This is a genomic window from Micromonospora sp. DT43, assembly GCF_049841645.1.
GTDB lineage: Bacteria > Actinomycetota > Actinomycetes > Mycobacteriales > Micromonosporaceae > Micromonospora.
Map to the genome: position 1 here is coordinate 227,389 of NZ_JBNCKR010000009.1, position 46,245 is coordinate 273,633.

General features: G+C 72.7%; 42 protein-coding genes (1 of these 42 only partly in view). 12 read left to right on the forward strand and 30 right to left on the reverse strand.

Annotated features, from left to right (window positions below; genetic code table 11):
• Positions 1–31: the end of a glycogen debranching N-terminal domain-containing protein gene (locus tag ACLQ26_RS22070; RefSeq protein WP_425746214.1), read on the forward strand. Its footprint begins 2,075 nt before the window's first position; the window shows 31 of its 2,106 coding nt (coding positions 2,076–2,106); its start codon lies beyond the left edge, outside the window; its stop codon occupies positions 29–31.
• A gap of 94 nt (positions 32–125) precedes the next feature.
• Here the strand turns inward: ACLQ26_RS22070 and ACLQ26_RS22075 are convergent, their stop codons facing one another.
• The 17 genes from ACLQ26_RS22075 to rimP form a co-directional block, all read right to left on the reverse strand.
• Positions 126–596: a GNAT family N-acetyltransferase gene (locus ACLQ26_RS22075; protein WP_425746215.1), complete on the reverse strand. Its 471-nt coding sequence runs from the start codon at positions 594–596 to the stop codon at positions 126–128.
• 70 nt (positions 597–666) lie between these two features.
• Positions 667–1,419 (reverse strand): 4-hydroxy-tetrahydrodipicolinate reductase, encoded by a 753-nt coding sequence (dapB, locus tag ACLQ26_RS22080; RefSeq protein WP_425746216.1) that lies wholly within the window; start codon positions 1,417–1,419, stop codon positions 667–669.
• Between the two features lie 96 nt (positions 1,420–1,515).
• Positions 1,516–2,940 (reverse strand): M16 family metallopeptidase, encoded by a 1,425-nt coding sequence (locus ACLQ26_RS22085; protein WP_425746217.1) that lies wholly within the window; start codon positions 2,938–2,940, stop codon positions 1,516–1,518.
• Positions 2,941–2,987: 47 nt separating this feature from the next.
• On the reverse strand, positions 2,988–5,384 hold the full coding sequence (locus ACLQ26_RS22090) for a polyribonucleotide nucleotidyltransferase (RefSeq protein WP_425746218.1): 2,397 nt from the start codon (positions 5,382–5,384) through the stop codon (positions 2,988–2,990).
• A gap of 226 nt (positions 5,385–5,610) precedes the next feature.
• Positions 5,611–5,880 carry a 30S ribosomal protein S15 gene (gene rpsO, locus ACLQ26_RS22095; RefSeq protein ID WP_007456699.1) on the reverse strand — a complete coding sequence of 90 codons (270 nt, stop codon included), beginning with the start codon at positions 5,878–5,880 and terminating at the stop codon, positions 5,611–5,613.
• A 190-nt stretch (positions 5,881–6,070) separates the two neighbouring features.
• The gene (locus tag ACLQ26_RS22100; RefSeq protein WP_393294727.1) at positions 6,071–7,000 is read right to left on the reverse strand and encodes a bifunctional riboflavin kinase/FAD synthetase; all 930 of its coding nucleotides are present in this window, start codon (positions 6,998–7,000) and stop codon (positions 6,071–6,073) included.
• 78 nt (positions 7,001–7,078) lie between these two features.
• Positions 7,079–7,963: a tRNA pseudouridine(55) synthase TruB gene (gene truB, locus ACLQ26_RS22105; RefSeq protein ID WP_425746219.1), complete on the reverse strand. Its 885-nt coding sequence runs from the start codon at positions 7,961–7,963 to the stop codon at positions 7,079–7,081.
• A 31-nt stretch (positions 7,964–7,994) separates the two neighbouring features.
• Positions 7,995–9,320, reverse strand: a complete 1,326-nt coding sequence (locus ACLQ26_RS22110; RefSeq protein ID WP_425746220.1) for an MATE family efflux transporter — start codon at positions 9,318–9,320, stop codon at positions 7,995–7,997.
• Between the two features lie 450 nt (positions 9,321–9,770).
• Entirely contained in the window at positions 9,771–9,980 is a 210-nt protein-coding gene (locus ACLQ26_RS22115; RefSeq protein ID WP_363689043.1) for a DUF6186 family protein, read from the reverse strand.
• Complete coding sequence (locus ACLQ26_RS22120; protein WP_358099211.1) at positions 9,980–10,387, reverse strand: hypothetical protein; 408 nt, start codon at positions 10,385–10,387, stop codon at positions 9,980–9,982. The genes ACLQ26_RS22115 and ACLQ26_RS22120 overlap by 1 nt, the downstream gene beginning before the upstream one ends.
• 111 nt (positions 10,388–10,498) lie before the next feature.
• Positions 10,499–11,557 carry a DHH family phosphoesterase gene (locus ACLQ26_RS22125; protein WP_425746221.1) on the reverse strand — a complete coding sequence of 353 codons (1,059 nt, stop codon included), beginning with the start codon at positions 11,555–11,557 and terminating at the stop codon, positions 10,499–10,501.
• A complete protein-coding gene (gene rbfA, locus ACLQ26_RS22130) occupies positions 11,554–12,057 on the reverse strand; it encodes a 30S ribosome-binding factor RbfA (protein WP_425746222.1) in 504 nt (167 codons plus the stop codon). The genes ACLQ26_RS22125 and rbfA overlap by 4 nt, the downstream gene beginning before the upstream one ends.
• A 127-nt stretch (positions 12,058–12,184) precedes the next feature.
• Positions 12,185–12,481 carry a DUF503 domain-containing protein gene (locus ACLQ26_RS22135; protein WP_425746223.1) on the reverse strand — a complete coding sequence of 99 codons (297 nt, stop codon included), beginning with the start codon at positions 12,479–12,481 and terminating at the stop codon, positions 12,185–12,187.
• 90 nt (positions 12,482–12,571) lie between these two features.
• Positions 12,572–15,586, reverse strand: coding sequence for a translation initiation factor IF-2 (gene infB / locus ACLQ26_RS22140; RefSeq protein WP_425746224.1), 3,015 nt, complete (start codon positions 15,584–15,586; stop codon positions 12,572–12,574).
• A gap of 93 nt (positions 15,587–15,679) precedes the next feature.
• Positions 15,680–16,012 carry a YlxR family protein gene (locus tag ACLQ26_RS22145; RefSeq protein ID WP_425746225.1) on the reverse strand — a complete coding sequence of 111 codons (333 nt, stop codon included), beginning with the start codon at positions 16,010–16,012 and terminating at the stop codon, positions 15,680–15,682.
• Positions 16,013–16,028: 16 nt separating this feature from the next.
• Positions 16,029–17,072 (reverse strand): transcription termination factor NusA, encoded by a 1,044-nt coding sequence (nusA, locus tag ACLQ26_RS22150; protein ID WP_393294711.1) that lies wholly within the window; start codon positions 17,070–17,072, stop codon positions 16,029–16,031.
• Complete coding sequence (rimP, locus tag ACLQ26_RS22155; RefSeq protein WP_425746226.1) at positions 17,069–17,788, reverse strand: ribosome maturation factor RimP; 720 nt, start codon at positions 17,786–17,788, stop codon at positions 17,069–17,071. The genes nusA and rimP overlap by 4 nt, the downstream gene beginning before the upstream one ends.
• Before the next feature lie 154 nt (positions 17,789–17,942).
• On the opposite strand from rimP, the gene ACLQ26_RS22160 reads away from it, so the two are divergent.
• The 6 genes from ACLQ26_RS22160 (at position 17,943) to ACLQ26_RS22185 (ending at position 23,704) form a co-directional block, all read left to right on the forward strand.
• Positions 17,943–18,470: a hypothetical protein gene (locus tag ACLQ26_RS22160; protein ID WP_425746227.1), complete on the forward strand. Its 528-nt coding sequence runs from the start codon at positions 17,943–17,945 to the stop codon at positions 18,468–18,470.
• Positions 18,467–18,904, forward strand: coding sequence for a ferritin-like domain-containing protein (locus ACLQ26_RS22165; protein ID WP_425746228.1), 438 nt, complete (start codon positions 18,467–18,469; stop codon positions 18,902–18,904). Before ACLQ26_RS22160 ends, ACLQ26_RS22165 begins: the two co-directional genes overlap by 4 nt.
• 52 nt (positions 18,905–18,956) lie before the next feature.
• A complete protein-coding gene (locus ACLQ26_RS22170) occupies positions 18,957–19,559 on the forward strand; it encodes a PadR family transcriptional regulator (protein ID WP_425746229.1) in 603 nt (200 codons plus the stop codon).
• Positions 19,556–20,290, forward strand: a complete 735-nt coding sequence (locus ACLQ26_RS22175; protein WP_425746230.1) for an ABC transporter ATP-binding protein — start codon at positions 19,556–19,558, stop codon at positions 20,288–20,290. Before ACLQ26_RS22170 ends, ACLQ26_RS22175 begins: the two co-directional genes overlap by 4 nt.
• Positions 20,287–23,073, forward strand: a complete 2,787-nt coding sequence (locus ACLQ26_RS22180) for an FtsX-like permease family protein (protein WP_425746231.1) — start codon at positions 20,287–20,289, stop codon at positions 23,071–23,073. Before ACLQ26_RS22175 ends, ACLQ26_RS22180 begins: the two co-directional genes overlap by 4 nt.
• Positions 23,074–23,203: 130 nt before the next feature.
• Positions 23,204–23,704, forward strand: a complete 501-nt coding sequence (locus ACLQ26_RS22185) for a nitroreductase family deazaflavin-dependent oxidoreductase (RefSeq protein ID WP_425746232.1) — start codon at positions 23,204–23,206, stop codon at positions 23,702–23,704.
• 13 nt (positions 23,705–23,717) lie between these two features.
• Here ACLQ26_RS22185 and ACLQ26_RS22190 read toward each other — a convergent pair whose 3' ends face one another.
• The gene (locus ACLQ26_RS22190) at positions 23,718–24,431 is read right to left on the reverse strand and encodes a VIT1/CCC1 transporter family protein (RefSeq protein ID WP_425746233.1); all 714 of its coding nucleotides are present in this window, start codon (positions 24,429–24,431) and stop codon (positions 23,718–23,720) included.
• Entirely contained in the window at positions 24,428–25,285 is an 858-nt protein-coding gene (gene map, locus ACLQ26_RS22195) for a type I methionyl aminopeptidase (protein ID WP_425746234.1), read from the reverse strand. The genes ACLQ26_RS22190 and map overlap by 4 nt, the downstream gene beginning before the upstream one ends.
• A gap of 95 nt (positions 25,286–25,380) precedes the next feature.
• Here map and ACLQ26_RS22200 point away from each other — a divergent pair, with 95 nt between their 5' ends.
• Positions 25,381–25,695 (forward strand): STAS domain-containing protein, encoded by a 315-nt coding sequence (locus tag ACLQ26_RS22200; protein ID WP_363688901.1) that lies wholly within the window; start codon positions 25,381–25,383, stop codon positions 25,693–25,695.
• Positions 25,696–25,740: 45 nt separating this feature from the next.
• On the opposite strand, the gene ACLQ26_RS22205 is transcribed toward ACLQ26_RS22200, so the two are convergent.
• The 11 genes from ACLQ26_RS22205 to pcaF form a co-directional block, all read right to left on the reverse strand.
• Entirely contained in the window at positions 25,741–29,400 is a 3,660-nt protein-coding gene (locus ACLQ26_RS22205) for a SpoIIE family protein phosphatase (protein ID WP_425746235.1), read from the reverse strand.
• A gap of 195 nt (positions 29,401–29,595) precedes the next feature.
• The gene (locus ACLQ26_RS22210; RefSeq protein WP_425746236.1) at positions 29,596–30,147 is read right to left on the reverse strand and encodes a pyridoxamine 5'-phosphate oxidase family protein; all 552 of its coding nucleotides are present in this window, start codon (positions 30,145–30,147) and stop codon (positions 29,596–29,598) included.
• Between the two features lie 47 nt (positions 30,148–30,194).
• Entirely contained in the window at positions 30,195–30,950 is a 756-nt protein-coding gene (locus ACLQ26_RS22215) for a gamma-glutamyl-gamma-aminobutyrate hydrolase family protein (RefSeq protein ID WP_425746237.1), read from the reverse strand.
• A gap of 55 nt (positions 30,951–31,005) precedes the next feature.
• Positions 31,006–31,773: a 3-oxoacyl-ACP reductase gene (locus tag ACLQ26_RS22220; protein ID WP_425746238.1), complete on the reverse strand. Its 768-nt coding sequence runs from the start codon at positions 31,771–31,773 to the stop codon at positions 31,006–31,008.
• 5 nt (positions 31,774–31,778) lie between these two features.
• Positions 31,779–33,134 (reverse strand): aldehyde dehydrogenase family protein, encoded by a 1,356-nt coding sequence (locus tag ACLQ26_RS22225; protein WP_425746239.1) that lies wholly within the window; start codon positions 33,132–33,134, stop codon positions 31,779–31,781.
• Positions 33,135–33,152: 18 nt separating this feature from the next.
• On the reverse strand, positions 33,153–34,517 hold the full coding sequence (locus ACLQ26_RS22230) for a glutamine synthetase family protein (protein ID WP_425746240.1): 1,365 nt from the start codon (positions 34,515–34,517) through the stop codon (positions 33,153–33,155).
• Between the two features lie 115 nt (positions 34,518–34,632).
• Positions 34,633–36,219: an amino acid permease gene (locus ACLQ26_RS22235; RefSeq protein WP_425746241.1), complete on the reverse strand. Its 1,587-nt coding sequence runs from the start codon at positions 36,217–36,219 to the stop codon at positions 34,633–34,635.
• A 643-nt stretch (positions 36,220–36,862) separates the two neighbouring features.
• Positions 36,863–37,363, reverse strand: coding sequence for a DUF456 domain-containing protein (locus tag ACLQ26_RS22240; RefSeq protein ID WP_363688885.1), 501 nt, complete (start codon positions 37,361–37,363; stop codon positions 36,863–36,865).
• A 46-nt stretch (positions 37,364–37,409) separates the two neighbouring features.
• Positions 37,410–39,572 carry a putative bifunctional diguanylate cyclase/phosphodiesterase gene (locus ACLQ26_RS22245; protein ID WP_425746242.1) on the reverse strand — a complete coding sequence of 721 codons (2,163 nt, stop codon included), beginning with the start codon at positions 39,570–39,572 and terminating at the stop codon, positions 37,410–37,412.
• A 5-nt stretch (positions 39,573–39,577) separates the two neighbouring features.
• Positions 39,578–40,390, reverse strand: a complete 813-nt coding sequence (locus ACLQ26_RS22250) for an SAM-dependent methyltransferase (protein WP_425746243.1) — start codon at positions 40,388–40,390, stop codon at positions 39,578–39,580.
• A gap of 154 nt (positions 40,391–40,544) precedes the next feature.
• Positions 40,545–41,750: a 3-oxoadipyl-CoA thiolase gene (gene pcaF, locus ACLQ26_RS22255; protein WP_425746244.1), complete on the reverse strand. Its 1,206-nt coding sequence runs from the start codon at positions 41,748–41,750 to the stop codon at positions 40,545–40,547.
• 106 nt (positions 41,751–41,856) lie between these two features.
• On the opposite strand from pcaF, the gene ACLQ26_RS22260 reads away from it, so the two are divergent.
• The 4 genes from ACLQ26_RS22260 (at position 41,857) to ACLQ26_RS22275 (ending at position 46,108) form a co-directional block, all read left to right on the forward strand.
• The gene (locus ACLQ26_RS22260; RefSeq protein WP_425746245.1) at positions 41,857–42,822 is read left to right on the forward strand and encodes a glutathione S-transferase family protein; all 966 of its coding nucleotides are present in this window, start codon (positions 41,857–41,859) and stop codon (positions 42,820–42,822) included.
• Positions 42,815–43,483 (forward strand): DUF998 domain-containing protein, encoded by a 669-nt coding sequence (locus ACLQ26_RS22265; RefSeq protein WP_425746246.1) that lies wholly within the window; start codon positions 42,815–42,817, stop codon positions 43,481–43,483. Before ACLQ26_RS22260 ends, ACLQ26_RS22265 begins: the two co-directional genes overlap by 8 nt.
• Before the next feature lie 197 nt (positions 43,484–43,680).
• On the forward strand, positions 43,681–44,973 hold the full coding sequence (locus ACLQ26_RS22270) for a dicarboxylate/amino acid:cation symporter (RefSeq protein ID WP_425746264.1): 1,293 nt from the start codon (positions 43,681–43,683) through the stop codon (positions 44,971–44,973).
• A 67-nt stretch (positions 44,974–45,040) separates the two neighbouring features.
• Positions 45,041–46,108, forward strand: coding sequence for an NADH:flavin oxidoreductase/NADH oxidase (locus ACLQ26_RS22275; protein WP_425746247.1), 1,068 nt, complete (start codon positions 45,041–45,043; stop codon positions 46,106–46,108).
• Positions 46,109–46,245: the final 137 nt, after the last annotated feature.

Consider the following 46,245-nt stretch of genomic DNA (forward strand, 5'->3'; position numbering starts at 1 on the left):
CCGCCCCACGACCCCGTCCCTCCCCCGCTAGACCGGGCCGGTCACCCCGGCGATCTTGCAGTTTCGGTTGTCGAGATGCGGGAGATGCGCCTTCTGTCGCGACAGAAATTGCAAGATCGCGGGGCTCAGGGCATTCGTTCGGCGATCAGCTCGTCGTCGTCCACCGCACCCGTGGGGTGGAAGCCGAGGGACTCGTAAAGGGTCGCGGCCGGGGTGTTGTCGGGGTGGTACGACAGGCGGACCGGGGGGCCGCCGTCCCGGGCCGCCAGCCAGGGGGCCAGGGTCTGCACCGTCGCTCGGCCGACGCCCCGACCCTGCTCGGCGGCGTCGATAAGCATTCCGCCGATCCAGTGCGAGCCGTCGTCGTCCACGCCCCACATGACGTGGCCGACGACGGCCTCGTCGGCGTACACGGCGAGTGAGGTCCACACCTCGGAGCGGGTGCTCAGCAGCAAATATCGCGCGCCCAACGCGGCCACGAACCGACGCTGGTCGTCAGTTGGTGCGACATCAGCCACCGCAGGCCAGTTGTCGTCGTCGACCCGCCGCAGGGTGACTCGCCGCCCGCTCCGGTCCAGGTGTCCACCATCGATCATCGGGGCAGCCTAGGGACGGCTGGACCCGCACCGCGACCGCCCTTTCGCCCGGAGCGGAGGAACGGGCCCGTCAGTCGAGCAGCGCGTCCAGGCCGACGGTGAGGCCGGGACGGTTGCGCACCGCGCGGACGGCAAGCAGCACGCCGGGCATGAACGACACCCTGTCGTACGAGTCGTGCCGGATGGTCAACGTCTCGCCGGTGCCGCCGAACAGCACCTCCTGGTGCGCGACCAGACCGGTGGCGCGCACGGCGTGCACGCGTACACCGTCGATCTCGGCGCCCCGCGCGCCCGGCACCTCGTCCTTCGTGGCGTCCGGCACCGGGCCGAGACCGGCTTCGGCGCGGGCGCGGGCGATCTGCCGGGCGGTGTGCGTGGCGGTGCCGCTCGGGGCGTCCAGCTTGCGCGGGTGGTGCTGCTCGATGATCTCGACGGACTCGAAGTGCCGGGCGGCCCGCGCGGCGAACTGCATCATCAGCACGGCGCCGATGCCGAAGTTCGGCGCGATCACCACGCCCACCCCGGGCCTGTCGGCCAGCCAGCCGCGCACCTGCTCCAGGCGCTCCTCGGTGAAGCCGGTGGTGCCGACGACCGCGCTGATGCCCTGCTCGATGGCCCACCGCAGGTTGTCCATGACCACGTCCGGTGTGGTGAAGTCCACGACCACCTGGGCGTCGGCGACGGCGGAGAGGCTGTCGCCCTGGTCGATCGACGCCACCAGCTCAAGATCGTCGGCAGTGTCGACAGCCTTGCAGACCTCGATGCCCATCCGACCCCGGGCACCGAACACGCCGACCCGGATCTTCCCCTGCTCGTCAGTCACGGGGCACAACCTATCCCAATCGGGACGTGCCCTCCCCGCCGGATCCGGTCCGCTCCACCGGCCGGGACACGCCCCCGCCCGCGCGGCGACAGGCACTCAGGCGGAGAAGTCGCCCTCGCCGAACGGGCCGACGACGGCCAACGACATCGGCCGGCTGAGCAGCTCGGCGGCGAGAGTGTTCACGTCCGCGACGCTTACCTCGTCGACCCGGCGGAGCAGCTCGTCCACGGGCATCAGGTCGCCGTAGAGCAGCTCACCCTTGGCCAGCCTGCTCATCCGGGAACCGGTGTCCTCCAGGCCGAGCACGAACGAGCCCTTGCTCATCCCCTTGCCCCGCGCCACCTCGGCCTCGGTCAACCCGTCGGCGGCCACCCGGGCCAGCTCGGCGCGGGTCAGTGCCAGCACCTCGTCCACCTTGCCGGGCGCACAGCCGGCGTAGACGGCGAACAGGCCGCTGTCGGCGTACTGGCTGGCGTAGGAGTAGACCGAGTACGCCAGGCCGCGCTGCTCGCGGATCTCCTGGAAGAGGCGGCTGGACATGCCGCCGCCGAGGACGTTGTTGAGCACCCCGAGGGCGAAGCGCCTGTCGTCGGTGCGATCGATGCCCGGGCAGCCCAGCAGGACGTGCGCCTGCTCGGTCTCCTTCGGCTCGACAAGGGTGGCGGCCGGCTTGGTGCGTACCGCCGGGGTGGCCGCGCGGTGTGCGGCCGGTGCGGCCGGGTCGCTGTCCAGTGGCGTGCCGCGCACGGCCTGCCGGACCAGCTTGACCACCGCGGCGTGGTCGAGGTTGCCGGCGGCGGCGATGACGATCTGCGGCGCGACGTAGCGGTTCCGGTAGAACGTCTGGATCTGCCGGCGGGTCATCGGTGTGACGGTCTGGTCGGTGCCGGAGATCAGTCGACCCAGCGGGTGGTCGCCGTAGACGGCCCGGGCGAAGAGGTCGTGCACCTCGTCACCGGGTTCGTCGTCGTGCATGGCGATCTCCTCCAGGATCACGCCACGCTCGGTCTCCACGTCGGCCGGCTCCAGCAGCGAGTCGGCGACCAGGTCGCACATCACGTCGATCGCCAGCGGCAGGTCCTCGTCCAGCACGCGGGCGTAGTAGCAGGTGTATTCCTTCGTGGTGAAGGCGTTCGTCTCGCCGCCCACCGCCTCGATCTGCGAGGAGATCTCCAGCGCGGTGCGCTTGTGCGTGCCCTTGAAGAGCAGGTGCTCGAGGAAGTGCGCGGCGCCTGCCTGCGGACGGGTCTCGTCGCGCGAGCCCACCGCCACCCAGACGCCGAAGGACACGCTGCGCATCGCCGGGATCGCCTCGGTGAGGACGCGCAGGCCGCTGGGCAGCACGGTACGTCGTACCGTGCCGCCCAGCGGGTCGTCGCTGAGCGTCCGGGTCACCGCGCGGGCGGCGCCGCCGGAGCGGCCCGCCCCGTTGTCCCGGGCTCGACTCGCCTGGCTGGCCCGCCAGCCAGGAGCCACCCCCCGTCGATCCGGTGGAAACGGCGCACTGAAGGCCCGACTCACGTGTTGCTCCCGGTTCGACGAGGGGTGGGTGTTGCAGGTGCTGGTGGTCAGCTGTGCCGGGTCCGGCGACGCGGACGCTCGCCGCCCTCGCCACCACCCTCGCCGCCGCCGTTGCCACCCTCGCCACCGGTGCCGCGCTCCGGACCACGCCCGCCCCGGTCGCCGCCACGCTCGCGGTCGCCCCGGTCACGCGGACCCCGGTCGCCCCGGTCCCGGCCGGACGGACGGTCGCCACCGGCGGCCTCACCGGCGGCCGGCGCCTCGGCGCCCTCCGGACGGACCTTGTCCAGGTAGATCTTGCCGCGGGCGTCGATGTCCGCGATCTCGACCTCGACCCGGTCACCGACGTTGAGGAAGTCCTCCACGCGCTCGACCCGCTTGCCGTCGCCCACCTTGGAGATGTGCAGCAGACCGTCGCGGCCCGGCAGCAGCGAGATGAACGCGCCGAACGCGGCGGTCTTGACCACCGTGCCGAGGAACCGCTCGCCCTGCTTGGGCAGCGTCGGGTTGGCGATGCCGTTGATCCGGTCGACGGCCGCCTGTGCCGACGGGCCGTTGGTGGCGCCGACGTAGATCGTGCCGTCGTCCTCGATGGAGATCTCGGCGCCGGTCTCGTCCTGGATCGCGTTGATGGTCTGACCCTTCGGGCCGATCACCATGCCGATCTTGTCCACCGGGATCTTGACCGTGGTGACCCGCGGCGCGTAGTCGGACATCTCGGCCGGAGCCTCGATCGCCGCCTTCATGACACCGAGGATGACCTGCCGGGCCTCGTTGGCCTGCTGCAGCGCGGCGGCCAGCACGTCCGACGGGATGCCGTTGAGCTTGGTGTCGAGCTGCAGCGCGGTGACGAACTCCGGCGTACCGGCGACCTTGAAGTCCATGTCACCGAACGCGTCCTCGGCACCGAGGATGTCGGTGAGCGTCACGTACTGGGTCTTGCCGTCCACCTCGTCGGAGATGAGCCCCATGGCGATGCCGGCGACCGGCGCCTTCAGCGGCACACCCGCGGAGAGCAGGCCCAGCGTCGAGGCGCAGACCGAGCCCATCGAGGTGGAGCCGTTGGAGCCGAGCGCCTCGGAGACCTGGCGGATGGCGTACGGGAACTCCTCGCGCGACGGCAGCACCGGGATCAGCGCCCGCTCGGCGAGCGCGCCGTGGCCGATCTCGCGCCGCTTCGGCGAGCCGACCCGGCCGGTCTCACCGGTCGAGTACGGCGGGAAGTTGTAGTTGTGCATGTAGCGCTTGCGGTTCTCCGGGGACAGCGTGTCCACCATCTGCTCCATGCGGAGCATGTTCAGCGTGGTGACGCCCAGGATCTGGGTCTCGCCGCGCTCGAACAGCGCCGAACCGTGCACCCGGGGCAGCACGCCGACCTCGGCGGTCAGCGGCCGGATGTCACGCGGGCCACGCCCGTCCATGCGGACCTGCTCGCGCAGCACGCGGTTGCGCACCTCGGACTTGGTGAGCGACCGGAAGGCGGCGCTGAGCTCCTTCTCCCGACCCTCGAACCGAGCGCCCAACTCCTCGGCGACCCGGGCCTTGACCCGGTCCAGGGCCTCCTCGCGGTCGGCCTTGCCGGCGATGGTGATCGCCTCGGCGACCTCGCCGCGGGCCAGCTCGGAGACGGCGTCGTAGACGTCGTCCTGGTAGTCCAGGAAGACCGGGAACTCGGTGACCGGCTTCGCGGCGACCTCGGCCAGCTCGCTCTGCGCGCGGCACAGCTCACGGATCGCCGGCTTGGCGGCCTCCAGGCCGCTGGCGACGATCTCCTCGGTCGGGGCGGTGGCACCGGCCGAGATGAGGGTCACGGCGTTCGGGGTGGCCTCGGCCTCGACCATCATGATCGCGACGTCGCCGTCGTCGAGGGTGCGGCCGGCCACGACCATGTCGAAGGTGGCGCGAGCCAGCTCCTCCAGGGTCGGGAACGCGACCCACTGGCCGTCGATGTGGGCGACCCGGGTCGCGCCGATCGGGCCGGAGAACGGCAGGCCGGAGAGCTTGGTCGACATCGAGGCGGCGTTGATCGCGACGACGTCGTACGGGTGCTGCGGGTCGAGCGCGAGGATGGTCTCGACGACCTGGACCTCGTTGCGCAGGCCCTTGACGAAGGACGGGCGCAGCGGCCGGTCGATCAGGCGGCAGGTGAGGATCGCGTCCTCGCTGGGCCGACCCTCACGGCGGAAGAACGAGCCGGGGATGCGGCCCGCGGCGTACATCCGCTCCTCGACGTCGACGGTCAGCGGGAAGAAGTCGAACTGCTCCTTCGGGTGCTTACCGGCGGTCGTGGCGGAGAGAACCACCGTCTCGCCCAGCTGGGCGATGACGGAACCGGCGGCCTGGCGAGCCAGCCGACCGGTGGAGAAGGTGATCTCGCGGGTGCCGAAGGACCCGTTGTCGATCACGGCGGTGCGGGATTCGGTGCCGAGTTTGGTCTCGGTCATGTGCTGTCGTGCTCCTTCGCGTCGTGGGCCCGCGACGTCGGGGAGCTGCTCAGCCGGCCGGTCTTCGATCGAAGCGCCCGGGTGGCCGGCGTGCTGCCGGGTTCCCGGGGGCCACTACCGGAGACCGGTACGCTGACCGGCTCCCTCTCGGGTTGGTCGCGCGGCCCGTGTTCTTCAGGTGGGACGCCGATCGGGGGAGCAGCCGTACGGCCGCTCCCCCGTCACGTCACCGGCGCAGACCGAGCCGCTCGATGAGCGTCCGGTAGCGGGCAATGTCCTTCTTCTGGACGTAGTTGAGCAACCGACGGCGCCGGCCGACCAGCAGCAGCAGCCCACGGCGGCTGTGGTGGTCGTGCTTGTGCACCTTCAGGTGCTCGGTCAGCTCGGCGATCCGCTTGGTGAGGACCGCGACCTGGACCTCCGGCGAACCGGTGTCGCCCTCGGCGGTCGCGTACTCCGCGCGGATGCTGGCCTTGGCTTCCTGGTCGAGCGCCATGTTCTCCCTGTTTCGATGGGTTGATCAAGTAGGTGTCCGTCGTCCCGATGGACCGGGAACGGACCGGTACCTCGCACCCGCGGCGTCGAGCAGGCACGCGAGGCCCCACGCCGGTCACCCGACGTCCCCGCAAGACTACCAGCACCCACGGGTAACACCCGGCCAAGGGCCTGCGCGGCCCATTGGATGATCAGCTCAGGGCGCTCCGGGTGCGTGCGACGTCCTGTTCGATCTGGGCGATCAACGGCTCGATCGAGTCGTAGCGGACCTGACCGCGCAGGTGCGCCACGAAGTCCAGGGCCAGCCGCTCACCGTAGAGGTCGCCGTCGAAGTCCAGCGCGTACGCCTCCACCCGCCGCTCCCGGCCGGAGAAGGTCGGGTTGGTGCCCACCGACACCGCGGACATCAGCGGCTCGGGCTGGCCACGGCGGATCAGCCGGGCGGCGTACACCCCGTCGGCGGGCACCGCCGCGTACCGGTGGCAGAGCAGGTTCGCGGTGGGGAACCCCAGCACCCGGCCGCGTTGGTCACCGCGGACCACCACGCCCTCCACCCGGTGCGGGCGGCCCAGCGCGGCCGCCGCGGCGCCCACGTCGCCCGCGTCGACGCAGGAGCGGATGTACGTGGAGGAGAAGACCGTGCCGTCCCCGGCGACAAGCGGGGCACCCTCCACCCCGAAGCCGAAGGTCTTGCCGAGCCGCTCCAGCAGCGCCACGTCGCCAGCGGCCCGGTGCCCGAAGCGGAAGTTGCCGCCGACCACCACAAGCGCCGCGTGCAGGTGCTCGACCAGGATGTCGTGCACGAACTGCTCGGGCGACAGCCGGGAGAACTCCGGGGTGAACGGCACCACGCAGAGCACGTCCACGCCGAGCGCCTCGATCAGTTCGGCCTTGCGGGCCGGCTCGGTGAGCACGGCCGGGTGCGAACCGGGACGGACCACCTCGGCCGGGTGCGGGTCGAATGTGACCACCACCGACTGCACGCCCAGCTCCCGTGCCCGGGCCACGGCGTGCCCGATGGTCGCCTGGTGCCCCTTGTGCACACCGTCGAAGACGCCGATGGTGACGACCGAGCGCCCCCAGCCACCGGGCGCCGCGTCGTACCCCCGCCACCGCTGCATGCCGTTCCTCTCCTGCTGTCCCGCACGTCGGCGGGTCGACACCGCCGGCGGCGAAGCCGGCGGACCTCCGTCCCGCCGTCAGGCGGGGGCGAGCACGATCTCCGCGCGGGCCCGCCCGTCCCGCTCGCTGACGATAGCGATCAGGCCGCCGGTCGGTCCGAAGACGGCGTACGGCCCGGCGATGCCGGCCGGGTCCAGCGGACCGCCGTGGCCGAGCACCTTCGCCTCGTCGGGCGTCGCCTCCCGGCGCGGAAAGAACCGGTCGGCCGCCGCGTCCAGCGGCAGGTTGACCACGGCCGGGGCGCGCTGCTCCAGCTCGTCGAGCGTGGCCGCCTCGGCGAGGGTGAAGCCACCCACCGCGGTGCGGCGCAGCGCGGTGAGATGCCCACCAACCCCGAGGGCCAGGCCCGCGTCCCGGGCGATGGCCCGGATGTACGTCCCCGAGGAGCAGGTGACGTCCACGTCCACGTCCACCACGTCGGGCTCGGTGCGACGGATCGCCAGCACCTCCAGCCGGGAGATGGTGACCCGCCGGGCCGGAAGCTCGACGCTCTCGCCGTCGCGCACCCGCTTGTACGCCCGCTGCCCGTCGATCTTGATAGCGCTGACCGCGCTCGGCACCTGGTCCACCTCACCGCTCAACGCGCTCAACGCCGAGCGGATCGCGTCGTCGGTGACCTGACCGGCCGGGGTGCTGGCGATCACGTCGCCCTCGGCGTCGTCGGTGACGGTGGCCTGGCCGAGCCGGATGGTGCCGGTGTAGCTCTTGCCCGCGCCGATGACGTAGGTCAGCAGTCGGGTGGCCCGCCCCACGCCTATCACCAGCACTCCGGTGGCCATCGGGTCGAGGGTGCCGCCGTGCCCGACCCGTCGGGTCTTCGCCAGTCGGCGGATCCGCGCCACGACGTCGTGCGACGTCATGCCGCCGGGCTTGTCGACCACGATCAGACCATCTGTGCTCACGTCGCCCAAGCCTGCCAGACGCGGGTGCCGGTCAGCGGACGGCCCCGACCACCGCCCAACCGCCGTCGCGCAGCCGCAGCAGCAGCGCCACGAGGCGGATCGCCACGAAGAGGGTGAGCCCGGCCCAGATGCCGCCCAGCCCCAGGTCGAGCCCGTACGCCAGCCAGATGGCCGGCAGGAAACCGCCGAGCGCCGCCACGATGGTGAGGTTGCGCAGGTAACGCACGTCGCCGGCGCCGATCAGCACGCCGTCGAGCGCGAACACCACCCCGGCCAGTGGCTGCATGGCGACGAACCACGGCCAGGCGATCATGGCCTGCTCGCGTACCTGCTCATCGGAGCTGAACCAGGACGGCACGACGCCGGCGCCGGCGGCGATGAGCAGCGCGAAGGCGACACCGCACACCCCGCCGAGCAGACCGATCCGGCGGGCCAGCGCGCGGGCGTCCGCCGCGTCGCCGGCCCCGAGCGCCGCACCGACCAGGGACTGCGCGGCGATGGCGAGGGCATCGAGCACCAGCGCCGTGAAGAACCAGAGTTGCAGGGCGATCTGGTGTGCGCCGACGGCGGCGGCGCCGAAGCGGGCGGCGACGGCCGTCGCGGAGAGGAAGCTGGCCTGGAACGCCACGCCCCGGATCAGCAGGTCCCGGCTGAGCACGAGTTGCTGGCGGATCACCCGGGGTCGGGGCCGCAGCGACACCCGTTCGGCGACAAGCGCCGCGGCGAAGAGCGCCCCGCAGAGCGTCTGTGCGACGACGTTCGCCACCGCCGAGCCGACCAGGCCGAGCCCGCCGGGATAGACCAGCAGCGGGCAGAGCAGCGCGGAGAGCAGGTTGGGGCCGAGCACGAAGAACAACGGTCGGCGCGTGTCCTGCACACCGCGTAGCCAGCCGTTGCCGGCGGCAGCGAGCAGCAGGCCAGGAGCGCCGAGGGCCGCGATGCGCAGCCAGTGCGCGGCGGCGTCGGCCACGTCGCCGCCACCCCCGGCGAGGGTACGCGCGAGCGCGCCGCCGCCGAACTGCATGCCGACCGCGATCAGCAGACCGACGCCGAACGCGAGCCAGGACGACTGGACTCCCTCGGCCACCGCGGCTGCTCGCTCACCCGCGCCGAAGCGACGGGCCGCGCGCCCGGTGGTGCCGTACGCGACCACGGTGCCGACCCAGGCGGTGAGCGTCAGCACCGTGCCGCCGACGGCGAGCGCGGCGAGCGGCACCCGACCGAGGTGGCCGACCACCGCCGTGTCGACGAGCACGTAGAGCGGCTCGGCGGCGAGGACGACGAGGGCCGGTAGGGCGAGGCCGGCGATCCGCCGAGGCGACGCGGATCGGTGGCTGGTGGTGGCGGTCTGGCTCATCGCCGCCGATCCTGGCACGGCGACGGTAAGGATCGCAATCCCGTCGAGGACTTACTCCACTGGTGGCGTCACCGCTGGGCGGGTCGGATCACTGACGGGTGTCCATCGACGTCTGCAGCGCGCGGCGGGCCTGCTCGCGGGCGTCGTCGGTGGCGGTCTCGGGCTTGGGCTTGTTCGGCATGGTGGCGCTCCTTCCAGGGTGCGAGCCACCGGCATGCGGCGGCCCTCACGGGCGGTCGTGCTGAGCGCCCCACGGCGGTCCGGGGTTACCGGAGCAGCCGGTCGGGCAGCGTGAGCCCGGGTCGGTCCGACCCTGGAGGGAGGCAGCGCGAGGTGTGGCACCACCGCCCACGACCTGCGCCACAACGTGGCGCCGGCTGCCTCCCAAGTTATCGTTCAGGTCCACATGCTGCTTCTCGTTCCCGCCATTTGGACGGCGGGGCACCCGCCTCAGCGGGCCAGGAAGTGCCAGCCCAGCCACCACCAGAACCCGAACAGACCGATCCTGCCCACGGGCACCCAGCCCACCTCGTAGCGCATCACGTACGCGCAGACCTCGCCCAGCGTCGGGATGCGGGAACCCTCCCGGCGGGCCAGCCACTCGACCCCGACGAACAGGACCAGCGCGGTGAGGAAACCGCCGATCGCGAGTGCCCGCATCATCGCCGCACCAGCCCCCAGAACGCGGCCAGCCAGGCGAACCAGGCCGCCGACCGGGTCAGATGATCCTCCAGCAGGGGGTCGGCCAGCCGGGAGAAGGTGGGGAAGTCGTCGCCCACCGCCAGCACGAAGGTCACACCCTCGAAGACCCCGAAGACCACCACCGGCAGCGCCCACCACGCGGCTCCCGCGCCCAGCCGGCGCGGCGCGGGGCGTCGGGGCACCCGGTTGCTCAGACCGAGCCAGATCAACACGCCGCCGGTGCCCAGCGTGTAGAGATTCGCCTCGGTGGAGAACGACGCGAACCGGCCACCGACGAGGGACAGGCAGAGGAGAACCGGGACGGAGACGGCGGGCCGGTCCCAGGCTCGGGGGGCCTCCACGGTGAGATCGTGCGGCTGCTCCATCCCGCAATTCTTCCCGTTCTCACGGAGCGCGGGAAGACCAACACTCCCCGGAGCTGACCCTGAACTTCCCGCCGGTCAACGCCGCAGGTACGCCGGGCGGCCCGCAGGCGGTCAGGCGTCGCCGGTGAGCAGGGCCTCGGTCAGCTCGCCGCGGATCGCCTCGATGACCTGCTCGGCCGTCCCCCGGCCGGTGAACCCGGCCGCGAACGTGTGGCCGCCCCCGCCCAGCGCCACCGCCACACGGCTGACGTTCACCGCGCCCTTGCTCCGCATCGACACGGCCCACTCGCCGAGGGCGGTCTGCTTCAACACGCAGCTCACGTCCGCCTCGGCGGTGCAGCGTACCGAGTCGATGAGCGCCTCCAGCACGTACGGCCGCTGGTCGTGGCGGGCCAGGTCGTCGAGGGTGGCGAAGGTCCACACCAGCCCTCGGCCGTCGGCGGCGGCCGGCTCCAGCCGAGCGCGGCCGAGCACCTCCCCGAAGAGGCGTACCGCGCCGAAGGGCCGGGTGTCGAACACTCGCCGGGAGATGTCCCCGGGCGAGATGCCGGTGGCCAGCAGTCGGGCCGCCAACTGGTGCACCGCCGGAGTGGTGGCCTCGAACCGGAACGAGCCGGTGTCCGTGGTCAGCGCCACGTACAGGCACTCGGCGATGGCCCGATCCAGTGGTACGCCCAGTCGCGCCAACAGCCGCTCGGCCACCACCGACGTGGCGGCGGCCCGCGGGTCTACCAGGTTGACCGTGCCGAAGCCCGGGTTCGAGGCGTGGTGGTCGAGCACCAGGGCGGCAGGCGCCGTCGACAACCGACCGGCCAGCTCACCGAGACGCGACTCGCTGGCCGCGTCGAAGCAGATCACCAGATCCGGAGCCGGGTCGGCCGCGCTCGCCGGGACCAGCAGCTCCAGGCCGGGCAGCCCGCGGAACGGGTCGGGCACCTCCGGCGGCCCGGGAAAGGTCGCCTGCAGCCGGTGTAGGCCGAACCGGCGCAGGCCAAGCGCGAAGCCGAGCATGCTGCCCAGCGCGTCGCCGTCCGGGTTGACGTGACAGATCAACAGCACCCGGCTGGTCGACGGGAGGGCGCGGATCAGCGCCTCCGCCGCGGCCCAGTCCGCCTCGGCCGGGCCGGCGTCGACCGCCGCGGCGAGTTGGGCACCGGCGGCGGCCGTCACCGCGCTGCCCCACCCCGGGGGTTCTCCGTGACGTCGGCGGCCACATCGGCCTCGCCGGTCTCGTCGGTCTCGTCGGTCTCGTCGTCGTCGACCCGGTACGGCTGCGCCTCGCCCGCGTACTCCGCACGGGCGGCGAGCCGCTGCACCTCCGCGTCGGCGTTGCGAGCAGCGGCGAGCAGGTCGTCGATGTGCTTGACCTGGTCCTGCACGTCGTCCAGGACGAAGGCGAGCGTCGGCGAGTGCCGCAGCCCGAGGGCCTTGCCGACAGTGCTGCGCAGCAGCCCCTTGGCGCTCTCCAGGGCCGCCGCGGTGTCCGCCTGGGCCACCGCGTCGCCGAGCACCGTGTAGAAGACCGTGGCTTCCCGCAGATCGGCGGTGATCCGGGCGTCGGTGATGGTGATCATCCCGAGCCGTGGATCCTTGATCTGGCTCCGCACCACCGACGCGACCAGCTCACGCACCCGTTCCGCGTGCCGGCGTACCTTGGCCGGATCAGACATCTCGCCACCTCCACGGCGTCCTGCTCCCGGGCGACCCGGCGACCCGGGGGTCGCCGGCCGACCGGCCAACATCTCGAACACTACCTGCGCGGCGGCACCGGTCGCCCGGCACCGCCGGCACCCTGAGTCAGTCGTCGTCCACGCCGTACAGCCGGCGCCGGACCGACAACAACTCGACCTCGGGGCGCGCGGCAACCAGGTGCTCGCACGCGTCGAGCACCTCGCGGACGTGCGCCGCCTCGGCGGCCACCACGGCCACCGCCAGCTCCGCTCGACCGTGCAGGTCGAGCGCACCCACCTCGGCGGCCGAAACCTCGAAGCGGCGCAGCGCCGCCACGATCGGCCGTACATATGATCTCTTGGCTTTGAGCGACCGGGAGTCACCCGGCAGCAGCAGGTCGAAGACCGCGGTTCCGGTAAACATCGCCCCGGACGATACCGCCAACCCACCTCGCATGATCAAGGGGTTTACGCCGGTCGGCGTAAACCCCTTGATCAGCGTGTCACTGCCGGATCAGGCGCGAGCCTTCTCCCGCATCTCGAAGGTCTCGATGACGTCGCCGACCTGGACGTTGTTGTAACCACCCAGGGTCAGACCACACTCGAAGCCCTCGCGGACCTCGGTGGCGTCGTCCTTGAACCGCTTGAGCGAGGTGATCGTGAGGTTGTCCGCCACGACCGCCCCGTCCCGCAGCAGGCGAGCCTTCGCGTTGCGTCGGATGATGCCCGACCGGACGATACAACCGGAGATGTTGCCGATCTTGGACGAGCGGAAGACGTCGCGGATCTCCGCGGTGCCCAGCTCGACCTCCTCGTACTCCGGCTTGAGCAGGCCCTTGAGCGCTGCCTCGATCTCCTCGATGGCCTGGTAGATGATCGTGTAGTACCGAATCTCCACGCCCTCGCGGTCGGCCATCTCACGGACCTTGTTCGAGGCCCGCACGTTGAAGCCGATGATCGTGACCGGCTCCGACGACGCACTCGCGAGCATGACGTTGCTCTCGGTGATCGCGCCGACGCCCCGGTCGAGGACCTTGAGCTGGACCTCCTCGGGGATGTCGAGGTTGAACAGCGCGTCCTCCAGAGCCTCCACCGAACCGGAGACATCGCCCTTGAGGATGAGGTTGAGCGAGGTCTTCTCGCCCTCCTTGAGCTGCTCCATGAGCGTCTCGAGGGTGGCCCGACCGCGGGAGTTGGCGAAGGACGCCGCCCGCCGCCGTGCCTGCCGCTGCTCGGCGATCTGCCGCACCGTACGGTCGTCCGCCGCGGCGAGGAACGTGTCGCCCGCGCCGGGCGGCGCGGTCAGACCCAGCACCATGACCGGACGCGCCGGACCGGCCTCGGTGAGCTGGTTGCCGTTCTCGTCGAGCATGGCCCGGACCCGGCCGTGCGCCCCACCGGCGACGATCGAGTCGCCCGCCCGCAGGGTGCCCTTCTGCACGAGCACCGTCGCCACCGCACCGCGACCCTTGTCCAGGTGCGCCTCGATGGCCACACCCTGCGCCGGCCCGTCGATCGGAGCGGTCAGCTCCAGCGACGCGTCGGCGGTCAGCAGGACAGCCTCGAGCAGTTCCTCGATGCCGATGCCCGGCTTCGCGGCCACGTTGACGAACATGGTGTCGCCGCCGTACTCCTCGGCGACCAGGCCGTACTCGGTCAGCTGCTGGCGGACCTTGTCCGGGTTGGCCTCCGGCTTGTCGACCTTGTTGACCGCGACCACGATCGGCACGTCGGCCGCCTTGGCGTGGTTCAACGCCTCGATGGTCTGCGGCATCACGCCGTCGTCGGCCGCGACGACCAGGATCACGACGTCCGTCACCTGGGCACCACGGGCACGCATGGCGGTGAACGCCTCGTGGCCCGGGGTGTCGATGAACGTGACCGCGCGGTCCTCGCCCTCGTGCGGGACGTGCACCTGGTAGGCACCGATGTGCTGGGTGATGCCACCCGCCTCACCAGCCACGACGTTCGCCTTACGGATGGCGTCGAGCAGCTTGGTCTTACCGTGGTCGACGTGACCCATGACGGTCACGACCGGCGCACGACTGACCAGACGCTCCGCGGCCACCTCCGCGTCGAGGTCGATGTTGAACTGCGCGAGCAGCTCGCGGTCCTCGTCCTCCGGGCTGACGATCTGCACCTCGAAGCCGAGGTGCTCACCCAGCAGCTGCAGGGTGTCGTCAGAGCAGGACTGGGTCGCGGTGACCATCTCGCCCAGGTTGAACATCTCCTGGACCAGCGAACCCGGGTTGGCGTTGATCTTGTCGGCGAAGTCCGACAGCGAGGCCCCACGGGAGAGCCGGACGACCTGACCCTGACCCCGGGGAGCACCCGAGCTCATGGTCGGAGCCGACAGGTTGTCGAACTCCTGTCTGCGCTGCTTCTTGGACTTGCGGCCACGCGTCGGCCGGCCACCCGGACGCCCGAAGGCACCCGCGGCGCCACCGCCACGGCCACGACCACCGGCACCCGGACGACCGCCGCCACCGGAGGGAGCACCCGGACGGAAACCGCCGCCGGGAGCACCGCCGCCGCCGCCGGGACCGCCACGGTAGCCACCGCCACCGCCGGCACCCGCGCCGCCACCGGGGCCGCCGCGGTAACCGCCGCCACCACCGGCGCCGCCGCCGGGACCACCACGGAAGCCACCGCCACCGCCACCGGGGCGACCTGCGCCGCCACCGGGACGACCTGCGCCACCCGGGCCGGGACGACCGGCAGCCGGACGCTGACTCGGCATGGACGCCGGGCTGGGCCGCGGCGGCATGGAGTTCGGGCTCGGCCGCGGCGGCATGCCCGCCGGGCTGTTGGGCCGGGGGCCACCCGCACCCGCGGCCGGCGGCCGCTGCTGCTGGCCACCCTGGATGCCGAACGGGTTGTTACCGGCGCCGCGCGCCGGCGGACGACCGCCCGGTCGGGCACCGGGACCCGGCGCCGGCGTGTTCGGCCGAGCGGCCGGCGAACCGGGACGGGGCGGCATCGCTGCCGGACCCGGCCGAGGACCGGGGCGGTTGCCGTCGGCCGGAGGCTCCCGGCGAACGGGGTTGTCGCGCTGCTGCTGGCGGGCGGCCTGCGCGGCCTTGACCGCGGCCTCCTGCTCAGCCTTCAGCGCGGCGGCACGCGCCTCCGCGGCCGCCACCTCGATGTCGTGGGCACTCGCCGGCTTGGCGACCGGGGCCGCCGACTGCGGCGCACCGGGCACCGGACCCTTGGGCTTCGGACCGGGTGCCGGCGCGGTCGGCCGCCGAGGCGGCATCGGCTTCGCCGAGACCCGGGGGGCACCCGGGGTCGGGGTTGGTGTCGGGGTCGGCGTCGAAGCCGCCATCGGCGCGGGCGCCGACGGGGCGGCCGGCGCCGGAGCACCGGAGGACGCGACGAATGCGTTCCTCAGCCGTCGGGCGACGGGCGCCTCGACCGTGCTGGACGCGGACTTGACGAACTCGCCCATTTCCTTGAGCTTGGCGAGAACGGTCTTACTCTCGACCCCGAGCTCTTTTGCAAGCTCGTGTACGCGGGCCTTGCCTGCCACTGCACTCCTCACTCCGAGGTCGTGCGGGCAGCACCCGCAGCGACCTCACTCGTGCACTTGAAGCCTGGTCATTTCAGGGACTTCATCGTGTGCTCATGTCGGTCGTCCTACCCTGCTAGCGACCCTCGCCCGGTCGGGCTGACCGGACGTAGTGGTTGGCGCATCGACGTGCTCTGCCAGCACACCGTGGTCGAGGACCTCGGTGATGCGCAGCGCTCGCCCGAAGGCTCGGCGCCGCACCGCCAGCGCGAAGCAGGCCGGATCCGGGTGCATGTTCGCTCCCCGACCCGGCAGCCTGCGGCGCGGATCAGGTCGGAGGCTGTGACCAGCCTCGTCCCGAACCGCGATGATCCGCAGCAATTCGCTGGCCGGCGCACGTAGCCGGCAACCCACACAGGTGCGTTCCGGCGTTGCGCGTCGTACCACTGGAAGAAGTCTACCCCTAGCTGCCCGAGATCGCTCCGCCCGGCTCCCGCACGGGCTCGGCCGCGCCCCGCGCGGCCGGTGCGGTCTGCTCCGCGTCGGACCGGATGTCGATCCGCCAACCGGTCAACCGGGCAGCGAGTCGGGCATTCTGCCCCTCGCGGCCGATGGCGAGCGAGAGCTGGAAATCCGGGACTGTCACCCGGGCGGCCCGGCCGGCCAGGTCGACCACCTCGACGCGCAGCGCCTTGGCCGGCGACAACGCGTTGCCGACGAAGGTGCCCGGGTCGTCCGACCAGTCGATGATGTCGATCTTCTCACCGTGCAGCTCGCTCATCACGGCCCGCACCCGCTGACCCATCGGGCCGATGCAGGCGCCCTTGGCGTTCACGCCGGGAGTGGTGGAGCGGACGGCGATCTTCGTACGGTGACCTGCCTCACGGGCGATCGCGCCGATCTCCACCGTGCCGTCGGCGATCTCCGGGACCTCCAGCGCGAACAGCTTCTTGACCAGCGCCGGATGCGACCGGGACAGGGTGATCTGCGGCCCGCGCATGCCCTTGGCCACGTGCACCACCACGCAGCGGATCCGCTCGCCGTGCGCGTACCGCTCGCCGGGCACCTGCTCGGACTGCGGCAGCACGCCCTCCAGCTTGCCCAGGTCGACGCTGACGATGCCCTTCTCGGTACGGGTCTCGTGCGCCTGCACCACGCCGGTGACCAGGTCACCCTCGCGGCCCACGTACTCGCCGAAGTGCACCTCGTCGGTGGCCTCCCGCAGACGCTGGAGGATCACCTGCTTGGCGGTCATGGCGGCGATCCGGCCGAAGTCGTGCGGCGTGTCGTCCCACTCGCGCACCAGGGAACCGTCGTCGTCCATCTCCTGCGCGTACACCAGGGCCGCGCCGGACTTGCGGTCGATCTCCACCCGGGCGTGCGGCTCGGCGCCGTCGGTGTGCCGGTAGGCGGTCAGCAACGCGGTCTCGATCGCCGCGAGAATCGTGTCGAACGGGATCTCCCGCTCGCGCTCGAGTGCGCGCAGCGCCGCGAGGTCGATGTTCACCTCTCCTCGTCCTCCACATCATCTTCGTCGTCGATGTCGTCTGAATCGTCGTGCTCGTCGGTGTCGTCCGCGTCGTCGAACTCGTCCGGCTCACCCAACTCGGCGAGGCGGGTGAACTCGACCTGCACCCGGCCCGGACCCAGCTGGTCGTACGTCCACAGGGTCTGACCGTCGTCGGTCTCCAGCCGGACGCCCTCGTCGTCGGCCCCGACCACCCGGCCGGTCAGCTGGCGGTCCCCGGAGGGCTGCTCGCCGCGCTGGCCGGGCAGCGCGGCCGCGCCCCGGCCGGTGACCTTGACCAACCGGCCCACGTTGCGCCGCCAGTGCCGGGGCAGGGTGAGCGGCCGGTCCACACCCGGCGAGCTGACCTCGAGCTGGTATTCCCCGGCGAGAATGTCGCCGTCGGTCTCCTCGGCGGCGTCCAGGGCGTTGGAGACCGCGCGGGACACGTCGGCGACGGCGTCCAGGTCGATCCCGCCGTCGCGGTCCACCATCACCCGCACCACGTGCCGACGGCCGGCCCGGGAGACCGACAGGTCCTCCAGGTCGTAGCCCACGCCGTTGACGACCGGCTCGATCACGGCCCGCAGGCGGGTACGCCGTGCCGCGAGATCACCGCCGCCGCCACGCGGACCGGCGCCGTCGCGCGGAGCGCGGGAGCTCGCGCCGTCGCGGGGTCGACCCGTCGACCTGGTGGCACGGCCACGCTGCGTCATCTGCGCACCCTTTCCCTGGTCGACCGGGACGCTCGTCCCGCCATGCCGGCACGCCACCGGGGCGGACGCGCCGGTGGCTGCGCAGAGCGTAACGCGCCTGCCCGTCGGCGGACCGGGCGGCGCACCGACGGCGATGGCCCCCGGACCGGCGCGGATGGTGTTCACTTGCCCGGTGGGGATCGGCAGAACGACACCGCGTGACCAACTATCCGGACATTCACGGCGAAAGCTCCTGCGCGTCGGAGCGCTGCTGGCGCTCGGCGGTGCGGCGGCGCCGCTGACCGGCTGTGATCTTTTCGACCGCGACGACGAGCCCGCGCCACCGCCGGACCCGCTGCGCCCGATGGTCGACGAGTCGCTGGGCCTGGCCGCCGCGTACCGGACGAACGCCACCGCCCACCCGGAGCTGGCCGACCGCCTCGGCCCCATCGCGGAGACACACACCGCGCACGCCACCGAGCTCGCCCGCGTCATCGGCGTCGCTCTCCCGTCCGCACCCGCCGTCGACCCGAGCGCCGCCGCGGCACCCGAGCCGGCTGCCGCGCTGGCCGCCCTGCGCGCGCGGGAGAAGACCGCACAGCGGTCCGCCACCGCCGCCTGCGCCGCGGCGCCCGCCGAGCGCGCGGCGCTGCTCGGGTCGATCGCCGCCGCGCGGGCCACTCACCAGGAGGCACTGAAGTGAGGCAGCCGACCGCTGGGGAGGCGCTCACCGCCGTCCTCTCCGCCGAGTACGCGGCCATCTACGCCTACGGGCGTATCGGCGTCCGGCTCACCGGGGCGGCGCGTGAGTCCGCACGCCAGGCGGAGGCCGCGCACCGACGTCGGCGCGACGCGCTGGTGGTGCAGCTCAGCACCACGGGAGGCACCGTTCCGCCGGGCCTGGCCGGGTACGCGCTGCCGTTTCCCGTCACCGACCGGGCGAGCGCGTTGCGGCTGGCCGTCGAGGTGGAGGAGCGCACCGCCGCGCACTGGCGGGCCGCGCTGGCGTCCACCACCGGCCCCGATCGCGACCAAGCGCTGGCCGCCCTTGTCGAGTACGCCGTGCGGGCCACCCGGTGGCGCAAGACCGCCGGGGTGACACCGCCGACTGTCGCATTTCCCGGCCGCCCGAGCTGAACAGGTCCGCCCCGGTTGCGGAGCGCATACCAGGTATGCATACTCCGTTGCCATGTCCATCCGTCACGGGCTGCTCGCCCTCCTGGAACGCGGCCAGATGTACGGCTACCAGCTGCGCGCCGCGTTCGAGGAGTCGACCGGCTCGACCTGGCCGCTGAACATCGGGCAGGTCTACACCACGCTGTCCCGTCTGGAACGGGACGGTCTGGTGCGCCCGCTGCCGGAGAGCGAGGCCGGGCAGCGCCCGTACGAGATCACCGACGCCGGCCGGGCGGACCTCGCGCTGTGGTTCGCCACCCCGATCAGCCGGGCCGACCGGCCCCGCGACGAGCTGGCGATCAAACTGGCCCTGGCGCTCACCACCCCCGGCGTGGACGTCCGCTCGGTGGTGCAGGCGCAGCGCAGCGCGACCATGCGTACGTTGCAGGAGTTGACCCGGTTGAAGTACGGCAGCGACCGCCCGGAGGACCTGCCGTGGCGGCTGGTGCTGGACTCGATGGTGTTCCAGGCCGAGGCCGAGGTGCGGTGGCTCGACCACTGCGAGAGCAGTCTGGTCCGGCATCAACCCAACGGGCCGATGCCGACCCCACCCCGGCCGCCCACCGACGGGGCCTCCGACGTCGCACGGTGGGCCGACGAGGAGGCGCGACGGTGAGCGGACCGGACGACGCGGTGCTGGAGCTGCGCGCCGTCCACCGCACCCACGGGGCCGGTGCGGCGGCGGTGCACGCGCTGCGCGGTGTCAGCCTGGTCGTCCGGCCGGGCGAGCTGGTCGCCGTGATGGGCCCGTCCGGCTCGGGTAAGTCGACCCTGCTGGCCCTCGCCGGCGGGCTGGACCGCCCGACCCGCGGCGACGTCCGGGTCGAGGGCCAACCGCTCGGGGCGTTGGATCGCCGCGGGCTGGCCCAGCTGCGCCGCCGCCGTATCGGTTACATCTTCCAGCAGCTCAACCTGCTGGGCAGCCTGAGCGCGGTGGAGAACGTGGCGCTCCCGCTGGAGCTCGACGGCGTCGGCGGCCGGCGGGCCCGTGCGGCGGCACTGGCCGCGCTGACCGAGGTGGGCCTGCCGGCGCTGGGTGACCGCTTCCCGGACCAGCTCTCCGGTGGTCAACAGCAGCGGGTGGCCATCGCCCGCGCGCTGGTCGGCGAGCGGCGGCTGGTACTCGCCGACGAACCCACCGGTGCGCTGGACTCGCAGACCGGCGAGGCCGTGCTGCACCTGCTACGCCGCCGGGTCGACGCGGGGGCCGCCGGCATTCTCGTCACCCACGAGGCGCGGCACGCGGGCTGGGCCGACCGGGTGGTGTTCCTTCGCGACGGGGTGCTTGTCGACACGACGGCTCCGCTGGGCAGCGTCGAGCAACTGCTGTCCGGAAGCGACCGTTGACCCTCCTGCGGACGTTGCGGGCGCGCGGCCGCCTGGCCGCCCCGGTGGACCGTCCGCAGGCGCCGCCCGCCCGGCCCGGCCGGCGGCGGTTCGCCGAACTGGCCGGTTCCTGGCGGGCCGCGCTGCGAATCGCCCGGCGGGAGTCGCGCCGGGCCCCCAGGCGTACGGCGCTGGTGCTCGCGATGATCGCCCTGCCGGTGCTGGTGCTGGCCTTCCTGGCCGCGAGCTACGACATGGCCGAGCTGACCCCGCAGGAGCGTGTCGACCGCCGGCTCGGCGTCGCCGACGCGGAGCTGCGGTGGATCGCCGAGACCCCGATCGTCCAGGACGAGTGGGGCGACAGCTGGTATTCCCGGGACGGCAGCCAGTCGGCGGCCGGCCGTCCGGCCACCGCCGACGAGGTGGGCGCTCTGCTCGGCCCCGGAAGCCGGGCCACCGAGATCCGCGCCGCAAGCCCGATGACGCTGCGGGGGCCGGGAGGCGACGAGACCCTCCAGGGGCGGGTTCTCGACCTCACCGACCCGCTGGCCCGGAGCCTGGTGCGGTTCCGGTCGGGGCGGGCGCCGCGGCAACCCGGCGAGGTCGCGGTGAGCCCGGCAGCGCTGCGCCGCCTGGACGTACGCCTGGGCGAGGCCGTGGCCACCGCCGACGGGACGAGGGCGTACACGGTGGTCGGGGTGGTCGAGTTCCCCGACGACCTCGGCCCGGTGGTGGCGCTGCACCCGGCGGCCGCCGGGCGGGCCGATCCGCAGGCGGACAGCCGCTGGCTGGTCGACGTGCCCGGCGTCGTCGACGCGGCGATGATGTCGCGGCTCAACGGCCGTGGGGTGCTTGTCGCGCCCCGCCAGCTACCCGCGTCGGCGCCGTCGGGGACCCGGCTCGTCTACGCCGACACCAGCGACCTGAGCACCGGGGTGCTGATCGCCGGCCTCGGGTTGCTGGAGGTCGTGCTACTCGTCGGGCCGGCGTTCGCGGTGGGGGTCCGCCGTCGACGCCGGGACCTGGCGCTTGTCGCGGTGGCCGGCGGGGATCCCGCCCAGCTGCGTCGGGTCGTGCTCGCCGACGGCGTCGTGCTGGGCGGGTTGGGGGCCGCCGTCGGCCTGCTGGTCGGTGTCGGCGCGGCGTTCGCCGGTCGTCCACTCGTGGAGCAGTACGTCTTCGGCACGCGCTTCGGCGGGTACCGCTGCTGGCCCTTGGCCCTTGTCGTGCTCGGCGGGGTCGCGGTGCTGGCCGGGGTGCTGGCCGCGCTGGTGCCGGCCTGGACGGCGGCCCGGCAGGACGTCCTCGCCGGGCTGGCCGGGCGGCGGACCCCACCACCGCCCCGGGCCCGCGCCCTGACCCTCGGGTTGACGCTTGTGGTGGGTGGGGCGGCGCTCGCGGCGTTCGGGGCCACCCGGACGTCCCCGGCGGTGATCCTGACCGGCCTGATCCTCGGTGAGCTGGGCCTGGTCTGTTGCACGCCCACGTTGATCGGCGCGCTCGCCCGGCTCGGCCGGATGCTGCCGTTGGCGCCCCGGATCGCGCTGCGTGACGCCAGCCGCAACCGGGCCGCCGCAGCGCCCGCCATCTGCGCCGTCATGGCAGCGGTGGCCAGCAGCGTCGCGCTCGGCGGATACCTGGCCAGCGGCGGGGCCCGGGACGCCCGCTCCTACCGGCCGGGGCTGCCTCCCGGCCACGTCCTGGTCGCCCCGGCCCAGTCGACCCGGCAGCCCGGCCCCACGCTGGCCCAGGTCGACGACGCCGCGCGGGCACATCTCGGCGCCACCGCGGTCGCCCTGGTACGGACGGCCGACTGCCGGTCGACCGAGGGGCCGAGCGGCTACTGCTACGTGGCGCCCGAGTTGCCCCCCGACCGGGTCTGCCCCTGGCAGCCCGGCGACGACCTGTCGGCGGCGCAGCGCCGGCAGGCCCGGGCCGATCCGCGCTGCCAGGGCCGCGACGTGGACTACTACGGGAACTACGTGGAGACGCTTGTGGACGACGGCAGCGCGCTGCCGCTGCTCACCGGCGCGGACCCGACGGTCACGGCCGATGCCGCGACGGTGCTGCGCTCCGGGGGCGTGGTGGTGACCGACCCGCGTTACCTGCACGACGGCCACGTGACGGTGCGGGTGGACGAGGCTGTGGGCGGGTCCGACGAGCCGACCATCAGCACGATCGAGCTGCCCGGGTACGCGCTGCCTGCGACGGTCGGCTCGCCGCGCCTGCTGCTGTCCCCGTCCGCCACTCGACGTCTCGCCCTGAAACCTGTCGAGATCGGTTGGGTGGTCGCCACCCCGGCGCCGCCCGGCCAGCGCCAGCAGGAGCGGTTCACCGCCGATCTGCGGGCCTTCGGGACGTTCTCCCTCAACGTGGCCCAGGGCACCGCCCCGCGCGACGTCTCACCGCTGTTGCTGCTGCTCGCCGCGGCGGCCGGTGTGATCACGGTGGGCGCGGCCGGGATCGCCACGGCGCTCGCCGCCGCGGAGGGCCGCGCCGAACTGTCCACCCTCGCGGCGGTCGGCGCGGCCCCAGCGGTACGCCGACTGCTGGCGATCTGTCAGGCTGGGGTGATCGCCGGTCTCGGTTCGGTGCTCGGCATCGTGGCCGGGCTCGGTACCGCGGCGATCGTGCTGTTCTCGGCCAACCGGGAGTACGCCACGTCCTGGCCGGTGCAGGAGCCCTTTCCGTACCTGGTGCCGTGGCCGGCGCTCGGCGTCCTGGTGCTGGTGCCGGTGGTGGCGATGCTCGGCGCGGGCCTGTTCACGCGGGCCCGGCTGCCGATCGAACGTCGCCTGGACTAGGTGCCGTTTCACGGGGGCGGACGAGCCGCCGCACACCGCGCCGCTGAGCTGCCACCGATCGTCACAACGATCACGAGTCAACGCCGCCCGGGGGTGCCGTCGGGGCACGACGGCCGGCAGACTGATCGGCGTGTCAGCGATCGCAACCCTCACCCGTCGGCTCGGCCACCACCGCTGGTTCGGGGCCGCCGCCCGCCTGCTGGTCCCCGCCGACCGGATCGTCGGCCGGCTCACCCGGGGCCGGGTGGTCGCGCTCGGTGTGCTCCCGTCCCTCGTGATCACCACGACCGGCCGCCGCTCCGGCAAGCCGCGCAGCAATCCCCTGCTCTACGTGCCCGACGCCGACGCGTACGTGGTGATCGGCTCCAACTGGGGGCAGACCCACCAGCCCGGTTGGGCGATGAACCTCCTCGCCGACCCGGCCGCCGAGGTGGACGTGAAGGGTCGCCGGTTCCCCGTGCGGGCCGAACCGGCCACCGGCGCCGAACGGGACCGGCTGTGGGAGCTTCTCGTCGCCGCGTGGCCGGCGTACCGCACGTACGTCGAGCGGGCCGGCGGTCGGGAGATCCGCATCTTCCGGCTGGTGCCGGCCGGGAGCGGACAGCCGGCCGACCCCAGGCCGGGTGGCTAGGCCGACGCCGGCGTCACAGCCCGCCCTGCACTCCGATCAGCGAACCGATCAGATAGGTGGCGCCGGCCGCGGCCGCGCCCAGCAGAAGTTGGCGCAGGCCGCTGGTCCACCAGGGGCGGTTGGTGAACCGGGCCACCACGGCGCCGGCGGCGAACAGGCCGAGCCCGCCGACGGCGAGCGCCAGCCAGAGCGCGGTGGCGCCCAGCAGGTACGGCAGCAGCGGAAACAGCGCGCCCACCGAGAAGAACAGGAACGAGGAGATCGCCGCCGCCCAGGGGCTCGGCTGGTCGTCGGGATCGACGCCCAACTCCTCGCGGACGTGCACGCGCAGCGCCTCCTCCGGGTCCCGCCGTACCGCCTCGGCGACCTGGGTGGCGAGGTCGCGGGGCAGGCCGCGGGCCACCCAGGCGTCGGCCAACTCGCGGGCCTCCGCCTCGGGGTGCCGTTCCAGCTCACGCCGCTCCTTGGCCACCTCGGCGGCGACCTGCTCGTTGGCCGAGCGCACGCTCGTGTACTCGCCGAGCCCCATCGAGATCGCACCGGCCACCAGGCCGGCGGACCCGGTCAGCACGATGCTGCGCGGTGCCACGCCACCGCCGCCGACACCGGCGATGAGGGCGATGTTGGTGACCAGCCCGTCCATCGCGCCGAAGACGGCCGGGCGCAGCCAGCCGCCGGAGACGTCCGCGTGGTGTGCCTCACGCAGAGCCGCGGGGGTGTCGGTCACGGGAGGGTCAGGATCTCGTGGCCGTCGTCGGTGACGACGATCGTGTGCTCGAACTGGGCGGTCCACTTGCGGTCCTTGGTGACCACCGTCCACCCGTCGTCCCACATGTCGTACTGGTAGGTGCCGAGGGTGATCATCGGCTCGATGGTGAACGTCATCCCCGGCTCCATGATGTCGGTGGGGCGGGGGCTGTCGTAGTGCGGCACGTAGAGGCCGCTGTGGAAGGTCTCGCCGATCCCGTGGCCGGTGAAGTCGCGGACCACGCCGTAGCCGAACCGCTTGGCGTACGACTCGATGACCCGGCCCACGACGTTGATCTGGCGGCCCGGGGCGACCGCGCGGATGCCGCGCATCATCGCCTCGTGGGTGCGTTCGACGAGCAGCCGGGCCTCCTCGCTGACCTCGCCGACGCAGAAGGTGGCGTCGGTGTCACCGTGCACACCGCCGATGAACGCGGTCACGTCGACGTTGATGATGTCGCCGTCGGTCAGGACCGTGGAGTCCGGGATGCCGTGGCAGATGACCTCGTTGACGCTTGTGCAGCAGGACTTGGGGTAGCCCCGGTAGCCGAGCGTCGACGGGTACGCGTCGTGGTCACAGAGGAACTCGTGCACCAACCGGTCGATCTCGTCGGTGGTCACGCCGGGCTTGCAGTGCTCACCGGCGAGCTGGGTCGCCTGGGCGGCCAGCCGGCTGGCGATCCGCATCTTCTCGATGGTCTCCGGTGTCTGCACGTGCGAGCCGCGCCACTGCTGCGGGCTCTTCTTACCCACGTACTCCGGGCGGGGAATGTGGGCGGGCACCTGTCGCATCGGAGAGAGCGTGCCTGGGGTCAGCGGCGGGCGGACGGTCATGCCGCAAGCCTATCGCCGGAGGCGGTGGTGACTCGTGCCACGGCCGGTCGGGGCCGGTTGTTGCCCTGCCAGGTCGGCTGTGCCATGGTGTCAGCGTGGATCAAGGGGGAGCACCACCCGTCTTCTCCGCCAGCGCGGAGATCGACGGCGAGCACCTCCACGTGGTGGTGACCGGCGAGGTCGACATGGCGACCGCCGACACGATGCTGCAGACCGCCCTGCGCGAGCCCGCCCGTCAGATCACGCTCGACCTGCGGGCGGTGACCTTCTTCGACTCGGCGGCCATCCACGCCCTGGTCCGGCTCGCCCAGGGGTTCTCGGGCACGCTCACCGTGCTGCCGTCCCGGCAGGTCCGTCGGGTGCTGGAGATCTCCGGTCTGGGCGACCAGAGCTGGCTCGACCCGGTCTGAGACCGCCGCCCCCGACACCTCTGCCGATCGCGGCTCGGCGCGGGCTCAGCCCTGCAACTCCCGGCGCAGCGTCACCTCGGTGCCCTCGTCGGTACGCCGCACCATCAGGTCACCCAGCGCCTTGATCAGTGACAGGCCGCGCCCCCGGAACCCGGAGCCGGTCGACTCCCGCCACTGCCCCGTGTCGCGGACGGTGGCGATCACCGTCCGGTCCTCGATGGCCACCTCGACGCTGATCACCGCCTCGGCGGGCTCGACGGGGTGCTCGATGGCGTTCGCGGCGGCCTCCGAGACCGCCACGGTCAGGTCGAACAGATCGGTCTCGCCGACGTCGTGCGCCACGAGGAAGTCCTCCAGGCGCTTGCGCAGCACGCTCAACCGGGTCGGGTCCGCCGGCAGCCGCAACGCGAAGCGGTTCAACTCCGCCGCCTCCAGCGCGAGCACCGCCACGTCGTCGCGACGGGGCCGCCCGGTCACCCGCTCGACCACCGTGTCGATCAGATCCGCCACATGCTCTCCGGGGGTCGCCGCGTCGGCGCGCAGCTGCGCCAGCGCGGCGTCGATGCCGAGCTGACGGTCCTCGATCAGCCCGTCGGTGTAGAGCAGCAGCCGGCTGCCCGCCGGCAGCTCTCCCTCGACCGTCCGGTACGTCGCGTCGGGGATGGCGCCGACCGGCGGGCCGAGCGCGCGGTCGTGCAGGAACGCCACGTCGTCTCCTCGAATCAGCAGGGGGGACGGGTGGCCGGCGCTGGCGTAGCGCAGCCGACCGGTACGGGGGCTGAACAGCAGGCAGACCACTGTCGCGAACGAGCGCCCCTCGGTGGACCCGACCAGCCGGTTGAGCCGGCTCAGCGACTCACCCGGGTCGAAACCCTCCAGCAGGTACGCCCGCAGCGCGTTGCGCAGCTGCCCCATCGCCGCGGCGGCCTGGACGCCCTTGCCGACGACGTCGCCGATCACCAGCACCAGGTCGTCGCCTTCGAGCGCGAGCGCGTCGTACCAGTCACCACCGACCTCGACGTCGGCGCTACCCGGCAGGTAGCGGCTCGCCACGACCGCGCCCGGCAGCTGGGGCAGCGTCCTCGGCAGCAGGCTGTGCTGCAACGTGGTGGCGATGCGGTGTTCGGCCTCGTAGAGCTGGGCGTTCTCCAGCCGGACTCCGACCAGGCGGGCGAGCTGGGTGAGCGCGGCCTCGTCGGCCTGCGCGTCGTCGCCGTCGGCCCGCCAGACCTGCAGCTCGCCGAGCTGCTCGCGGGTGGTGCCGGTCAACGCGGCCACGAAGGACGGGTCGGCGGCCGTGACGCCACCGCCGTCGGCCTCCCAGCGGGCACCGGCCGCGCTCACCACGACCCGGGCCGCCTCGGCGAGACTGAGCGCGTGCCGGGCGGCGACCTGCAGCACGTCGGCTGTGGAACGGGCGGTGTTGACAGCCACCGCCGCGTCGGCAAGCGCCCGGAGCCGACGGATGATCTGGCCGCGCAGCTGGCCCAACTCGACGTTGGCCCGGACCCGGGCGATCAGCTCCTGCCCGGAGAACGGCTTGGTCAGGTAGTCGTCGGCGCCGACGGAGAGGCCGGCGACCGCCTCCGCGGAACCGGCGCGGGCGGAGAGCAGCACGATCGGCACGTCGCGGGTGCGGGGGTCCGTGCGCAGCGCGCCGACCAGGCCGAACCCGTCCAGCCGGGGCATCATCACGTCGGTGAGCACCAGGTCGAACCCGCCCTCGCGGGCCAGCGTCAGTGCTGCCAGGCCGTCGCTCGCGGTGACCACCTCCCAGGTCGGGGAGAGCAACCGGGTGACGTGCTCGCGCAGGTCGACGTTGTCGTCGACGACCAGGATCCGGCCGGCCGGGGCCGCGTCGGCCGGCCGGCGGTCGGCCTGCCCGGGCAGGTCCTCGTCGCCCCACAGGGCGGTCTCGGCGACGAAGAGCCGGGCCTGCTCGGGTTCGCCCGTGGGCAGGGGGGCGAACGCGGCGACCCGGCCGGCGGGCAGGTGCGCCGAACCGAACGGAACGGTCACCGTGAAGGTGCTGCCCTCGTCGATCTGGCTTGTCACACCGACGTCGCCGCCGTGCATCTCGACCAGTTCCCGGACCAGCGCGAGCCCGATCCCGGTGCCCTCGTGCGTACGGGCGCGCACACCGGGCACCCGGTGGAAACGTTCGAAGACGTGCGGCAACTCCGTCGGCACGATGCCCACGCCGGTGTCGACGACCTCCAGTCGGGCGACACCGTCGTCGGCCCGGACCCGCACCCGGATCTCACCGTCGAAGGTGAACTTCACAGCGTTCGACACCAGGTTGAGGACGATCTTCTCCCACATGTCCCGGTCGACGAATACCGGCGCCGGCAGCGGCGGACAGTCCACCACCAGTCGCAACCCGGCACGCTCGGTGGCCGAGCGGAAAGTGCTGGCCAGCCGGGCGGTGTAGCCGGCCAGGTCGGTGGGCTGGTAGCGGGCGGCCAGCCGGCCGGATTCCAGCCGGGAGAAGTCGAGCACCGTGTTGACCAGCTTGAGCAGGCGCAACGCGTTTCGGTGCATCACGACGAGCCGGTCGGTGTAGGAGGGGGGCAGCTCCGGGTCGGCCAGCATGTCCTCCAGAGGGCCGAGCACCAGGGTCAACGGCGTACGGAACTCGTGGCTGACGTTGGCGAAGAAGTTTGTCTTCGCCCGATCCAGCGCGGCCAGCTCGGCGGCCCGGGCGCGCTCCTGCTCGTACGCCCGCTGGGTGCCCACCGCCCGGGAGATCTGCGCGGCCACCAGGTCGAGGAAGTCGCGGTACTCGTCGCCGAGCGGCAGCAGGCGGGCCACGCCGACGACGAGCGCGCCGACCGTGTCGTTGGCGGCCTTGACGGGCAGCACGAGCGCCACCTCGGCGGCGTCGGCCGGGCGCTGGGCGAGCAGTCGGCTCACCTCGATGGTCGCGGGTGAGCCCTCGGCGACCATCTCGGCGAACGTGTCGGGCGAGACACCGACAGCCGTCGGGTCGACGCCGCTGGCGCCGGTCAGGGCGAGCCGTCCGGCGGAGTCGGCCAGGTAGATCAGCGCGAACGGCACGTCGGCGGAGTGCCGGGCGAGCACGTCGGCGGCGGTGCGACCCAGCTCACCCGCGGTGCTCAGGTCGGCCAGCTCGGCGCCCAGTTCCGACAGCGCCCGCAGCCGGCGTTCACCGACCACCCGCCCGGTGGTCTCGTTGACGATGCAGTAGACGCCGCTGACCGAACCGTCGGCGCCCCGGATGGGGTCGTACGAGACGTCGAAGTAGGTCTGCTCGACGAAACCGGAACGGTCCAGCAGGAAGGGGTGGTTCTCGCCGCGGTAGGAGAGCCCGGTGCGCCGGACCCCGTCGAGCAGCGGGCCGAGGACGTCCCAGGTCTCGGCCCAGTGGTGTCGAGCCGGCTGGCCGAGCACCTGCGGGTGCTTGCTGCCGATGGTGGGCCGGTAGGCGTCGTTGTAGAAGGCGAGCTGGTCGTCGCCCCAGAACATGACGATCTGCGAGCTGGAGGAGAGCATCATGCCGATCGCGCTGGAGAGCGCCACCGGCCAGCCGGACGGCCCGCCCAGCGGTGCGGTGGACCAGTCGAAGGCGCGGAGCCGCTCGCCCAGCTCACCGCCGCCCGCGAAGGCGGCGGCCAGGTGCGGGGGGATCTCGTGGACGTACGCGTTGGGATACCCCGCGTCCGCACCCCCCTGGGCCGAGCTCATGCAGCCTCCCCCGCTCCGGCCGTACCCCGCAGCCGTTGATCTTCACGCGCCGTGCTCCGACTTGTACCCCGGCGGACCAGCAACGTAACGCATGACGACCCGTGGACGCTGGTTACCTGTGCCGCGCTCGTCGCGGACCCGACAGCGCGGCTGTGGACGCGCGCCCGGGCAGCTGCGCAGGAGTGCTCTGACCTGTCAGAAGACCGGCAGTCCGTCGATGCTCGCGGCGTTCCTGGTGGCCCGGTAGGTCACCAGATCATCGGCCGTACGACGGGAGTGTGAGGTAAGCAACAGGTCACGCTCCGCGCGGTAGTCCATCAGCGGCACCGCATAACCGCAGGAGTCGCTGACCCGCTCGACCTCGACGGTGATCACGGCCCGTACGGCGTGCACGTCCGGCGGCGCGGGGAACTCGGCGAGCCGGTCGGCGAAGGCCGCCTCGGTCACCGCGACGCTGCTGCCCCGACCGTGCAGGCGCACGATCTTCGGCGGCCCGTCGAACGCGCAGAACATCAACGTGATGCGACCGTTGTCGCGCAGGTGGGCGATGGTCTCCGCGCCGCTGCCGTGGTAATCCAGATAGGCCACCCGATGCGGGCCGAGGATCACGAAGGTGCCGGTCATGCCCTTCGGCGAGACGTTGACGTGCCCCTCGGGACCGGACGGCGCGGTGGCCACGAAGAAGACCGGCTGGGCCGCGATGAACTCCCGCAGACGACCGTCGATCGCCGGATAGACCTTGCCCATGCGGCGATTCTCCCACCGCACCCGCCGCCCGACGGGAGCGACCTGCGTCACACCGCCGGCGACCCCGCCACCCGTACGCCCTCGCCGCCGGCATCGACCGGCGGCCCGGCCGCTCGCCGGCGGGCGGCCGCGACCAGCGCCGTGATCGGGCGCGGATCCGGCTCGTTCTCCGGATGCCACTGCACCCCGAGCACGAACGACCGGTCCGGGTCCTCGATCGCCTCGATCACGCCGTCCGCCGCCCAGCCGGTGACCGCGAGCCGCCCCGGGGTGGCGACCGCCTGATGGTGGTACGAGTTCACCCGGTCCACCCCGGTCAGCGTCCGCGCCGCCAGGCTGCCCGGCGCGAACCGCACCGGATGGGTGCCGTAGACCCCCGGCGCCGGACGGTGCGTGTCCGAACTGATCACGTCGGGCAGGTGCTGGTGCAGGGTGCCGCCACAGGCCACGGCGAGCAGCTGCATTCCCCGACAGACGCCCAGCACCGGCAGGTCGACGGCGAGCGCCGCCGTCAGCAGGGTCAGCTCACCGGCGTCCCGGTCCGGCCGGTCCTCGGTCCGCGGGTGCGGCCGCTGGCCGTAGCGGCCCGGACCGACGTCGGCGCCCCCGGCCAGCAGGAGCCCGTCGAGGACCGCCAGCACGTCGCCGTCGGAGTCGTCCGGAGGCAGGACGACAGCCCGGCCACCGGCGGCGGTGACCGCCCGCACGTACGCCTCGGGTACCAGCACCGCCCGCACACCGCGCCAGACGGCCCAGTCGGCGGGCTCGACGTACGCGCTGATCCCGATCAGCGGCCGCGTCACAGGGTCAGCACCGTTCGCGACTGCGGGGCTCGCAAAACCGGCTCACTCCTCGCGCTCACAGGGGAGTTACGTACGCGCCGGTGATGCCCCCGTCGACCACGAACTGCGCGGCGGTCATGAACGAGGCGTCGTCGCTGGCCAGGAACGCCACCGCGGCAGCGATCTCCTCGGGCTGCCCGAAGCGGCCCATCGGCACGTGCACGAGCCTGCGGGCGGCCCGCTCCGGATCGGCGGCGAACAGCTCCAGCAGCAGCGGGGTGGCCACCGGGCCGGGACACAGCGCGTTGACCCGGATGCCCTCGCGGGCGAACTGCACGCCCAGCTCCCGAGTCATCGCCAGCACGCCGCCCTTACTCGCCGTGTACGCGATCTGCGACGTCGCCGCCCCCATCAGCGCCACGAACGAGGCGGTGTTGATGATCGAGCCCTTGCCCTGGCGGCGCATGTGCGGAATCGCGTACTTGCAGCACAGGTAGACGCTCGTGGTGTTGACGCGCAGCACCCGCTCCCAGGCGTCCAGGCCGGTGTCCAGGATGGAGTCGTCGTCCGGCGGGGAGATGCCCGCGTTGTTGAACGCGACGTCGACCCGGCCGTGCCGCTCGGCCACCCCGTCGAACAGGTCGCGGACCGCCGACTCGTCGGCCACGTCGGTGGCCACGAACTCGCCGCCGCACTCCTCGGCCGCCTTCGTGCCGGCCTGCGCGTCGATGTCCACGCAGACCACCCGGGCCCCCTCGGCGGCGAACCGCCGGACCGTTGCCAAACCGATCCCGCTGCCCGCTCCGGTGACCACTGCCACCCGGTCCTGCAACCGACCCTGCACTGGCGTCACTCCTCTGTCGCGATGAACACGTTCTTGACGTCGGTGAAGGAGTGCAGCGCGTCCGGGCCCAGCTCGCGGCCGAGCCCGGAGCGCTTCATCCCGCCGAACGGGGTCCAGTAGCGCACCGAGGAGTGCGAGTTGACGCTGAGGTTGCCGGCGTCGACGGCGCGGGCCATCCGCAGCGCGCGGCCGACGTCGCGGGTCCAGATCGAGCCGGAGAGGCCGTACTCGGTGTCGTTGGCGAGTCGGACCGCGTCGGCCTCGTCGTCGAACGGGAGCACCGACACCACCGGGCCGAAGATCTCCTCCCGCCAGTGCCGGTCCGCCGGCGAGTCGGCGAGCAGCACGGTCGGTGCGTGCCAGAAGCCCGGGCCGTCGGGGCACGAGCCGGTGAACGCGACTGTCGCCCCGGACAGGTAGCCGGCGACCCGGTCCCGCTGGGCCGCCGAGATCAGCGGACCCATCTCCGCGGTGTCCCGGGACGGGTCCTCCACCCGTACCGCGCGAACTGCCGGTTCGAGCAGTTCCAGGAACCTGTCGTACACCTGGCGTTGCACCAGGATCCGCGACCGTGCGCAGCAGTCCTGGCCGGCGTTGTCGAAGACCGAGCCGGGCGCGGTCGCGGCGGCGCGTTCCAGGTCGGCGTCGGCGAACACGATGTTGGCGCTCTTGCCGCCCAGCTCCAGGGTGAGGCGCTTCACCTGGGCCGCGCAGCCGGCCGCGATGCGCGTGCCCACCTCGGTGGAGCCGGTGAAGCAGATCTTGCGGACCGCCGGATTACTGACGAACCGCTCCCCCACCACCGCGCCCTCGCCCGGCAGCACTGTGAACACGTCGTCGGGCAGACCGGCCTCACGGGCCAGCTCGGCCAGGCGCAGCGCGGTGAGCGGGGTCAGTTCGGCGGGCTTGAGCACCACCGTGTTGCCGGCGGCGAGGGCGGGGGCGAACCCCCAGGCGGCGATCGGCATCGGGAAGTTCCACGGCACGATCACGCCGACCACGCCGAGCGGCTCGTGGAAGGTGACGTCCAGGCCGCCGGGGACGGGGATCTGCCGCCCGGTCAGCCGCTCCGGCGCTCCGGCGTAGTAGTCCAGGACGTCGCGGACGTTGCCGGCCTCCCAGCGGGCGTTGCCGATGGTGTGCCCGGAGTTGCGCACCTCCAGCGCGGCCAACTCGTCGAGATGCGCGTCGACCACGGCGGCGAACCGCCGCAGCAGCCGGCCCCGGTCCCCCGGCGCCACAGCCCGCCACGACTCGTTGGCGGAGGCGGCCCGGGAGACCGCCGCGTCGACCTCCGCCACCGAGGCCCCCGGCACGTCCTGGAACCCCTTCCCGGACGCCGGGTCCACGACGAGAGTCACGCCCACCACCCCAGCCCGTCAGAGGCGTTCGAAGCCACGGGTCAGCTCCCAGTCCGTCACCGCGGCGTCGAAGGCCGCCAACTCCACCCTCGCCTGGTTGGCGTAGTGGGCCACCACCTCGTCGCCGAACGCCTCCCGGGCAACGGTGGAACCCTCCCAGAGGGCCAGGGCGTCGCGCAGCGTGCCGGGTACGCGCTCGGCCTCCGGGTCGTCGTACGCGTTGCCTGTGCACTCGCCGCCCAACTCCAACCCCTTGTCGATGCCGTGCAGCGCGCCCGCGACCAGCCCGGCGATCGCCAGGTACGGGTTGACGTCGGCACCGGGCACCCGGTTCTCCACGCGCATGCCCTGCCCGTGGCCCACCACCCGCAGGGCGCAGGTGCGGTTGTCCACCCCCCAGCGCAGGGCCGTCGGGGCGAACGAGCCCGGCTGGTAGCGCTTGTACGAGTTGATGTTCGGCGCGAAGAGCAGGTTGAACTCCCGCATGGTGGCGAGCAGCCCGGCGAGCACCCGCTGCCCGGTCTCCGACAGGTGCGCCGGCCCGTCGCCGAGCATCGCCGAGCGCCCGTCGGGGCCCCGCAGCGAGAAGTGGATGTGGCAGGAGTTGCCCTCCCGCTCGTTCGGCTTGGCCATGAAGGTGATCGCCATGCCCTCCTGGGCGGCGATCTCCTTGGCACCGTTCTTGTAGATCACGTGGTGGTCGGCGCAGGCGACGGCCTCGTCGTAGCGGAAGGCGATCTCGTGCTGGCCGAGGTTGCACTCACCCTTGGCGCTCTCCGGCGTGAGCCCCGCGCCGGCCATCTCGGTGCGGATCCGGCGCAGCAGCGGCTCCACCCGGGCGGTGCCGAGCAGTGAGTAATCCACGTTGTACTGGTTTGCCGGGGTGAGGTCGCGGTAGCCGCGCCGCCAGGCGTCCTCGTACGAGTCGCGGAACAGCACGAACTCCAGCTCGGTGCCCGCGTACGCGGTCAGCCCGTGCTCGGCCAGCCGGTCCAGTTGCCGGCGCAGGATCTGCCGGGGCGAGGCGACCACGTCGCCGGAGCCGTCCAGCCAGGTCAGGTCGGCCAGCAGCAACGCCGAGCCGGGCTGCCAGGGCACCCGGCGCAGGGTGGCGAAGTCCGGGACCATCGCGAAGTCGCCGTAGCCGCGCTCCCAGCTCGACATCGCGTACCCGTCGACGGTGTTCATGTCGACGTCCACGGCGAGCAGGTAGTTGCAACCCTCGCTGCCGTTGGCCACCACCTGGTCGAGGAAGAACGGGGCGTGGAACCGTTTGCCCTGCAGGCGGCCCTGCATGTCGACCAGGGCCAGCACGACAGTGTCGATCTCGCCGTCGTTGATGGCGACCCGCAGTTGTTCCAGCGTGAGCGGAGCTTTCGTCATTCGCGGGCCTCCATCACCAAGGTCTACTGGCAAACCGGATCACCGTCAATGCCCCCGACGGAGACGGCGGCAAACCCGGCGGGACGGGCGCGACGCCCGCCCCACCGGGTCGGTGTCAGGCCGGACCGTCGACAGGCGCCGGGTCGGCCGCCGGCGCGGGTTCCTCGACGGTACGGACGGGGCCGGCGAACCACTTGCGCGCCGAGGCGTACCACCAGACGGCGACCACCAGCAGCACCCCGCCCACGGCGAGCGGCGCGTAGTTCACCGCCGACCAGGTGAAGTCGTCGTTGCCGGGCACCCCGGCCGGCACGATCGGCAGGACGAAGTACACAGCGATGACCGCGATCTCGATGACCGCGATCCAGCCGAGCAGCTTGTACTTCCGTCCCAGCGTCCACGGGCCGGGCACGAACCGGTCGCCGAGGCGCAGCCGCAGCGCGATCGGGATGAGGAAGGACAGGTAGAGGCCGATGACCGCGACGGAGACCACCGCGTAGAAGGCGACCGGGATGCCTGCAGAACTCTCGTAGAGCGCCGGCAGGGTCAGCACCAGGCCGGCGATCGTGGTGCCGATGATCGCGTTGACCGGGGTGCCGTTGCGGTTCACCGTCGACCAGAGCCGCCAGCCCGGCACGGCGCGGTCCCGGCTGAAGGCGTACGCCATCCGGCTCATCGAGGTGATGCAGCTCATTCCGCAGAAGAACTGCCCGATCGTGGAGATGATGATGACGACCTTGAAGAAGACCGGGGTCAGGGCGGACTCGAAGATGGCGCCGGAGAAGCCGCCTGCGGCGTTTACCGCCTCGACGTCGGTGGCCGCGAACAGGAACGCCAGCAGCAGGATCCAACCGCCGATCGCCGAGTAGAAGATCGACTGCCAGAGCCCGCGCGCGGCGGCCTGCGAGGCGCCCCGGGTCTCCTCGGAGACGTGCGCGCAGGCGTCGAAGCCGGTGATCGTGTACTGGGTGAGCAGGAAGCCCAGCGGCAGCACGTAGAACCAGAACGTCAGCCCGCCGGTGTCTCCGTCGCCGAAGCCCGAGTTGTTGAACCGCTCGGTGAACACGAACTGGAAGCTCTGGTGGTCGTCCGGGACGAACACCAGGATGGCCACCACGACGGCCGCGCCGGCCACGTGCCACCAGACCGAGACGTTCTGGAGTACGTCGATGATCCGGTGCCCGAAGATGTTGATGAGCCCGTGCAGCGCCAGGATGATCACGAAGAGGACGAACGCCTGTCGCAGCGTCCCGGCCCAGCCGTCGAAGAGCGCGGACAGGGTGAGGTTGAGGAAGGTCGCGCAGCCGTAGTCGACCGAGGCGGTGACCGCGACCAGGCCGATGAGGTTCAACCAGCCGGTGAACCAGCCGTGCACCGGGCGGCCCATCGTCGCCGCCCACCAGTAGATTCCGCCCGCCGTGGGGTAGGCCGACACCAACTCGGCCAAGCAGAACCCGATGATCAGGATGAACAGTGAGATCAGCGGCCAGCCCCAGGAGATGGCGACCGGCCCGCCGTTGTTCCACGCCTGGCCGAAGGTGGTGAAGCAGCCGGCCAGGATCGAGATGATGGAGAACGAGATGGCGAAGTTGGAGAAGCCACTCCACTTGCGGCGCAGCTCCTGTTTGTAGCCGAGTTCGGCGAGTCGTCGGGCGTCGTCGTCTATCGGTTGCTCTGCGGTCGGCACGGGCGTCGTGGCCACTGCACACCTCCCTGAGGTGGTTCCGCTGGCGAGTGCGCAAAGTGTCGTCCCGGCGATCAAGACAGGTCAATACGATGCCGTTGGGAATCTCACCGCCGTCCCGGCTAATTGCGTTGCCGCCCGTTCGGCCCGCCCGCATGCTTGACCTCGTGACCAGGCCCGATCGCGACGGGCCACCACCGGGCGCTCGGCAAAACGCCCGGTCCGCGGTGGCGCGGGGCACCACCTCTCTCTCGTACGGCGTCATGCCGTATCCGACGGGTGCCTCGCGTCGCCGCTGCGCCCAGGGCGTTCGAGGCTGTCCGGGACCACCCCGAACAGCGTTCACCGTGGCCCGGGCCGATCCGAGCTGCCCGTCGGCACCAGCGCAGCCCCGCCGCTGCCGGCCATCAGCCGATCATGAACTGACCAACCCGCTCAAGCCTCACAGTCCTGACTCAAGACGGGGCTCGGGTTGCGGCGAAGGGCGCTTGCCATCCGCTGTGGCTGCCCGCCGTGTCGATGTGCTGTTGAGCGATATACCTCAGAGGTATGAATATGACTCTCAGGTATACCGCTCACGACCGCGTCCGCCCCCACGGTGGTGACCGACAGTCACCGCCGGCCGCCGGCCGCCAGGGCACCCGGTCCGTCGCGGATCCACTCAGGTGAGGAGGAGGCCGCCGACCCAGAGGGCGCCTATGGTCAGGCCGGCCAGGAACTCCACAAGCATGGACAGGCCGGCCGCCTTGAGCGCCTGCACGGTGGACGGCCAGGCGAGCCGGTTGCTGCCCAGCCGCAGCCGCTCCGCTGCCCACACTCCCGCGACGAAGCCCAGCAGCAGACCGATCACGGGGATCACGAAGAACCCGACCAGGCCGAGCGCACCCCCGGCCAGCAGCGACGACGTCGGCACGCCTGTGCGTTTGAGGTTCCTCCCCGGCCAGAGGTACTTCACGACGATGCCTCCGACCGCGACAAGCGTGGCGGCGGCGAACACCGCCCAACCACCCGGGCCGGCGCCGCCGAAGATCGCCCAGACCAGCACGCCACCCCAGCACAGCGGCAGCGCCGGCAGGCCGGGTACGACCACGCCTGCCAACCCGGCCAGGATGGCCAGCGCGGCCACCACTGTCACCACCGTCTGCGAGTCGTCCACGCTCACGCCGTCGCCCTCCGTCGCCACCACTCGGACCGGTTCGATCCGCCGCTCACGCCGTCGTCCGCCGCAGCCGGGCGGTGATCTCCGCGGCCGGCGCGGGTGCGCCGAAGTACCGCCCCTGCCCGGTGTCGCAGCGCAACGCCCGCAGCCGCTCGGCCTGCACCGGGGTCTCCACCGCCTCGGCGGTTACCCACAGCTCCAGCGCGTGCGCCAACCGGACCAACGCGTCGACGATCCGCTCGTCGCGGTGGTCGGCCACGGAGTCCGTCCCGTCGGCGCGGATGCCCTCGACGAACGGGCCCGCCAGCTTCAGGCAGTGGATCGGCAGCCGCCGCAGGTACGCGAGGTTGGAGTACCCGGTGCCGAAGTCGTCGACCGCCAGCCGGACGCCCAGCGCCGCGAGCCGGTGCAGGCTACGCAGCGGCTCCCCCGCGCTGCCCATCACGGCGCTCTCGGTCAGCTCCAGTTGCAGCAACTCCGCCGGCAGGCCGCTGGTGGCCAGCGCGTCGGCCACCGTCGCGACGATCGTCGGCTCGTCGGCCTGCCGGGCGGCCAGGTTGACGCTCACCACCAGGCGGGCCTCGGGGAACTCCCGCCGCCAGCGTTCGGCGTCGTGGCAGGCCCGCCGCAACACCCACTCGCCGAGCCGGACGATCAGGCCGGTCTCCTCGGCGAGGCCGATGAACCGGTCCGGGCCGATCAGGCCCAGCTCCGGGTGCTCCCAGCGGACCAGCGCCTCCACCGCGAGCATCGTGCCCTCCAGCAGCGACACGATCGGCTGGTAGTGCAGCACGAACTCGCCCCGGTCGAGAGCGGCCGGCAGCCCGGCGACCAGCGCCGACCGGGCGATGTCGCGGGCGCTGCGCTCCGGGTCGTACACCGCCCACCGGCCACGGCCCGCCGCCTTGGCCCAGTAGAGCGTCGTGTCGGCGGCCTTCATCAGCTCGGACGCGGTGGTCTCCGCGGCCGGGCAGTCCACGATGCCCACGCTTGCGGACACCGCCAACTGCTGGTCGCCGAGGTGCACCGGCGCGGCGACGGCGGCCAGCGCCGCCTCCGCCACGGCCACCGCGTCGTCGACGTCGTCGCCGCCGTCGACGAGGATGACGAACTCGTCGCCGCCCATCCGGGCGACCAGGTGGCCGTGGTCGGCCACGCACTCGGCGAGCCGCCGGCCGATCGCCACCAACAGCCGGTCGCCGAGGTCGTGGCCGAGGCTGTCGTTGATCGCCTTGAAGCCGTCCAGGTCGAGGAAGCACACCCCCACCCGCTGACCGGGCCCGGCGGTGTCGAAGACCCGGCCCAGCGTCTCGAAGAACAACGTCCGGTTGGGCAGCCCGGTCAGGGGGTCGTGCAGAGCCTGGAAGCGCAGCCGCTGCTGGAGTTCGTACCGCTCGGTGATGTCCTCGATCATGGCGACGGTGAACCGGGGTCGCCCGTCGTCGTACCGGATCAACGAGACGGCCAGGTCCGTCCAGACGACGCTGCCGTCCTTGCGGTGGTAGCGCTTCTCCACCCGGGCCGAGTCCTGCTTGCCCTCGATCAGCTCCTGGTACAGCTCCCACATGCCGGCGGCGTCGTCGGCGTGGAACAGCGCCGCCACGTTCATCTCGCACAGCTCCTCGATCGAGTAGCCGAGCATGTCGGCGAACGCCGCGTTGACGTCGATGATCTGACCGTCCACCCCGGCGATGCCGATCCCGATCGCCGCGCCCGTGAAGACCGCCCGGAACCGCGCCTCACTGTCGCGCAGCGCCTGCTCGACCTCGTCGCGCGCCTGCCAGGCCGAGCGGGCGATGCGCTCCTGCTGGCTGAAGGTGCGGTCGCGCAGCGCGCGGGCGAACCCGGCGGCCAGCCCGCCCTGCACAGCCGCGATCCGCTCGGCCAGGTCGGCAGGCCGGTCGCCGGTCGCCAGGACCACAGCGGGAAACTCGTCGCCGAGCGCGCGCAGCGACCACTCCAGCGCCCGGGGGTCGGTGAGGTGCGCCTCCACCAGCGCCCGTCCGACCTCCTCGGCGGGACGGGCGCTGAACGGCTCGGCTCGTACCGCCTGGGCCAGCCGGACGGTGTGCAGCAGCAACAGCCGCTCGGTCTCGGCCGCACTGAGCGGCACGAAACCGATGCGGCGTACGGCGCGGGCCCAGTCGGCGGCGTAGACCTGGGCGCCGCCCCGGCGGACGTCGACCCCGGTGGGGTCCGGGACGGCGGCCACCGCGATCAGCCGGCGGGCTGGTCGTACCGGGCCACGCCCCCGAAGGCGCCGAACCGCTCGGGGTGCTCATCCACGTCGGCAGGCGAGTCGGGACGCCACAGCGGCATGTGCACCACGCCCGGTTCGAGAACGGTCCAGTCACCGAAGAAGCCGGTGACCTGCGCGCGGGAGCGCAGGGTGATCTCGGTGGCCGTCCGGGCGGAGAGGCGCTGGGCGTCAAGCATCTCCTGCGGCTGGTCCTCGAAGGTCGAGTGCGAGATGACCAGGAAGCTGCCCGGCGCGGCGGCGGCCCGCAGGGTGGACAGGATCTCCTCGGGACCGTCGGCGTCCGGGATGAAGTGCACGACCCCGGCCAGCAGGATGCCCATCGGCCGACCGAAGTCGATCAGCCCGAGCCGCTGGGTCTCCCGCAGGATCCGCTCCGGTTCGCGCAGGTCGGCGTGGATCACACCGGTCAGGTCGTTACCGGCGAGCAGCTCCCGGCTGTGCGCGACGGCCACCGGGTCGATGTCGACGTAGACCACCCGCGCCTTCGGGTTCGCCGCCTGGGCCACCTCGTGCACGTTGCCCACTGTCGGGATGCCGGAGCCGATGTCGAGGAACTGGTCGATGCCGGCGTCGAGCAGCACCCGGACGGCCCGGCGCAGGAACTCCCGGCCGGAGCGCATGGTGGCGGCGAGATTCGGGGTCATGCTGGCGATCTGCTCGGCCAACTGCCTGTCGACCTCGAAGTTGTGCGCCCCGCCCAGGAAGTAGTCGTACACCCGGGCCGCGCTCGGCCTGGTCAGATCAATCTCGGTCGGCAGTGCCTCCGGCATCGGTGTGCTCCCCAGTTCGTCGCCGTCGCGCGAGGCGGCACCGGCGTCAACGGGCGCGCACGACCGCCGGCCGACCCCGCGGGTCGTGTGGTGTGGACCACTCTAGGCCGCCGACTCCCACGGACGGGAGATCCCTTCATGCAACTTTCCGCGCTCAGGCGGCCGACTCCAGCAGCAGCGAGATGCCCTGCCCGACGCCGATGCACATGGTGGCGAGAGCCCGACGACCGCCGCGGCGGCGCAACTCCAGGGCGGCGGTCAGCGCCAGCCGCGCGCCGCTGGCGCCCAGCGGGTGCCCGAGCGCGATCGCGCCACCGTTCGGGTTGACGTGCTCGGCGTCGACGGGCAACCCCAGCTCGCGCAGCACCGCCACGGACTGCGCGGCGAACGCCTCGTTCAGCTCGATCACGTCCACCGCGCCCAGCTCGACGCCGACCCGGTCGAGCAGCTTGCGGGTGGCCGGCACCGGGCCGATTCCCATGATCCGCGGCGGTACGCCGGCCGTCGCCGCGCCACGGACGCGGGCCAGCGGGGTGAGGCCGTACCGCTGCACGGCCGCCTCGCTGGCCACCAGCAACGCGACAGCTCCGTCGTTGACGCCCGAGGAGTTGCCGGCCGTCACCGTGCCGCCGTCGCGGAACGGGGTGGGCAGCGCGGCCAGCTTCGCAAGCGACGTCTCCCGGGGATGCTCGTCGACCTCGACCATTCGGGTCTCCCGCCGACCGGCCGGCACGGACACGGCCACGATCTCCTCGGCGAACCGGCCGTCGGCCTGCGCCTTGGCGGCGCGCTGCTGCGAGCGGTACGCGAAGGCGTCCTGCTCGGCCCGGTCGACGCCGTACTCGGCGGCCACGTTCTCCGCCGTCTCCGGCATCGAGTCGACCCCCCACCCGTCGCGCATGAGCGGGTTGACCAGCCGCCAGCCGAGGGTCGTGTCGTACATCTCGGCAGCGCGGGAGTACGCCGAGGTCGCCTTCGGCACGACGAACGGCGCCCGACTCATGCTCTCCACCCCACCGGCGACCACCAGGTCCGCCTCGCCGGCCACGATGGAGCGGGCGGCGGTGGCGAGGGCGTCCAGGCCGGAGCCGCAGAGCCGGTTGACGGTGCTGCCCGGCACCTCCTCGGGCAGGCCGGCGAGCAGCGCCGCCATCCGGGCCACGTTGCGGTTGTCCTCACCGGCCTGGTTGGCGCAGCCGAGCACGACGTCGTCGACGCGGGCCCAGTCCACCGACGGGTGCCGGGCGACCAGCTCGCGGATCACGTGCGCCGCCAGGTCGTCCGGACGGACGCCTGCCAACGCGCCGGCGTACCGGCCGATGGGGGTACGGACACCGGCCACCAGGTATGCCACGGTCATCGCGAGTCCTTCGGGGTGGGAAGGGCGGGGGTGGGGGCGTCCACCGGGTCGCGGAGGACTCCCCGGCGGCCAGGATATCCGCGCGCGCAGCGGATAGGTTGGCGGCATGTCCCGGGCCCAGTTCAGCGCAGAGACCAGCAGTGGTGGCGCGTTCGTCCGCCAGCCCAACCGGTTCACCGGTCGGGTCACCGCCGACTCGATCTCCCCGCCGGGTGGCGGCCCGGACGAGCAGGGCCGCTGGCCGCTGGAGGCCGGTCGGTACCGGCTGATCTGGTGCCGCGCCTGCCCGTGGGCGCACCGGGCGAGGATCGTGCGTGGCCTGCTCGGGTTGGACGACGCGATCTCGCTGGGCACCGTCGACCCGATCCGGGACGAGCGGGGCTGGGCGTTCGCCCTCGACCCGGACGGCTTCGACCCGGTCCTCGGTGTCAGCTTCCTCTCCGAGGCGTACCTGGCCACCGACGAGGACTACACCGGCCGGGTGACCGTGCCGGCGCTCGTCGACACGCTCACCGGCCGGGTGGTCACCAACGACTACCCGCAGCTCACCCTCGACTTCTCCACGCAGTGGCGGTCCCTGCACGCGCCCGGCGCACCGGACCTGTACCCGGTCGCGCTGCGCCCGGAGATGGACGCGTTGATGGCCGAGATCCACCGCGACGTCAACAACGGCGTCTACCAGTGCGGGTTCGCCACCTCCCAGGAGGCGTACGACGAGGCGTTCCGGGCCCTCTTCGCCCGGCTGGACGCGCTGTCCGAGCGGCTGTCCGGGCAGCGCTACCTGCTGGGTGACGCCATCACCGAGGCCGACGTGCGGCTGTTCACCACACTTGTGCGCTTCGACGCCGCGTACCACGGCCACTTCAAGTGCAACCGCAGCAAGCTGACCGAGATGCCGGTGCTCTGGGCGTACGCCCGGGACCTGTTCCAGACCCCGGGCTTCGGCGAGACTGTCGACTTCGACCACATCAAGCGGCACTACTACGGCACCCATCGGGAGATCAACCCGTCCGGCATCGTGCCGCTGGGGCCCGACGAGTCCGGTTGGACGACGCCGCACGGGCGTGGCTGAGCCGGGGCGGGCCGGCACCGCGACGGCACCGGCGGCCCGCGGGGACGTCGCGCGCCGGGTCGCCGGGTCCGCCGCCGCCGGCTGCGCGGTGGCCGGCGCGGTCGCGGTGACGGTCGCGGTCGTCGCCGGTCCCGGTCCGGGTCTCACCGGGTACGTGAGCGAGGCGGGCATCGCCGGCAGCGCGCACGCGGTGGCGTACCGCATCGGGGTTCTGGCCCTGGCCGGCGCGTTGCTGCTGATCGCCGCGGCGCTGCCCCCCGGCGTGCGGGTCGCGCCGGCGCTGCTCGCCACCGGCGCGGTGCTCACCGCGGTGTCCGGTGCGGTGACCTGCTCGGCAGGTTGCCCGCTGCCGCCGTTCGAGCGGACCACGGTGGCCGACCTGGTGCACGGGGGCGCGAGCGTCGCGGCGACGGCGGCGGTGGTCCTCGCCATGGTCGCGCTGGCCGTGTCCGGGCCGGCCGGGGCGATGGTCCGCAGGCTGGCGGCCGGTACGGCCACGCTCGCCCTGCCGCTGTGCGCGACGGTCGGGGTGGCCATGCTCGTGGTCGGCCGGGGCGCCCTGGTCGGCGTGGTGGAGCGGCTGGTTCTCGGGCTCGCGGTGCTCTGGGGCGTGGCTACCGGAACGGCACTGGCCCTGGCCCGCCGCCACCGGGGCCTGTAAGGGGCATCACGGCCAGCACACCTTGCAGATCACGCTGATCGGCGTATCGTCGACTGGCGATGACCAATGTCTGGGGCCTCACCGTCCGCCTGTATGTCGATCTCCGACTACAGGCCAGCGGCATCTGTCCGGCGTAGCCGTCCTCCACACGCCTACCCCGACCAGACCAGACACTTGGACACTCCATGCCCTTCGGCCTGCGCAAAATTCCGTTCTCCGTGCAGATCCTCCTCGGCCTCGTGCTCGGCGTCGCGCTCGGTTTCGTTGCCCGCAGCAACGACCTGAGCTGGCTGACCAGCACTCTGCACACCATCGGCTCCCTCTTCGTCCAGCTCCTCAAGCTGGCCGTGCCGCCGCTGGTCTTCACCGCCATCGTGGTCAGCGTGGTCAGCCTGCGCGGCGTGGCAAACGCCGCCCGGCTCGCCCTGAAGACCCTGATGTGGTTCGGCATCACCGCGCTGATCGCCGTGAGCATCGGCATCGGCCTCGGCCTGCTCGTCGACCCGGGCCGGGGCGTGACCCTCGACCTGGGCGGCGCGGCCCCGCCGAAGAACACCGGCTCCTGGACCGACTTCCTCACCGGCATCGTGCCCACCAACCCGGTCGGTGCGTTCGTCGAGGGCAACGTCCTGCAGATCGTCTTCCTCGCCGTGGTCATCGGGGCCGCCGCCCTGCTGGTCGGCGAGGCCGCCGAACCGTTCGTGGCGCTCAACCGCTCGCTGCTGGAAATCGTGCAGAAGGCCCTGTGGTGGGTCATCCGGCTCGCCCCGATCGGCACCCTCGGCCTCATCGGCAACGCCGTCGCCTCGTACGGCTGGGACCTGCTGGCCCCCCTCGCGAAGTTCACCACAGCCGTCTACGTCGGCTGCGCGATCGTGCTGTTCGTCGTCTACCCGCTGGTGCTGGTCCTCGCCGGCCGGCTCAACCCGCTGCGCTTCTTCGCCGGCGCCTGGCCGGCCATCCAGCTGGGCTTCGTGTCCCGCTCCTCGGTGGGCACCATGCCTGTGACCCAGCGCTCCGTCGAGCGGCTCGGCGTCCCCCGCGAGTACGCCTCGTTCGCGGTGCCCTTCGGCGCCACCACGAAGATGGACGGCTGCGCCGCGATCTACCCGGCCCTCGCCGCGATCTTCGTGGCGCAGGTGTTCGGCGTGCACCTCGGCATCGGCGACTACCTGCTGATCGCCTTCGTCTCGGTGGTCGGCTCGGCGGCCACCGCCGGCCTGACCGGCGCGATCGTCATGCTCACCCTGACCCTGAGCACGCTGGGTCTGCCGCTGGCCGGCGCCGGTCTGCTGCTCGCCATCGACCCGATCCTGGACATGATCCGTACCGCCACCAACGTGGCCGGGCAGGCCCTCGTGCCGACAGTGGTGGCAGCCCGGGAGGGCACCCTCGACCGGGCCGCGTACGAGTCCGCGGGCCGGCGGGACCTGACCGAGCCGGAGCCGGTCGCCGAGACCCGGCCCGAGCTGAGCCCCGTCCCCGCCTGACCAGTTCACCTGCACGGCGACGGGCCCCTCTCCCGGGGTCCGTCGCCGTTTCGGAGAGGATGACCCCATGAGTTCCCTGTTCACCCCCCTGGCCCTGCGCGGGGTCACAGTGCCCAACCGGATCGCCATGGCACCGATGTGTCAGTACTCGGCCGGCCCCGACGGCCTGCCCACCGACTGGCACCTCACCCACCTCGGCACCCGCGCGGTCGGCGGGGCCGGGCTGGTGCTGACCGAGGCGACAGCCGTACTCCCCGAGGGTCGGATCTCGCCGCAGGACACCGGGCTGTGGTCCGACGCGCACGTGGACGCCTGGCGACCGGTGACCGCGTTCGTCGCCGCTCACGGTGCGGTGCCGGCCGTCCAGCTCGCGCACGCCGGTTTCAAGGCCTCCACGTACCGGCCGTGGGCCTCGGCGCGCGGCGGCGTGCCGGACGCCGAGGGCGGCTGGACGCCTGTCGCCCCCGGGTCGGAGCCGTTCACCCCCGGCTACCGGACGCCCACCGCCCTCGACGCGGCGGGCATCGCCGGCGTGGTCGACGCGTTCGCCGCCGCCGCCGAGCGGGCCCTCGCCGCCGGCTTCGCCGCCGTGGAGATCCACGCCGCGCACGGCTACCTGCTCAACGAGTTCCTGTCGCCGCTCACCAACCACCGCACCGACGCCTACGGCGGCGACCGGGCCGCCCGGATGCGGCTCACCCTGGAGGTCGCCCGCGCGGTGCGCGCCGCGGTCGGCGAGAGCGTGCCGGTGCTCACCCGGATCTCCGCCACCGACTGGGCCGAGGGCGGCTGGACGGTCGAGGACAGCGTGGTACTCGCCGGTGAACTGGCCGGTGTCGGCGTCGACCTGGTCGACGCCTCCTCCGGCGGTGTCAGCACCGACCAGCGCATCCCGCTCGGCCCCGGCTACCAGGTGCCGCTGGCCGCCCAGATCCGCCGCGAGGCGGGCGTGCCGACCGGCGCGGTCGGCCTGATCGTCGAGCCGGAGCACGCCGAGCAGATCGTCGCCAGCGGCGAGGCCGACCTGGTGCTGCTCGGCCGGGAACTCCTGCGCGACCCGTACTGGCCGCGCCGCGCCGCCGCGAAGCTCGGCGTCGCGTACACCGGGCCCGCCCAGTACGCCCGCGCCTGGTGATCCGCGCCGGGGGGGGGGGGGGGGGGGGGCCCCCCCCCCCCCCCCCGCCCCCCCCCCCCCCCCCCCCCCCCCCCGGGCCCCCCCCCCCCCCCCCCCCCCCGCCCCCCCCCCCCCCCCCCCGGCCCCCGCCCCCCCCC

Bases quoted from the DNA above. Each gene is read 5' to 3' on its own strand.
- ACLQ26_RS22115 (WP_363689043.1), bottom strand. From the start codon at position 9,980: ATGCGGGCACTCGCGATCGGCGGTTTCCTCACCGCGCTGGTCCTGTTC.
- ACLQ26_RS22100 (WP_393294727.1), bottom strand. From the start codon at position 7,000: ATGCAGCGGTGGCGGGGGTACGACGCGGCGCCCGGTGGCTGGGGGCGC.
- map (WP_425746234.1), bottom strand. From the start codon at position 25,285: ATGACCGTCCGCCCGCCGCTGACCCCAGGCACGCTCTCTCCGATGCGA.
- rimP (WP_425746226.1), bottom strand. From the start codon at position 17,788: ATGACGCAGCGTGGCCGTGCCACCAGGTCGACGGGTCGACCCCGCGAC.
- ACLQ26_RS22135 (WP_425746223.1), bottom strand. From the start codon at position 12,481: ATGTTTACCGGAACCGCGGTCTTCGACCTGCTGCTGCCGGGTGACTCC.
- ACLQ26_RS22170 (WP_425746229.1), top strand. From the start codon at position 18,957: ATGTCCATCCGTCACGGGCTGCTCGCCCTCCTGGAACGCGGCCAGATG.
- ACLQ26_RS22090 (WP_425746218.1), bottom strand. From the start codon at position 5,384: ATGACCGAGACCAAACTCGGCACCGAATCCCGCACCGCCGTGATCGAC.
- ACLQ26_RS22210 (WP_425746236.1), bottom strand. From the start codon at position 30,147: ATGGGCAAGGTCTATCCGGCGATCGACGGTCGTCTGCGGGAGTTCATC.
- ACLQ26_RS22160 (WP_425746227.1), top strand. From the start codon at position 17,943: ATGGTGTTCACTTGCCCGGTGGGGATCGGCAGAACGACACCGCGTGAC.
- ACLQ26_RS22230 (WP_425746240.1), bottom strand. From the start codon at position 34,517: ATGACGAAAGCTCCGCTCACGCTGGAACAACTGCGGGTCGCCATCAAC.
- ACLQ26_RS22260 (WP_425746245.1), top strand. From the start codon at position 41,857: ATGTCCCGGGCCCAGTTCAGCGCAGAGACCAGCAGTGGTGGCGCGTTC.
- ACLQ26_RS22250 (WP_425746243.1), bottom strand. From the start codon at position 40,390: ATGCCGGAGGCACTGCCGACCGAGATTGATCTGACCAGGCCGAGCGCG.
- ACLQ26_RS22075 (WP_425746215.1), bottom strand. From the start codon at position 596: ATGATCGATGGTGGACACCTGGACCGGAGCGGGCGGCGAGTCACCCTG.
- ACLQ26_RS22205 (WP_425746235.1), bottom strand. From the start codon at position 29,400: ATGAGCTCGGCCCAGGGGGGTGCGGACGCGGGGTATCCCAACGCGTAC.
- rpsO (WP_007456699.1), bottom strand. From the start codon at position 5,880: ATGGCGCTCGACCAGGAAGCCAAGGCCAGCATCCGCGCGGAGTACGCG.
- ACLQ26_RS22120 (WP_358099211.1), bottom strand. From the start codon at position 10,387: ATGGAGCAGCCGCACGATCTCACCGTGGAGGCCCCCCGAGCCTGGGAC.
- ACLQ26_RS22275 (WP_425746247.1), top strand. From the start codon at position 45,041: ATGAGTTCCCTGTTCACCCCCCTGGCCCTGCGCGGGGTCACAGTGCCC.
- rbfA (WP_425746222.1), bottom strand. From the start codon at position 12,057: ATGTCTGATCCGGCCAAGGTACGCCGGCACGCGGAACGGGTGCGTGAG.
- ACLQ26_RS22110 (WP_425746220.1), bottom strand. From the start codon at position 9,320: ATGAGCCAGACCGCCACCACCAGCCACCGATCCGCGTCGCCTCGGCGG.
- pcaF (WP_425746244.1), bottom strand. From the start codon at position 41,750: ATGACCGTGGCATACCTGGTGGCCGGTGTCCGTACCCCCATCGGCCGG.